54 protein-coding genes and 1 pseudogene (2 of these 55 cut by a window edge) are annotated in these 55,553 nt (G+C 69.5%); 31 read left to right on the plus strand and 24 right to left on the minus strand.

Features of this window, described 5'->3' with window-relative positions; all coding sequences use genetic code 11:
• Positions 1-307 carry the 5' portion of a hypothetical protein gene (locus ACFV46_RS12255; protein WP_361935520.1) on the minus strand. Its footprint begins 89 nt before the window's first position, so 307 of the gene's 396 nt are visible here — the first part of the coding sequence; its start codon is at positions 305-307; its stop codon lies beyond the left edge, outside the window.
• 121 nt (positions 308-428) lie between these two features.
• On the opposite strand from ACFV46_RS12255, the gene ACFV46_RS12260 reads away from it, so the two are divergent.
• Complete coding sequence (locus ACFV46_RS12260) at positions 429-1,076, plus strand: CatB-related O-acetyltransferase (protein WP_385497980.1); 648 nt, start codon at positions 429-431, stop codon at positions 1,074-1,076.
• Positions 1,077-1,174: 98 nt separating this feature from the next.
• On the opposite strand, the gene ACFV46_RS12265 is transcribed toward ACFV46_RS12260, so the two are convergent.
• Positions 1,175-1,927, minus strand: a complete 753-nt coding sequence (locus ACFV46_RS12265; RefSeq protein ID WP_376728240.1) for a CbtA family protein — start codon at positions 1,925-1,927, stop codon at positions 1,175-1,177.
• Between the two features lie 14 nt (positions 1,928-1,941).
• Positions 1,942-2,160: a CbtB-domain containing protein gene (locus ACFV46_RS12270; protein WP_361935529.1), complete on the minus strand. Its 219-nt coding sequence runs from the start codon at positions 2,158-2,160 to the stop codon at positions 1,942-1,944.
• A gap of 242 nt (positions 2,161-2,402) precedes the next feature.
• Between ACFV46_RS12270 and ACFV46_RS12275 the strand changes: the two genes are divergently transcribed.
• Complete coding sequence (locus ACFV46_RS12275; RefSeq protein WP_385497982.1) at positions 2,403-2,975, plus strand: histidine phosphatase family protein; 573 nt, start codon at positions 2,403-2,405, stop codon at positions 2,973-2,975.
• A 38-nt stretch (positions 2,976-3,013) separates the two neighbouring features.
• Here the strand turns inward: ACFV46_RS12275 and ACFV46_RS12280 are convergent, their stop codons facing one another.
• Positions 3,014-3,808, minus strand: a complete 795-nt coding sequence (locus ACFV46_RS12280; RefSeq protein ID WP_385497983.1) for a class I SAM-dependent methyltransferase — start codon at positions 3,806-3,808, stop codon at positions 3,014-3,016.
• Positions 3,809-3,975: 167 nt separating this feature from the next.
• A complete protein-coding gene (locus ACFV46_RS12285; RefSeq protein ID WP_385497984.1) occupies positions 3,976-4,401 on the minus strand; it encodes a MarR family winged helix-turn-helix transcriptional regulator in 426 nt (141 codons plus the stop codon).
• Between the two features lie 88 nt (positions 4,402-4,489).
• Here ACFV46_RS12285 and ACFV46_RS12290 point away from each other — a divergent pair, with 88 nt between their 5' ends.
• The 3 genes from ACFV46_RS12290 to ACFV46_RS12300 all read left to right on the plus strand — a co-directional run bounded on the left by ACFV46_RS12290 (position 4,490) and on the right by ACFV46_RS12300 (position 6,400).
• Positions 4,490-5,131, plus strand: coding sequence for an MBL fold metallo-hydrolase (locus ACFV46_RS12290; protein ID WP_385497985.1), 642 nt, complete (start codon positions 4,490-4,492; stop codon positions 5,129-5,131).
• Positions 5,132-5,369: 238 nt separating this feature from the next.
• Positions 5,370-5,699, plus strand: coding sequence for an alpha-amylase (locus tag ACFV46_RS12295; protein WP_385497986.1), 330 nt, complete (start codon positions 5,370-5,372; stop codon positions 5,697-5,699).
• A 143-nt stretch (positions 5,700-5,842) separates the two neighbouring features.
• The gene (locus ACFV46_RS12300) at positions 5,843-6,400 is read left to right on the plus strand and encodes a hypothetical protein (RefSeq protein WP_385497987.1); all 558 of its coding nucleotides are present in this window, start codon (positions 5,843-5,845) and stop codon (positions 6,398-6,400) included.
• A 97-nt stretch (positions 6,401-6,497) separates the two neighbouring features.
• Here the strand turns inward: ACFV46_RS12300 and ACFV46_RS12305 are convergent, their stop codons facing one another.
• Positions 6,498-7,094, minus strand: coding sequence for a hypothetical protein (locus ACFV46_RS12305; RefSeq protein WP_385497988.1), 597 nt, complete (start codon positions 7,092-7,094; stop codon positions 6,498-6,500).
• A gap of 240 nt (positions 7,095-7,334) precedes the next feature.
• On the opposite strand from ACFV46_RS12305, the gene ACFV46_RS12310 reads away from it, so the two are divergent.
• Positions 7,335-7,934 (plus strand): dihydrofolate reductase family protein, encoded by a 600-nt coding sequence (locus tag ACFV46_RS12310; protein ID WP_361935636.1) that lies wholly within the window; start codon positions 7,335-7,337, stop codon positions 7,932-7,934.
• 39 nt (positions 7,935-7,973) lie between these two features.
• On the opposite strand, the gene ACFV46_RS12315 is transcribed toward ACFV46_RS12310, so the two are convergent.
• Positions 7,974-8,246 (minus strand): lysine transporter LysE, encoded by a 273-nt coding sequence (locus ACFV46_RS12315; protein WP_385497989.1) that lies wholly within the window; start codon positions 8,244-8,246, stop codon positions 7,974-7,976.
• A gap of 272 nt (positions 8,247-8,518) precedes the next feature.
• Between ACFV46_RS12315 and ACFV46_RS12320 the strand changes: the two genes are divergently transcribed.
• The 4 genes from ACFV46_RS12320 (at position 8,519) to ACFV46_RS12335 (ending at position 11,674) form a co-directional block, all read left to right on the plus strand.
• A complete protein-coding gene (locus ACFV46_RS12320; protein WP_385497990.1) occupies positions 8,519-9,301 on the plus strand; it encodes a class I SAM-dependent methyltransferase in 783 nt (260 codons plus the stop codon).
• 333 nt (positions 9,302-9,634) lie between these two features.
• Positions 9,635-10,246 (plus strand): dihydrofolate reductase family protein, encoded by a 612-nt coding sequence (locus ACFV46_RS12325; protein ID WP_361935556.1) that lies wholly within the window; start codon positions 9,635-9,637, stop codon positions 10,244-10,246.
• Positions 10,247-10,413: 167 nt separating this feature from the next.
• Positions 10,414-11,208 (plus strand): hypothetical protein, encoded by a 795-nt coding sequence (locus ACFV46_RS12330; protein ID WP_385497991.1) that lies wholly within the window; start codon positions 10,414-10,416, stop codon positions 11,206-11,208.
• The gene (locus ACFV46_RS12335) at positions 11,201-11,674 is read left to right on the plus strand and encodes a GntR family transcriptional regulator (RefSeq protein ID WP_385497992.1); all 474 of its coding nucleotides are present in this window, start codon (positions 11,201-11,203) and stop codon (positions 11,672-11,674) included. Before ACFV46_RS12330 ends, ACFV46_RS12335 begins: the two co-directional genes overlap by 8 nt.
• 643 nt (positions 11,675-12,317) lie before the next feature.
• Here the strand turns inward: ACFV46_RS12335 and ACFV46_RS12340 are convergent.
• From ACFV46_RS12340 to ACFV46_RS12350, 3 genes are all read right to left on the minus strand, one after another.
• Positions 12,318-13,208 carry a phosphotransferase gene (locus tag ACFV46_RS12340; protein ID WP_385497993.1) on the minus strand — a complete coding sequence of 297 codons (891 nt, stop codon included), beginning with the start codon at positions 13,206-13,208 and terminating at the stop codon, positions 12,318-12,320.
• Between the two features lie 104 nt (positions 13,209-13,312).
• Positions 13,313-13,603: a hypothetical protein gene (locus ACFV46_RS12345; protein WP_385497994.1), complete on the minus strand. Its 291-nt coding sequence runs from the start codon at positions 13,601-13,603 to the stop codon at positions 13,313-13,315.
• Positions 13,604-13,620: 17 nt separating this feature from the next.
• Positions 13,621-14,559 (minus strand): ADP-ribosylglycohydrolase family protein, encoded by a 939-nt coding sequence (locus ACFV46_RS12350; RefSeq protein ID WP_385497995.1) that lies wholly within the window; start codon positions 14,557-14,559, stop codon positions 13,621-13,623.
• 149 nt (positions 14,560-14,708) lie between these two features.
• Between ACFV46_RS12350 and ACFV46_RS12355 the strand changes: the two are divergent.
• From ACFV46_RS12355 to ACFV46_RS12375, 5 genes and pseudogenes are all read left to right on the plus strand, one after another.
• Positions 14,709-15,173: pseudogene (locus ACFV46_RS12355) on the plus strand (IS5 family transposase); the annotation flags it as partial.
• A 236-nt stretch (positions 15,174-15,409) separates the two neighbouring features.
• Positions 15,410-15,733 (plus strand): DUF2795 domain-containing protein, encoded by a 324-nt coding sequence (locus ACFV46_RS12360; RefSeq protein WP_361935577.1) that lies wholly within the window; start codon positions 15,410-15,412, stop codon positions 15,731-15,733.
• A gap of 44 nt (positions 15,734-15,777) precedes the next feature.
• Positions 15,778-16,287 (plus strand): hypothetical protein, encoded by a 510-nt coding sequence (locus ACFV46_RS12365; protein WP_385497996.1) that lies wholly within the window; start codon positions 15,778-15,780, stop codon positions 16,285-16,287.
• The gene (locus ACFV46_RS12370; RefSeq protein ID WP_385497997.1) at positions 16,284-16,529 is read left to right on the plus strand and encodes a hypothetical protein; all 246 of its coding nucleotides are present in this window, start codon (positions 16,284-16,286) and stop codon (positions 16,527-16,529) included. The genes ACFV46_RS12365 and ACFV46_RS12370 overlap by 4 nt, the downstream gene beginning before the upstream one ends.
• A gap of 268 nt (positions 16,530-16,797) precedes the next feature.
• Complete coding sequence (locus tag ACFV46_RS12375; protein ID WP_385497998.1) at positions 16,798-18,093, plus strand: M48 family metallopeptidase; 1,296 nt, start codon at positions 16,798-16,800, stop codon at positions 18,091-18,093.
• A 355-nt stretch (positions 18,094-18,448) separates the two neighbouring features.
• Here ACFV46_RS12375 and ACFV46_RS12380 read toward each other — a convergent pair whose 3' ends face one another.
• Positions 18,449-19,330 (minus strand): helix-turn-helix transcriptional regulator, encoded by an 882-nt coding sequence (locus tag ACFV46_RS12380; protein WP_385498000.1) that lies wholly within the window; start codon positions 19,328-19,330, stop codon positions 18,449-18,451.
• Between the two features lie 138 nt (positions 19,331-19,468).
• Between ACFV46_RS12380 and ACFV46_RS12385 the strand changes: the two genes are divergently transcribed.
• Positions 19,469-20,383, plus strand: a complete 915-nt coding sequence (locus tag ACFV46_RS12385; RefSeq protein WP_385498001.1) for an oxidoreductase — start codon at positions 19,469-19,471, stop codon at positions 20,381-20,383.
• 9 nt (positions 20,384-20,392) lie between these two features.
• On the opposite strand, the gene ACFV46_RS12390 is transcribed toward ACFV46_RS12385, so the two are convergent.
• Positions 20,393-21,790 carry a Fic family protein gene (locus ACFV46_RS12390; protein WP_385498002.1) on the minus strand — a complete coding sequence of 466 codons (1,398 nt, stop codon included), beginning with the start codon at positions 21,788-21,790 and terminating at the stop codon, positions 20,393-20,395.
• Positions 21,791-22,214: 424 nt separating this feature from the next.
• Between ACFV46_RS12390 and ACFV46_RS12395 the strand changes: the two genes are divergently transcribed.
• On the plus strand, positions 22,215-23,174 hold the full coding sequence (locus ACFV46_RS12395; RefSeq protein ID WP_385498003.1) for a hypothetical protein: 960 nt from the start codon (positions 22,215-22,217) through the stop codon (positions 23,172-23,174).
• Positions 23,175-23,292: 118 nt separating this feature from the next.
• On the opposite strand, the gene ACFV46_RS12400 is transcribed toward ACFV46_RS12395, so the two are convergent.
• Positions 23,293-24,225 (minus strand): polysaccharide deacetylase family protein, encoded by a 933-nt coding sequence (locus ACFV46_RS12400; RefSeq protein WP_385498004.1) that lies wholly within the window; start codon positions 24,223-24,225, stop codon positions 23,293-23,295.
• 137 nt (positions 24,226-24,362) lie between these two features.
• The gene (locus ACFV46_RS12405; RefSeq protein WP_385498043.1) at positions 24,363-25,397 is read right to left on the minus strand and encodes a glycoside hydrolase family 11 protein; all 1,035 of its coding nucleotides are present in this window, start codon (positions 25,395-25,397) and stop codon (positions 24,363-24,365) included.
• A gap of 517 nt (positions 25,398-25,914) precedes the next feature.
• On the opposite strand from ACFV46_RS12405, the gene ACFV46_RS12410 reads away from it, so the two are divergent.
• Positions 25,915-26,799: a fructosamine kinase family protein gene (locus tag ACFV46_RS12410; RefSeq protein WP_385498005.1), complete on the plus strand. Its 885-nt coding sequence runs from the start codon at positions 25,915-25,917 to the stop codon at positions 26,797-26,799.
• Positions 26,800-27,478: 679 nt separating this feature from the next.
• Here the strand turns inward: ACFV46_RS12410 and ACFV46_RS12415 are convergent.
• The 3 genes from ACFV46_RS12415 to ACFV46_RS12425 form a co-directional block, all read right to left on the minus strand.
• Positions 27,479-28,834 (minus strand): tetratricopeptide repeat protein, encoded by a 1,356-nt coding sequence (locus ACFV46_RS12415; RefSeq protein WP_385498006.1) that lies wholly within the window; start codon positions 28,832-28,834, stop codon positions 27,479-27,481.
• Positions 28,835-29,009: 175 nt separating this feature from the next.
• Positions 29,010-29,903 (minus strand): hypothetical protein, encoded by an 894-nt coding sequence (locus ACFV46_RS12420; RefSeq protein WP_385498007.1) that lies wholly within the window; start codon positions 29,901-29,903, stop codon positions 29,010-29,012.
• A 293-nt stretch (positions 29,904-30,196) separates the two neighbouring features.
• A complete protein-coding gene (locus tag ACFV46_RS12425; protein ID WP_385498008.1) occupies positions 30,197-31,156 on the minus strand; it encodes an SMP-30/gluconolactonase/LRE family protein in 960 nt (319 codons plus the stop codon).
• Positions 31,157-31,265: 109 nt separating this feature from the next.
• Here ACFV46_RS12425 and ACFV46_RS12430 point away from each other — a divergent pair, with 109 nt between their 5' ends.
• Positions 31,266-31,718 (plus strand): Lrp/AsnC family transcriptional regulator, encoded by a 453-nt coding sequence (locus tag ACFV46_RS12430; protein ID WP_350722424.1) that lies wholly within the window; start codon positions 31,266-31,268, stop codon positions 31,716-31,718.
• A gap of 254 nt (positions 31,719-31,972) precedes the next feature.
• Here the strand turns inward: ACFV46_RS12430 and ACFV46_RS12435 are convergent, their stop codons facing one another.
• Together ACFV46_RS12435 and ACFV46_RS12440 are read right to left on the minus strand one after the other, a co-directional pair.
• Entirely contained in the window at positions 31,973-32,404 is a 432-nt protein-coding gene (locus ACFV46_RS12435) for a hypothetical protein (protein ID WP_385498009.1), read from the minus strand.
• A gap of 237 nt (positions 32,405-32,641) precedes the next feature.
• Complete coding sequence (locus tag ACFV46_RS12440; protein WP_385498011.1) at positions 32,642-33,295, minus strand: TetR/AcrR family transcriptional regulator; 654 nt, start codon at positions 33,293-33,295, stop codon at positions 32,642-32,644.
• A gap of 169 nt (positions 33,296-33,464) precedes the next feature.
• On the opposite strand from ACFV46_RS12440, the gene ACFV46_RS12445 reads away from it, so the two are divergent.
• On the plus strand, positions 33,465-34,427 hold the full coding sequence (locus ACFV46_RS12445; protein ID WP_385498012.1) for a zinc-binding dehydrogenase: 963 nt from the start codon (positions 33,465-33,467) through the stop codon (positions 34,425-34,427).
• Positions 34,428-34,844: 417 nt separating this feature from the next.
• On the opposite strand, the gene ACFV46_RS12450 is transcribed toward ACFV46_RS12445, so the two are convergent.
• Positions 34,845-35,891: a YncE family protein gene (locus tag ACFV46_RS12450; protein WP_385498013.1), complete on the minus strand. Its 1,047-nt coding sequence runs from the start codon at positions 35,889-35,891 to the stop codon at positions 34,845-34,847.
• Positions 35,892-36,397: 506 nt separating this feature from the next.
• On the opposite strand from ACFV46_RS12450, the gene ACFV46_RS12455 reads away from it, so the two are divergent.
• The 7 genes from ACFV46_RS12455 (at position 36,398) to ACFV46_RS12485 (ending at position 48,122) form a co-directional block, all read left to right on the plus strand.
• Complete coding sequence (locus tag ACFV46_RS12455; RefSeq protein ID WP_385498014.1) at positions 36,398-36,529, plus strand: hypothetical protein; 132 nt, start codon at positions 36,398-36,400, stop codon at positions 36,527-36,529.
• Positions 36,530-36,773: 244 nt separating this feature from the next.
• Entirely contained in the window at positions 36,774-39,740 is a 2,967-nt protein-coding gene (locus ACFV46_RS12460; RefSeq protein WP_385498015.1) for a helix-turn-helix transcriptional regulator, read from the plus strand.
• A gap of 109 nt (positions 39,741-39,849) precedes the next feature.
• A complete protein-coding gene (locus ACFV46_RS12465; RefSeq protein ID WP_385498017.1) occupies positions 39,850-40,002 on the plus strand; it encodes a hypothetical protein in 153 nt (50 codons plus the stop codon).
• A 246-nt stretch (positions 40,003-40,248) separates the two neighbouring features.
• Complete coding sequence (locus tag ACFV46_RS12470) at positions 40,249-43,968, plus strand: S8 family serine peptidase (RefSeq protein WP_385498018.1); 3,720 nt, start codon at positions 40,249-40,251, stop codon at positions 43,966-43,968.
• Positions 43,965-44,576: a hypothetical protein gene (locus ACFV46_RS12475; protein ID WP_385498019.1), complete on the plus strand. Its 612-nt coding sequence runs from the start codon at positions 43,965-43,967 to the stop codon at positions 44,574-44,576. Before ACFV46_RS12470 ends, ACFV46_RS12475 begins: the two co-directional genes overlap by 4 nt.
• 185 nt (positions 44,577-44,761) lie before the next feature.
• On the plus strand, positions 44,762-47,128 hold the full coding sequence (locus ACFV46_RS12480; RefSeq protein ID WP_385498020.1) for a M4 family metallopeptidase: 2,367 nt from the start codon (positions 44,762-44,764) through the stop codon (positions 47,126-47,128).
• A gap of 301 nt (positions 47,129-47,429) precedes the next feature.
• On the plus strand, positions 47,430-48,122 hold the full coding sequence (locus ACFV46_RS12485) for an alpha/beta hydrolase (protein ID WP_361934524.1): 693 nt from the start codon (positions 47,430-47,432) through the stop codon (positions 48,120-48,122).
• Between the two features lie 204 nt (positions 48,123-48,326).
• Here the strand turns inward: ACFV46_RS12485 and ACFV46_RS12490 are convergent, their stop codons facing one another.
• Positions 48,327-48,923, minus strand: coding sequence for a TetR/AcrR family transcriptional regulator (locus ACFV46_RS12490; protein WP_385498021.1), 597 nt, complete (start codon positions 48,921-48,923; stop codon positions 48,327-48,329).
• Between the two features lie 258 nt (positions 48,924-49,181).
• Between ACFV46_RS12490 and ACFV46_RS12495 the strand changes: the two genes are divergently transcribed.
• Positions 49,182-49,946 (plus strand): SDR family NAD(P)-dependent oxidoreductase, encoded by a 765-nt coding sequence (locus tag ACFV46_RS12495; protein ID WP_385498022.1) that lies wholly within the window; start codon positions 49,182-49,184, stop codon positions 49,944-49,946.
• 236 nt (positions 49,947-50,182) lie between these two features.
• On the opposite strand, the gene ACFV46_RS12500 is transcribed toward ACFV46_RS12495, so the two are convergent.
• The 3 genes from ACFV46_RS12500 to ACFV46_RS12510 form a co-directional block, all read right to left on the minus strand.
• Positions 50,183-50,815: an HD domain-containing protein gene (locus ACFV46_RS12500; RefSeq protein WP_385498023.1), complete on the minus strand. Its 633-nt coding sequence runs from the start codon at positions 50,813-50,815 to the stop codon at positions 50,183-50,185.
• Between the two features lie 29 nt (positions 50,816-50,844).
• A complete protein-coding gene (locus ACFV46_RS12505; protein WP_385498024.1) occupies positions 50,845-51,564 on the minus strand; it encodes a DsbA family protein in 720 nt (239 codons plus the stop codon).
• A gap of 98 nt (positions 51,565-51,662) precedes the next feature.
• On the minus strand, positions 51,663-52,280 hold the full coding sequence (locus ACFV46_RS12510) for a TetR/AcrR family transcriptional regulator (protein WP_385498025.1): 618 nt from the start codon (positions 52,278-52,280) through the stop codon (positions 51,663-51,665).
• 547 nt (positions 52,281-52,827) lie between these two features.
• Here ACFV46_RS12510 and ACFV46_RS12515 point away from each other — a divergent pair.
• The 3 genes from ACFV46_RS12515 to ACFV46_RS12525 form a co-directional block, all read left to right on the plus strand.
• Complete coding sequence (locus tag ACFV46_RS12515) at positions 52,828-53,478, plus strand: nuclear transport factor 2 family protein (RefSeq protein ID WP_385498026.1); 651 nt, start codon at positions 52,828-52,830, stop codon at positions 53,476-53,478.
• 218 nt (positions 53,479-53,696) lie between these two features.
• Entirely contained in the window at positions 53,697-54,485 is a 789-nt protein-coding gene (locus ACFV46_RS12520; RefSeq protein WP_361934545.1) for an alpha/beta fold hydrolase, read from the plus strand.
• A gap of 250 nt (positions 54,486-54,735) precedes the next feature.
• Positions 54,736-55,553, plus strand: the 5' portion of a protein-coding gene (locus ACFV46_RS12525; RefSeq protein WP_385498027.1) for an acyl-CoA dehydrogenase family protein. It continues 391 nt past the right edge of the window; 818 of the gene's 1,209 nt are visible here — the first part of the coding sequence; it begins with the start codon at positions 54,736-54,738; its stop codon lies off the right edge, out of view.

The following is a 55,553-nucleotide window of genomic DNA, read 5'->3' on the forward strand; positions in this document are numbered from 1 at the left end:
TGTCCCCGATGTAGTCGCCGACCACGAGAACCTCGTCAGCGAGCCGGATCTTCGCCCGGTGCAACTCGTCCAGTCGAAGTTTCAGCGCCCTGGCGTGATCTGGGTCGGACCACAGGGGGTTCGGCGACTTCAGGTCGCATCCTGGCTTGACGACGATCCTCCCGGCTTCGGTCTCCCGCACATCGGCCTCGCCCATCTCGGTCATGAACCGGGTGGAGCCGCAGATGACGACGACGGGCGGAAGTCCCAACTGCTCCTTCGCCTCCGCGAGTTTCTCCTCGGGAGTGAGCGGTACCGGGCGTGACACTGATTCCTCCTGGTCGTGTGCCTTCCGAGAGGCGAGCGCGAGCGATCTCGGTGGTGGCTGGAGGGCACAAGTTGCGATCATGAACCGTCCGAGCCCGCGATGTGTGAGGAAGTCGATCGAGATGCCAGCCGTCCCCGCCGATCCGACCGTACTGCACCCGATGCCCGAGCAGCCCCGGGTCGTGCTGCTCAAGCCACTGATCACGTCGCCTCTGATCGAGGTGGGGGAGTACTCCTACTACGACGATCCGGATGACCCGACGGCGTTCGAGACCCGCAATGTGCTGTACCACTACGGGCCGGAGAGGCTGGTCATCGGGAAGTTCTGCGCACTCGGCGAGGGGGTGCGGTTCATCATGAACGGCGCCAACCACCGTATGGACGGCCCCTCGACGTTCCCGTTCCCGATCATGGGCGGTTCGTGGGCCGAGCACGTCGATCTGATCACGGGACTGCCCGACCGTGGCGACACCGTGGTGGGGAACGACGTCTGGTTCGGATACCGCGCCATGGTGATGCCCGGCGTCCGGATCGGGCACGGGGCCCTCATCGCGTCAGGCTCCGTCGTCGTCGACGACGTTCCCGACTACGGCGTCGTCGGCGGCAACCCGGCCCGCCTCATCCGCCATCGCTTCGACGACGAGGACATCGCCCGCCTCCTGGCCGTCGCCTGGTGGGACTGGCCGGCCGAGCGCATCACCGAGCACATCCGCACGATCATGTCCGGCAGCCTCGATGAACTGGAGGCCGCGGCCCCGAAAGCCCCGTAGCCACGCCCTGCGGCACGGCACGGCACGACACAGCACCGCACGGGCAGCGGCGGGGCCACTGGGCGCGCCCCCAGTGGCCCCGCCGTCCGCGGTCCCGTTCAGACGGCCAGTGGGGCGACCTTTTCGCGGGCCTGCTTCGGCTCCAGGACGCGTTCGGCCAGGAAGCCGAACAGCAACCCGAAACCGGCCCACAGGACGGCCTGGATGCCGATCGAGGCCACCCGGAACTCCCACAGGTCGGTCGCCGGGAAGCCCTTGGGGGTGTTGTCCCCCTGCGGCAGCACGGCCATCACGACCGCCACGACCGCGACGAAAGCGACACCGGCGGCGATGGAGGCGTTCCAATTCCCCCATGCCGGAGCGAGCTTGCGGCCCAGCAGGATCGCCGCGACGCCCAGCAGGACACTGAGGGCGATCATTCCCACGAACAGGATGGTCCGCTTGCCGATGGTGTCGGGGTTGCCTACGGCAGGCGGGTTCGCCGGGTACTTCAGGATCGGCAGCAGGTAGAGGAGCAGGAACCCGGCCAGCGCGGTGAGCGCCGCCGTGGACCGTGCCCCGAACCGGCCGATACGGCCCAGCGCGAAGCAGAACGCGAGCGCCGCGATGCCGCCGATGGCGACGCCGAAGACGAGCACGCCCGTGGCCAGACCGGCCGTCGACTGCACGCCGCGGCTGACGAGTTCCTCGCCGCCGTGTCCGTGTTCATGGGAGCCAGCCTCCTCGAACGCGATGGCCGCGTCGACGGGGCCTTCCCCGACCAGGAAGGCGAAGACGAAGGCGAGCACGCCGGCGCCCAGGCCGGCGAGCATGCCGCGCACCAGCAAGGTGCGTACGGTGACGGAGTTCATCAAGGACGGCTCCGTCAGTGGCAGGGGAAGCCGAGGAGGTGCCGGGCGTCGTGCACCCACTCGTGCACGCCCTCACCGGAGACCAGGGCGGTGGCGCCCTGCTCGGCGCCGACGAAGTACAGCAGGACCAGCATCAGGACGCCGACGAAGACGGCCCAGGGGGCGACCGCCCGCAGCGGCAGCGGCGTGAGGGTCTGGGTGGTGGGGGTGGGGGCGGCAGTGGACTGCGCCATGGCGAGACCTCCTCGGGAACTACGCGTCCCGCGTCGTGTGGAGCACTCGACGACAGCGTTGGGTCTGACTCACCGCCCCACCTGGCTGGCGGGGTGGCACACAGTGGCGCGACCGTGCCGGGCTTGCACCGGACTTCCGTAGCGCTGTCGTCCTTGTCGCCCCAGATGGTAGGGGCAATGCGCAGTTCGGCCAACATGGCGTACGCCACCTACGATGAACCGACCTCGTGGAAAGGCCCCTCATGACCATCCGGCTCACGCTGCTGCGCGCCGCGGCCCCGACGGAACGCGACGTGCGGTTCGGTGGGGACAGGCCGTTGGACGAGAGGGCCCTGGGACAGGTCCGAGAAATCGCCGGATCGTTGCCGTCGGTCGACACCTGGCTCGCGGCACCTTCCCTGCGGTGCCGGCAGACGGCGCAGGCCCTTGCGGGGGACGCCGTCGCTGTCGAGCCGGCCCTGCGGGACATGGACATGGGCGACTGGCAGGGCCGGAGCCCGGACGAGGTCGCGGCCGATGACGGGACCGGGCTGACTTCGTGGATGTCCGATCCCGAAGCGGCCCCGCACGGCGGCGAGTCGGTGGCGCGGCTGTGCCACCGGGTCTCCGCCTGGCTGGAAGGGCTGCCCGATGACACGGGCCGGGCCCTGGCCGTCGTCGAACAGGCCGTGGCCCGGGCAGCGTTGCTGCACGCGACAGGTGCGCCGCAGCAGTCGTTCTGGCGTGTCGACGTGCCGCCCCTTGCCGCCTTCCAGATCACCGGCAGATCCGGCCGCTGGAACCTGCGGATTCCCACCGTCGGGAGCGGTCAGTAGCCCCAGCCGGAGCAGCCAGTAGCCACAACGCGCCGACGTCAGGAGCCCGGCCGGGTGGCTGAGAGGCCCGCTCGGGCAGCGGCACGGAAGACGTGGGCGGTCATGGTCGCGGTGACCGGCCCCGGCCCCAGCCGGGCCGTCATCTCCTCGATGACGGCGGCCCGGACGGCCGGTCCGTCGTCGTGCGCCTCGACGGCCGCGCGCACGGGTGTCCCGGTGAGGTAGCCGGTGGCGAGGTCGGCGGTCGAGGCGGCCCGGCCCGCAAGCGTGAGCTCCTGCTCGTCCTCGACGGCGAGCCCGGCTGCGGCCAAGTCCGCGGTGACGAGCGCAGGATCGGCGTAACCGTGCGGAACGGTCCGAAAGAACCCTGGCGGGTCCACGGGGAACGCCCGCTCCAACCCGGCCTGCAGCGCGACTTCGAAGCCATGCGTCTCCAGCGGACCCCAGGTGTTGAACAGGAACCGGCCGCCCGTGGCCAGCACCCGGCCGACCTCGGTGAAGGCCGCGACGCGGTCGGCGAAGAACATCACCCCGAACTGGCAGACCACGAGGTCGAAGCTGCCGTCCGGGAACGGCAGCCGCTGCCCGTCGGCCCGCCGCCACACCGCGCCCGGGGCGCGTGCCGACCCGAAGGCGACCATGGCCTCGTTGAGGTCGGTCGCCGTGACGTCGGCCGACGGCAGTGCCGCGAGCAGTCCGGCTGTCAAAGCGCCGGTACCGGCGGCGAGTTCGAGAATCCGCCGAGGATGCAGCGCGGCCGCGCGGGCGGCCAGGTCCTCGGCGAAGGGGCGGAAGACGACCGGGACGAGGTACTGCTCGTACGCGGCCGGCATGGATGCGGACCATCGCCGGTCAGCATGGACTCCAGTCACCTTCCTGACGGTAGCCCCGCACGAAGGGAACGGCTTCCTGGGCGCACCGATGGGCGTGCCTCGGCATGCCTTCGCCCACGGGTCTCACGCGTGAGGCGAGGCACCCTCAATTGACGGCCGCGGAGGGGTCAGCGCCCGGTGAGGCGATCTGTCAGGCGGGACAGCAGAGCGACCGCCTCGCCGAGTCGCTGAATCTCATCGGCGTCGAAGGTCTCGCGGATGGCGGCACCCAGCGCGCCCGCGCGCAGCACGCGTTCCCGTTCGAGGCGGGACCGGCCGGCGTCGGTGAGGTGCAGCAGGAGCTTGCGGCCGTCGTCGGGGTGCGGCTCGCCGCGGACCAGGCCCTCGGCGGAGAGGTCCTTGACCGACTTGGCGGCCGACTGATGGGTGACACCGCGGAGACGGGCGAGGTCGGCCGTCGTCAGAGGGCCGTTCCGGTCGAGGAACCCGAGGATGGCGGCCTCGCCGGGCGGCATGGTGTCGACGGTCCGGGCCGCCCGGACCAGTTCCCCGAGCGTCCGCCGCAGTTCGTCGGCCAGGGCGTCTTCGCGCATGGAGCCATCGTAGCCGCAGCCTCGAAACCATGTTGTACAGTTTAGTTGTACAAATAAGCTCCACGAAAAGGGAGAGGTGAGGGCGATCATGGAACTCACGAAGTTCGGCCACGCGTGTGTGCGGCTGGAGAAGGACGGGCGCCGTCTGGTCATCGACCCGGGCGGCCTGACCGACCCGGAGGCTCTGGAAGGCGCCGACGCCGTACTCGTCACGCACGAGCACTTCGACCACTTCTCGGAGGAGGTACTGCGCCGGGCTGCCGCCGAGCGTCCGGGGCTGCGGATCTGGACCAACTCCGCCGTCTCCGAGCAGCTGGACGGCATCGGCACGCAGGTCGTCACCACGGGGGACGGGGACGCCTTCAATGCCGCCGGCTTCGACATCCGCGTCCACGGGACCTGGCATGCGGTCCTCCACCCGGACATTCCGCGCATCCCCAACATCGGCTTCCTGGTGGACGACACCCTCTTCCACCCCGGCGACGCCCTGACCGTTCCCGGCACGCCGGTCGACACGCTGCTGCTGCCGGTGCACGCTCCCTGGTCCACCGTCGGACACCTGATCGACTACGTACGCGAGGTCGCTCCGCGCGACGCCTACGCCGTGCACGACGGTGCCCTCAACGACGTAGGTACCGCGATGGTCGCGGGTCTCCTGGGCGAGCGGGGCCCCGGGATCCCGGCGCGGTACCGGCGCCTGGCAACGGGCGCGAGCGTCACGATCGACTGACACTGGAGTGCGTCTGCGCGCTGCGTGCATGCCACGCCCTAGGTCGGCTCACCAGGCCCGTGATGTAAAGAACGGGGAACGGGGGAGCAGTGGATCCCCGGGACGGTGGGCGGTACTGCAACGGTTTGAGAGCCTGCTGCACCTGGTGGCCTGCTCCTTTGTATGCACCGTCGAGATCTGTCTGAAATTCCTTGCTGAAACTTGCAAGAGCATCGATGGTGGCTTGAGGATGCGCCGCATGGCCAACCACATGACGCGACAGAGACCTACCTTCATCGCTCTCCCCGCCATCGCCGCTGCGGGCCTCCTGATACCCCTGGCCGGCACCCCGTCCGCGGCGGCGACCGTCGGAGAGCCGGCGCCGCAGTGCGTCGAGTACTTCCAGAGCTGGCGCTACACCGATGTCCAGAACGGCTGCGTCGACGCCGTATCCGTCACGGTCGAGTACACGAACAAGCAGTGGGCCCCGTGCCGCGTGATCGAACCGGGAGGACGGGCCACGTTCGCCGGCTACGGAACGGACGGCAACTACGTCACAGGGCTCCGGACATGCGACCCCAACGCCTGATCCCAGTCACGCGAGACGAAGATCACCACGACGCCCCGCCGAGCTGCCGCCTCGCATCTGAGCTGATCAGCACTTACTTGTCGCGCCAAGGCTTGCCTGGCGCTCCGGCTTGTGTGCAGCTCGGGGAACGATGGCGGGCATAGGTGCGGATCATCGGGGTAGTCGCCAAGCTGTCCGGCGGGAAGGCTGAGGACGCCAAGCCTGGGGAGGTCGAAGCGGCCCCGGCCTTCCCGCCGCATGGCATCAGATCAACGGGGGCGCCGCCCTTTTCGCTGGGTGCCGCAGATGGCTGTGACATCATCCGCCCGAGACTCATGGCTTCCGAGGGGGCGGTCGTGGAACGACCGGACGACCGCACGGCATCGGTCTTGCGCTTCGCGACCGAACTGGTCGCCTGGGTCGCCACGCCTTGGGCGTTGTCCCGGTACTCGTGGCTGCTCGCTGTCCTGTCTGTGGTGGTCCTGATCGGCCTCCCGGCGCTCTTCTCCACCCCGGGAGACAAAGCCCATGTGATCATCCCGGTGCCGGGCTGGGGCACGATTCTGCTGGTGCTGCTCCAGCTCGTCGCAGCCGTGATCTCGGCTTGGCTCGTCTGGCCGACATGGGCCGCGGTCCTGGTGTCCGTGCTCGCCGCGGTCACTCTCGTTACGGAGCGGCTGCGCTGGCGGTGGTTGATCGCGGCCGAGCGACGGCCGGAGTGACGGCGTAGCGGGAAGGGGACTGGGGACAGTGCCTCCGTACCTCAGCGAGCGTGTTGAGCGACAGTAGGGGCTCCCAGGATGCCTGCGGTAGAGCCCCCTATTTGGTGAGCGGGGAGGGGCTCGGGAGGTGAACCTCCAGCACGACTGCCGTACCGGCCACGGTCCGGTCCTCGTGCATGATGATGTGCTGGCCGGTCACGACGTGCGCCCAGTGGGCGGGGGTCAGAGGGACGAGGCGCACCGTGGCTCGGCCACCAGGCTGCAGGAAGGGCATGTCTTCGACCCAGAGCCCGGCGATGCTGACGGAGGTGCTTCCCGCGGGTGAGAGGTTGCCGATGTCCCACATGGGCCGCAGAACACCGTGACCCGGGATGGGCGTTGTCCGCCGGGCCACGGTGGCGGGACGCAACGTCAGGTCTGCCCGGATCATTCCGTTCCTGATCTCGGAACACCGCCAGTGGCACCAGGCCCTGCTTCGCTCAAGGCCGAGCAGCCCAGCCGCTTCGGCAAGCTGCTCCCAGAAGGTCACGGGCAGCGGTAGCCCGTCCGAGAGTTCCTCGAGCAGATTCAACGCGATCTGCCATTCGTCGGCGACGAGATAGTCCCAGACGTCCTCCACCGAGATGTCGTTCTCGGTCGCGACCTCTTGCGGAACGAGAAGGGAAGCCGATTCGAGCAGCTCGGTGACGGTCATGTGGTCATTGTCGAGGAGTCTGCGGGGATTTGCGAGGAAGGGACGAAGGCCATCCAGTCCTCGGCTGCGACGTGGAGGCAGATCGGATCGAGCCGTTGTCCTCGTGCACCCTCAGATCAGGTGACTGCGGACCTGACCGGGTGCATCGTCGCGGGTTTTCGCGTTGCTCGCAGCGCGGGCGATGAGTTTGCGGCTGCCGACCGGTCCAAGCTGGTGACCACTCAGGAAAGGGACACCGCCATGTCGGAGCTTCTGGTCGATTTCATTACATCCCTCGACGGCTACGCGTCGGGTGAGGGGTGGCCCGGATTCTGGGGCCTGGAGGGCCCGGAGTACCTCGGATGGCTCGGGGAACAGCCGAAGGTCACGTACTTGATGGGGGCGAAGACGTACCGCTTGATGTCGGGGTTCGCGGCGGGGGAGGTCCCAGCCGGTCAGGACGAATTCAGGCCCGAGGAAGAGGCGTCCGTCGACGAGCTGACGCAGGCATCGAAGGTGGTGTTCTCCTCCTCCCTGGAGGATCCCCTGACCTGGGCGAACTCCACGCTCGTCCGTGGGGACGCGGTCGAGGCGGTCCGTGCCATGAAGGCGGAGGGTTCGGGCCTACTGAGCACGATCGGCAGCCTCAGCCTGTCCCGATCGCTGCTGCGGGCCGGACTCGTCGACCGCTTCCGGGTGGTGATGTTCCCGGTGATCACCGGGGCCACGGGCGAGGAGCGCATCTACGACGGTTATCCGGATGTCGCCCTGGAGATGATCGACCACCGCACCTTCGACGGCCGCACCCAGTTGGTCGAGTACAAGCCGCGTGTGCTCGAGCATCCGCCGCTCGGCGTCTGAGTCAGTGCGGGACCATCCCGACTCATCGTGCACACGGCCTCACAGGCAGTCGCACCCTGTGCCGTAGAGCAGCAGGAAGAGGGCCGTCACGGCGGTCACGGTGAAACCGGCAGCGGTCAGGGCGGCGAGACTCCGACGCCGCCCTTTCCCCGCTGAGCGGACAGCGTGCCAGCCACCGTAGGCCAGGACGAGACTCAGCAGCCCGACCCCAGCGATCGTGAAGCGAGGGCTGTACGACCAGCTCAGGTAGGCGGTCAGGGCCAGGCAGCCGAGCACGACACAGGCGAGCATGCTGAGGATCACCTCAGTCACGGCTTCTCCCGCGCTCTCCACCAGGAAGTCGCCGACGTCTTTCGCTGCCTTGCGGACCCCCACGGTGTTCCCCCCACCTCCGGCCGAACAGGGCCCGCTCCAAAGGACCCTCGCTGGGCCGGAACGGTTGCCCGTCGACGGCTTCACGGCCTCCCAGCACCACGAGTGAGCCCGCCGCCACTGAGAAGGGCCTCCGCAGGGACGGCCGAAGTCGGACAGCCGCTGCCAGAAAGACCGGCACTCCGCGGCGGCCGCGCCCTACGGTGGGATACATGTCAGAGCCCTCCGTGCGGGACTTCTACGACGATCTGGCCCATGACTACCACCTGCTGTTCCGTGACTGGGACGCAAGCATGGTCTACCAGGCAGAGGTCCTGGGTGGGCTAGTCCGCGAGTGTCGTGGAGCCGGACCACACACCGTCCTGGACTGCTCCTGCGGCATCGGCACCCAAGCCATCGGACTGGCCCTGGCAGGGCACCGGGTCGTAGGCAGTGACCTGAGCCCGGTCGCCGCCGCGCGTGCCGCGGCAGAAGCGACGGCCCGGGGCACCCGGCTTCCTGCCGCTGCGGCCGACATGCGCCACCTTCCCTTCAGAGAAACGTCCTTCGACGTCGTTCTCTGCGCGGACAACTCGCTCACGCACCTGCTCGCCGGGCAGGATCTCCGGGCCGTGCTCCTGGGCATGAGACGGGTGCTCCGAGACGACGGACTGCTGATGATCACCGTCCGGGCCTATGACGAGACACTTCGGACCAGACCCACGTCCACACCACCCCAGGTCTCGCAGACATGCGACGGCCAAGTGATCACATTCCAGCTGTGGCACTGGCATGAAGACGGCGAACGCTACGACCTGGAGCATTTCCAGCTCCTCCCCGCGAAGGACACCTGGCAGGTACGAGTCCGCCGGACCACGCACTGGGCGCTGACATCCCCGCAGCTGACACAGTTCGTGACGGAAGCCGGCTTCACCGACGTCACCTGGCGCAGTCCCGCCTCCACGGGGTACTACCAGCCCGTACTCACCGCACAGCGCGCGCCCTCGGCGCAGTGACCGGTGAGCGTCGCCCGTCACAGCACTGGCTCACGCTGGGGCCGGCGCGGCGCGACTCCGCCTTCCTAGAGGCGAGGAAGGCGTGCGGCCGGCCTCTGGCAGCCGTCCACCGCCGAGCCCAATCTCTACGACTGTCTACGACCCTTACGGCGGCCGCCGCGTCCAGCTTCATGCCGGGTCCACGGCAAGCCCCGCCCAACCGCGAGGCCGCCCTCCTTTCACCGGCTTCCCGAAAGCGCGATGAGTTCGCGAGCCCCTGCCGGTCTATGTATGTCGTGGGCCCGACGGCTTCACGACACACACCTTGCAACCGCTGCCTTGAGGAAGAAGCTGATGACCGACACCACCTGCCACATGTCGATCTCGCTCGACGGCTTCGCCGCCGGGCCCGATCAGAGCCGGGATCATCCGCTGGGCAAGCGCGGACGGGAACTGCACAGCTGGCACATCGGCGATCCGCGCGCGACCGACGCCGACAAGACGGCCACCAGCTGGCTGATGCGCCCTCGGGGCGCCTACGTCATGGGACGCAACATGTTCGGGCCGATCCGAGGCGAGTGGGACGAGGCCTGGGACGGATGGTGGGGTCCCGAGCCTCCCTACCACGCGCCGGTGTTCGTGCTCACCCGATACGCCCACGAACCCATCGAGATGGAGGGAGGGACCACCTTCCACTTCGTCACCGAAGGTTTCGACGCCGCTTACGCACAGGCGCTCGAAGCGGCCGACGGGAGGGGCGTGGACATCGCCGGTGGCGCTTCGACGGTACGACAGGCACTCAACGCCGGCGTGATCGATGAACTCACCCTGGACATCGCACCCGTCCTCCTCGGCAGCGGCGAGAGCCTGTTCGATGGGGTCGAGACCTTCGATTTTGAGCCCGTCGAGGTGCTCCACTCACCGCTGAGCACCCACATCCGCTACCGCAGGCGTAGCGCGGGCTGAGCGGCAGCCGGCTTGCGTGGACGACCGGCCGGCGCCCTCGCCGCGGAAGCGGGCTTCCTCTGACGGGTCGTCGCCAGCCCTGTTTGTATCGATGGTTTGACACAAGTTTTCGCCACAGGGCATCTTGTACCCATCGTTTGGTACAAGGTGCCTTGGGGGATCCTCGCGTGCTCGACATCGTCCCGCTCCAGTCCCGGTTGCTCGACCACGCCGACCACTACGCCCGTTGGTCCGGCCTGGCGATCGGCATCGAGGTCGCACGGCAGTTGCTCACGATAGAGAGCGGGGACATCACGACGCCCCTCGTCCTGGCCGTCACCGCGTTCGGGTTGTGCGCGGTGGCAGGGGTCCTGATCGGCGACGCCCTGACGCTGCGCCCTCAGGAAGCGGTCCGCACCGCCAGCCTCGCCCCGCGCCTGGTGCGCGACCACGTGCCGCCACGGATGACGCCCCTGCTTCTGCTGGAGGCGGGCTCCCTTCTCGTACTGCTGATCACGGGGGCTGTGACGGCATCCTCCGATCGTGACCGGGCAGGCGGGGCGGGGCGCGTCATGGAGGTTGTCTGTGACGGGGTGCGTTCCTCCGTCGGTCCCTGGCCCGGGCTGTACTACAGCGGCCCGATGTTCGGTGCCCTCGCGGTCGCGACCCCTGCCTGCGTCTGGGCGCTGCGCCGCATCGCCTTCGGGCCGGGCGACCACCAGCAGCGCCGCGACCGCGCCTGGGCCATCGTGGGGGCCTGGGGGCTGCTGGTGTCGTGTCAGGTGCTCCTCGTGGTGCTGACGTTCCTGGTCGCGCTCATGGACGGGCCCTGCGCGGGTCCGCTGGGCGCGGTCACCGTCGTGGTGGTCTGCCCCCTGGGCCTGCTGAGCGTGTTCACGTTCGGATGGTCTCTGCTGACCGTGGTGGCGCCGCGGGCGGTCGACGACGATGTGGCGGGCGAGGGGAGTGCCGACGATGAGTGACCGTGCCGTCCGCGTCGACACCACCAGCCAGGTACCGCCGTACGAGCAGATCCGCGCCCAGTTGGCGGCGCTCATCCGTACCGGCCGGCTGGCCGAGGGAGAACGCCTGCCGACCGTTCGCCAACTCGCCACCGACCTTGGTCTGGCACCGGGCACCGTGGCGCGTGCCTACCGCGAGCTGGAGGCCGCGCGATTGATCCGGACCCGCCGTGGCGCGGGCACCCGGGTGGCCGAACTCCCCGCTGCGCACGGGCACGACGCCCATCAACTCAGCACGCTGGCACGGGACTTCACCTCGGCGGCCCGTGCGCTCGGAGCCGGCACCGAGGACATCCTGACGGCCGTCCACCACGCTCTCGACTCGCAGTCCGAACCCATCACGGCCCCGGACCGCAGCAAAACCGAGACCGTCAACCCGACGGAGGCGTCGGCGACCATCCCGGGCATGGGAGTCCGTGGCAGGTGAAGTCGACGGCTACTACGGGCTGAGCAAGGCACACGCCGCTGGCGGGGATTGAGCCCCCAAGTCCCTGGCCGTAGTAGGCGTTCGGTACGGTGAGCCGATGTGCCGCTACGCCATGACCTCCTACAAGCTGCACTACGTGTGCATCTCGTGCCGGGTCAGCTTCAAGCGGCAGGACGGCCCACGGCGGGAGCACCTGTGCCCGACCTGTTCTCAGCCCCTCATCTGCGCCGGCCACGACTTCGCTCCGCCGCGAAGGCGTAACGTCCGCGGTTGGTCTGTGGTGGCTGCGGTGTTGGGAGCGGGGCTGCGCTACGAAGGACTGTCGGTCTGCGGGTGTGGCAAGGAACCCAAGTATCGTCCACGGACACGCGCTGAACTGCGGGCCCGTCGGTCTGTCGCTGCGAGGCAGGGCCTGCCGCTGTCCGAGGCGTTGTCCCGACCGGACCCTCTCACCCCGCTGACGGGCTGATCTCGCATCCGGGCCTGTACGGTCCGGGAGGCGCCGGGCGTGGGACCTGTTCCGTCAGTGGCCGTCCAACTGCCTGGCCGGCGTGGGCCCGGAGTCCCGCCCTCGCCATGTTTGCCCGTCCGACGCGACGGCCGACCCCTTGCCAGGGCCAGGTCGAGAAATAGTGAGCGCGCGTCACAGGCCGTTCAGAACTCGCTCGAGTGCGGCTCGGCCTACAGGTCCCCAGTGGGGCTTGCCGCCGGGAAGGCCCCGATCTCCGTTCTGGCCCATGAGCATCAGGAAAAGGCTCTTCATGGCGGCCAGTCCACGGGCGCGCCGGATCGCTGCCTGATCCGCATGGGCGTACGTGCCGAAGAATCGTGAGGCCGCGCCCGCCGGCAGCAGCACCCATGCCGCGGCGAGGTCCCAGGCCGGGTCGCCGGCGCACAAGGCACCGAAGTCGACGATGCCGGCAAGCGTTCCGTCCGACACGACTACGTTCGCGGGATGCAGGTCACCGTGCACCCACACCGGCGGCCCCTGCCACTCAGGGGCCGCGACGGCATCGCCCCAGACGGCCTTCACCTCGTCGGCGACGCCGCCGGGGACAACGGCGTCGAAGAAGTGGTCGAAGCCGTCGGCGCACGCCTTGAGGGGCGTGCCGAATTCCGAACTGATCGGCGCTTCGGCGGGCGCCTCCACGTGGAGCGCCCGGAGAAAGCCCGCCAGTGCGTCGGCCGCGTGGGTGCTACGGCTGATCGAACTGTGGTCGAGAGGCTCGCCCGGCACCCATGTCATGACAGTCCAGTGCTTGGGGTAACGCTCGGACGGTTCGCCGCATCGCACCGGTGTCGGTACCGGCAGCGGAAGGAGCGGAGCCAGCACGGGCAGCCAGAGTCGCTCCTTGAGTTGGAGCTCGGGGGTCGGATGCATGCGTTGGACGCGCACCGCCAACTCGTCCCCGAGACGCCACATTTGGTTGCCCCAGCCGCCCGGCACCTCCCGGATGGCCAGCCCTGCAAGGTCCGGGTGTTGATCCCGGAGCAGGTCGCGAACCAGGTCCGCGGTGATCTCGATGTTGGTCATGCGAAGCACAGTACTGAGGCCGCGGACGGGGGAACGGCTGCGAACAGTGAGGAGGCAACCGACGCCATCCATGCCTGCTCCGTCCGCCACTCTATTGGGAGGCTTCAGCCGCCGACCCCGGCTTCCCATTTGCGACGGCGCAATACGTAGTCGCTGAAGAGGTGGCCGCACCGGTCGAGCAGTCCCTCCACCTCCACGTCACCCCGCCGCTCGCCCGGCGACGGACGCCAGCGCTGCACTGACTGCGCGGCCCAGGTGCGCACTTTGATGTCCGAGTCCTCGAGCAGACCGACGGCCGCGCGCAGCGCCACGACGCCGCCGCGCGCGTCGAGCAACCGGAAAGCGCCGAGGCGGACGTGGCGCGGCCGCTCGGCCAACCCGCCTGCCGGTCGCATGATGTGTGAGTCGCGGTTCAGCGTGCGAGCCGGTGAGCGAGGCCGAGCAAGTCGGCCACGGCCAGCACTCGCCCGTCGAAGCCCGGGAGAGGGACATGGAGTGGTCGGCTCCAATCGGTGGGGATGGCATCCAGCCCGTAGTAGGCGCCCGCGATGCCACCGACGACGGCGGCGACTGTGTCCGTGTCACCGCCGAGGTCGATCGCCGCGCGTATCGCTTCTTCGAAGCTGCCGGTGGTTCGCAGGGCCCAGACCGCGGAGCCCAGGCAGGGCCAGACAGCACCGTTGAACTCGGTCGCCTGATCGGGGTGCCAGTCTGGCGCGAGCACTGCGGAGTAGCGGCCGCGATGGTCCGGGTGGACACGAGTCAGGATGTCCGGGAGGGCAGCGAGGGGATCGATGTCCTCGAGTGTCACGCGGATGAGTTCGTGGAAGATCGCGGCGCCTTCCCAGGCCGCACGGTCGCCATGGCTGAGGGCGGCGATGCGGCGGGCCGCGTCCATGGTGACGTCTCGGCCGGCGAGGGCGAAGTAGACAGCTGAGGTCGATGCCCGCATCAACGAGCCGTTGCCAGCCGCTCTTTGATTGACCTGGAAGTGCATCGCGGCGGCGAGGTCCCAGGGCATGCCGTTCGTCAGGACGTCTTCGGTCTGCAAGCCGATGTCCTTCGGTTCCGCTGTCGCCCATCGCTGGAAGCGGGCGAATATGTCGGGCAGATCCAGTCCGCCGCGCTCCAGTAGCGACTCGGCGACCAGCACTGCCATCTGGGTGTCGTCGGTGGCCTCGCCGGGGTCCCAGCCGCCGCCTCCACACATCTCGCCACCGGCGCCTGCAATGGGGAACCGTGCCGAGAATGCGCCCGGGGGACCGAATTCGAACGGTCCGCCCAGCGCGTCACCCACCGCCGCGCCGATGACCGCACCGGCGGCCCGCTGCATCCGTTCCGACCGTTTCATCCGCGCAGGCTATCCGTGCCGCATCAACCGGGCACACGCCTATTTCCATGGCCTGTCCGATCTGTCGGCGACGAACGCGTCGCGTGGGCGGGGCGACGCCGACCCCGAGCTGACTCTGTTCAGCTTCCGGCGAGCGGGACGACCATGCCCTCGGGCGATCCCGCGGCGGACGTACCACCACGATCCACTTCGCTGCGGACAGCCAATGCCGTCCGCTCGCGTTCCACCTCACGCCCGGCCAGGCCGGTGACGCACCCGCGTTCTCCGAGGTTGTGGCCCGCTTACGAGCGCCGCGGCCGATCGGCGGACCCAGGACCACACCAAGGGTGGTCCTGGCCGACAATGCCCACTCGTCCCGTGCGATCCGCACCCATCTGCGCCGGCGCGGGCTCCACGCGGTGATTCCACAACCTTCCGACCAGGCCGCGAACCGCAAACGGCGCGGCCGTCACGGTGGCCGCCCGCCGGCCTTCGACCGCGATGCCTACAAGCCGCGCAACACCGTCGAGCGGTGCATCAACAGGCTCAGACAGTGGCGCGGCCCGGCCACCCGATACGACAACACCGCCACCATCTACCTCGCCGGCCTCCACATCGCAGCCATTTTCCTCTGGCCAGCGCGACGATCCGAAGGGAACGGCCTAGGCGACGCCGTGGCTACGGCGAGAGTCTCCGGGAGGCGGCCCGGCCTGCCAGGTTACGCCCAGCACAAGCTGCGGTCGGGCGGACCCGAGCGGACCGGAACAGTCGAAGACGAAGACCCCGTTCGGGTGGTGTTTGAGTTGAAACGGTCGGAGACGTCGGGGTACTCGGCGGCCGCGAGACGCACACGCCGGAACGGAGAGTAGCCATGGTGTACGGCACGAGTGCCCGGGAGGTCGTGGACGCCCTGAAGGACGTCGACTTCCCGGCGACCAAGGACGAACTGGTGGAGGCGGCCCGCAGGACGGGCGGCGGATCGAAGGAGGTCGTCGCGGCGCTGCGCGCCATCCCACCGGACGAGTACGAGAACAAGGACCAGGTGGCGCGGTCGGTACGGGTGGACCCCGCCTCCGACCTCGACCTGAGTCCCGCACAGCGTGCCGAGCAGGCACGCAAGGGCGGCAGGCCGGGCCAGTCCCAGCATCTGCGGGACGCGCCGAAGCCGCCGGTCCAGGAGGAACTGGACAGCTGACACGAACTGGAGGAACGGCAGAGCACGAGGATGGGAGAGCCCCCATGGTCCGCAAGAAGATGGAAGGCAATGAGGACGAGCGCAGGGCCGCGGCCCGTGAGGCGGTGGCCGCCGGGGAGAACCCCAGCGCTCGCAACGAGACCACCGGCGCCTCCAAGCAGCGGACGCATCTGCGCCACGGCGGTTCCGTGACCCACGAGGACCGGATCGCGGCGAAGCACCGTGGCAAGCAGCAATGGCGCCCCGGCGATCTGGCCGAGGAGCCGATCAAGGACCCGACGGCCGCGGGACCGGAACGGACGTTTGTCGAGGGCGAGCGGCACGATTACACCCCGGAGCATGAGCGCGTGTTCCAGGCGGTGACGGCGGCGCAGGAGGAGCACGACGGTGATGCCGTACTCCTGGACGACGTAGCCCGGCAGGCGGACATGCCGCCGACCGAGACACGGGCGCTCCTGCACGATCTGACGCGGGTGCACCGCCTGGTGACGGAACTGGCGGGAGTCGACACCCCCGACATGGGCCCGCGCTGGGAGACCAAGCCTCGGCTGTGACCAACGCTGGCGGGTCAAGCCAGCGCGGCGTCCTGGCCCGGGAAGCGGGCGACCGTGACGGGGCCGGGATCGTCTCGGTCAACTCGACGGCGCACATGCGTGCCGGCACCGAATTCGACGACCTGCGCTTCGAGCGGCGCCGCTACAACCCACAGAAGGTGTACGCACAGCCGAAGACGGTGAACTCACGCTTCGCCGTTAAGACGATCCGGTTGCGCGTGTCCGGCCTCGTGGCCAACTGAGCGCCTGTGGAACGTCTCCATCGACATGCTCCGCCTCTGATCCTGCCGAAGCGGCGGCAAGGTGCAGGGTTCGACCTCTGAGGCTGCCATGCGTCAACGCAGGATGTCGGCTTGCCCGCATATCTGCCCAGGCCGGTTGCGGTGGGATCACGGTTCGGCGCGTGCGGGCGGTCACGGCTTCACGGTGATGCCGCACCCGTGATCGGATGGCCCATGATCAGTGGGCAGCGGCTCGGGGGGCGGGCCGTGCAAGAGGGGGAGAAGCCTGATGTCGGCCATCGCCGAAGAGACCATACAGCCGTGCCCGGAGTGCGATTCGGAGATCCGCGGCGACAGCCGGTTCACCCTCTGGTGCACCGCGTGTGACTGGAACGTGGACCCCGCTGCGCCAGAGCCGGACCTGGGGCGGCTCGAGCGGGCCGGCCGCGCTCTGGCCCGGCGGCACGGCGAGCAGTTGCTCACCGAGATGCTCAGCGGATCCGACGGGCGCCCGCGGCGTGACGCTTCGGCGGTGGCGGCCACCGTGCTCGCCTCGGCCGTACACGGCATCACAGTCGCGTTGGCGGTCGGTGGTGTGTGGTGCATGGTGGCGGGCTGGGGCGGCGCCGGCATCGTGGCGGGGCTGGTTCTGCTGGCGCTGGCCTGGCTGCTCGCCCCGAGGCCCGGCCGCCTGCCCGAGGGCCGGCCCGTGCTGCTGCGGGCCGACGCACCCGAACTGTTCGCCCTGGTCGACGACGTGGCCCGAGCGGTCGGCACGCCAAGCGTGCACGCGATCGCCGTGAACGGCAGCATCAACGCCGCCGTGACGACGTACGGGATACGCGGTCGGCGGCTGCTGATACTGGGCATGCCGCTGTGGGAGATCCTCACCCCCGAGGAGCGGATCGCGCTGCTCGGCCACGAGCTGGCCCACTACGCCAACGGCGACCTCCGCAACGGCCTGGTGGTGGGCAGCGCGGTGCGTTCCCTGACGGTGTGGCACGACATCGTCCGGCCGATCGCGCACCCGACCGGCCTGGAACTGATCGTCAACGCTCTCTACGTGCTGCCCCGCCTGGTGATCGGGGGACTGCTGATCCTGCTCCTCCGCCTGACGTCCAGGGCCGGTATCCGGGCCGAGTACCTCGCCGACCGCATGGCCGCCCATACCGCCTCCACACCAGCGGCCGTCGGCCTCATGGACCGCCTGCTCGTCACCGAATCACTCGGTGTCTGGCTGCGCACCGAAGCCAACCGTGCCGCTCTCCGCGGACCCCGCTCCACCCGAAACGCGGCAGAGCGCGCCGACGAACTGTGGGAACGTCTCACCGCGTACGTGGCATCCATCCCGGAACACGAGTACGAAAGGCAGCGCCGAGCGGGAGCCCGGCGTGGACACCAGGTCGACGCCACACACCCGCCGACCCACCTGCGCCGCGCCGCCCTGCTCGCCGGCCAATCCGAAGCAGCCGATGCAGCCGCGGTGACGCCGCAAGCCCACGAGAGCGACGTGATCGCCACCGAACTCGCCACGGCCCGCTCCGAGGTGGCCCGACGCCTGCTGCGCGGAGCCCTCGACGACTGAGCGCCGCTCGGCGGGGTCGGGGGAGAGACCGGTGTCCGGCCGGGTGATCGTGCCCCGATGAGCGGCGGCCGACCCCGTGGGTCAGTCATGGGTCTGTGCTCAGGTTTGGTTCGGCGTGCACGCTGCCCAGTGGAGTTGCGCCGCGGCCCGTACCTGGCGGACCGACGCCGCCTTCGAGTACGGACTGACCCACCTGGCCACCGCCCTCACCTCACCGGCGTGACACCGGCCTGCCGACGCCACTGGCTGCCGTCAGGTCCTGCCATCGGGGCAAGGGTCGAGAGCTGCGGGTGTGAGGTGGCTCAGCACCCAAGTTCGGTTGCTGTTCCGGTTCACGAAGGCGACCGTCACCGCGTCAGCTTTGCGGCGGCTGCTGGGTCCTGCCGGTCGTGCGGGTGGCGTGCAAGGAGGCCAGGAGCTCGAGCCGGTCCGCGTCCGCGCTGCCTACTTCGGCGGTGAAGACCAGCATGACCGGCCCGGGCCGGCCGGGCAGCGGATAGGTGTCCCAATGGAGGTCGATGTCGCCGACCTCCGGGACCCTGAAGGTCTTGAGGCCGGTGACGGACGCCCGGACGTCATGCCTGGCCCACAGCCGCCGGAACTCGGCGCTGCGGATGCTCAGTTCACCGACGATCGCGGTGGCGCGCGGATGCGTCGGGTCGGTCGCGACGGCGGCACGCATCATGCCGATGTAGTCCAGCGCCTGCCGCTCCCAGTGCGGGCAGGCCCGCTCGGACATCAGCGACTCGTCGAACATCAGCAACAGCATGTTGAGCCGATCGGGCGGGTGGTCGTCGGGGCTGCCGAGCAGCGCTTCCGCCATCGTGTTCCAGGCGAGCAGGTCGAGGTGGCGGCCGAGGACGACCGCCGGGGTGTCCATGACCCGCAACAGCCGCCGTGTGCTGTCCGGGACCGTCTCCGGACCACGGTCGGCCACGGCGGGCACGGGCCGGCGGACGGCATGGGCCAGGGTGAACAGATGGCGGCGTTCTTCGTCGTCCAGACCGAGCGCGTCGGAGAGCGCGTCCAGGACGCCGTCGGACGGGCGGACCTCCCGGCCCTGTTCCATCCGCTGGTAGTAGTCGGTGCTCAGCCCGGCCAGCAGGGCGAGCTCCTCACGCCGCAGTCCGGTGACCTTGCGCCGCCCGCCCGGCTCCAGCCCGACGTCCTGCGGGCGCAACCGGCCGCGCCGGGCACGCAGGAAATCACCGAGCTCACGAGCGTAGGGATGCGTCATGTCAGGAGTGTCCCTCCTCCAGAGGCGCTCAAGGTAGGTCCGGCGGACCTAGGCAACCGGCGACGACCGAACAAGCCCGCATTGCTCTTACGGTCGCCGAACCAGCACACCGGACACCCCCAGCGGCAGGAGCAGCAGATGAGCGAGATGAACGATTGGACCGCCGACCGCATCCCCGACCAGCACGGCCGGGTCGCCGTCGTGACCGGCGCGAACTCCGGGCTCGGCCTGGTCACCGCCACCGAACTGGCCCACCGCGGCGCCCACGTCGTCCTCGCCGTCCGCAACACCACCGCCGGCGGGAGGGCCGCCCACCAGATCGGTGGCGACACCGAGGTGCGCGAACTCGACCTGGCCAGCCTCGACTCCGTGCACGCCTTCGCCGCGAAACTCACCGCCGACCACCCCGTCATCGACGTGCTCGTCAACAACGCCGGCGCGGTACTCCTAGGCCCACGCCAGACCACCACCGACGGATTCGAACTGCATCTCGGCACCAACATGCTCGGCCACTTCGCCCTGACCGGCCTGCTGCTGGACAACCTGTCCGCGGCGCGGCAGCCCAGGGTCGTCAGCCTCAGCTCGATCACCCACAAGAACGCACACCTCGACTTCGACGACCTCATGTACGAACGCGACTACCGGGCCCCCGCCGCCTACGGCCGGTCGAAACTCGCCACCACCGTCTTCGGCATCGAACTGGACCGCCGCCTGCGTGCCGCTGGATCAGCCATTGTCAGTGCGCTGGCCCACCCCGGCCTGACCCGCACCAACCTGACCCCACGCGCCTGGGAACACCGCGGTCGCCTGGGCCGGCTCATGGCGGCATCCGGCCTGCTGGTCACCCAGCCGGTCCAGCAAGGCGCGCTGCCGCAACTGCGCGCCGCGACACAACCCGGTGTGCGCGGCGGCCAGTTTTTCGGGCCGTCGTCCCTCTGGGAGACGCGGGGGAGTGTCACCGAGGTCCGGCCCAGCCGCGAAGCCGCCGATCCGGCCGTAGGCAGCCGGCTGTGGGCCGCGGCCGAGGAACTGACCGGCGTCCGCCCCGTCTGACCGGCAGATTCATCCCCCGCCTGGACCGCGCCGCGTGCGGGCCGCCTCTTCGGCACGTCGTCGGGTTTCGCGTATGTGGTGGTCGATGGAACGGGTGAGGGCGAGCGCGCCCTGTGGGTCGTCGGCGTGGAAGGCGACGCGGCGCAGCAGTAGCACGCTGTCGAGCACGATTCCTTCGCGCGCGAGTACGAAGAGGAGGGTGAGGAGGGCACTTCGGGCGTTGCCGTCGTCGAAGGGATGGAAGAAGCAGACGTCGAGGTAGGCGCGAGCCGCCCGTGCGGTCAGCGCGAGAGAGTGGGGGGTGCTCTCGGAACTCTGGGCGAGGCAGGCGTCAAGGCGGGCTCGGGTGTCGCCGGCGATGCCGTAGCGTTCGCGGCCGCCCTTGGCGAAAGCGGGCAGGCTGCGGAACGGCGGCAATGTGGCCGTGTCGAGGACGCGTTGGTGCCAACGCTGGATGAGGGCGAAGTCCAGCCGGGCACCGCGTGCTGCGTCGGCCCGAGTCAACTCCAGGGCGGTGAGCAGGTTCCGCCCGCGGGCGGGATCCAGGACGGCGTCGAAGGTGCGGATCTCGTGCGCCATTCCGTCGCGCACCGGCGTCACCGGTGCGCTCCCGGCGCTGTCGGGGGCCTCGTGCCACGGCACGGCGTCCCGCACGGCGAGCCAGCGCTCGAGGTGGTCGGGCGGCGTCGGCGGGGCGGTCGTTGCGGCCGCGCCGGGACGTACGGCGTCAGCGATGCGTTCGGCGATGTCCTCCACAAGCGCAGGGTCCGGGCCGGTCCAGCTCTTGAACCGGCCGCCGATCGCCTGCTCCACCAGGTGTGCGGCGTCGTCGGCCGGGACGCCCCAGCGGCTGAGGAACCAGCTCAGCACCTGATGACAGTGCCCGTACCAGCCGCTGCCGCAGCCCGTGCGGTCGGTGACGTGCAGGATCAGCGTGCGGGCGGTGCGGTCCCACAGGATCCGGTGATCGTCGATACCGGCCAGGTCCAGCGGGTACGCCTCGAACCAGGCGGCAAGGCGTTCCAGCCACTCCCGCCATTCCCGGAGCGCCGCGGTCACCCGGTCGAGGGTTTCGTCCGGGGTGGTGACCGAGTGCAGTGGCGAGCACCAACTGCCGACCGGCCCTCCGTCGAAATCCCCTTCATCGTGTGCCCACCGCCAGCCGACGACCCAACGGCCGTAATACTCGGCCAAGGCCTGGGTCATCGCGTCGGCCCAGGGCCTGGCCTCCTCCCAACCCCAGTCGTACAGTGCCTGCTCGCCCGCGGCCACGTCGGGACGTCGGGGAACCCGGCCGGCCGGCCCGAGCGACCTGACCAGGCATGCAGCAGCCCCGCTGTCGAACGGATGACGGGCTGGGTCGACCTCGGCCCAGGACAGATCGCGGGGTGACAGCTCCTTGAACACCGCGCAAGTCTCATGTCTCACCGGCACCGGCTCAACTGGATTGCCGAGCCGTTCCGGATCCAAGGCTCTCGCCGCGCCGCCTGTCGGCAACTACGGTGCTGGGGTGACTGATCTTGAAGTAGTGGCACATGCGCTGGTCGGCGGTGGACGCCGTGTCGAACGGTTGAGATGTCATCCGCGGCTTCCACTGGTGGCCTGCTGGGACTCGGAGCGTCCAGCAGTACACATCTGGGACTGCGGTGGCGGCCGACTGCGTGAACTCGGATCCGTGTCCCTGTCGACGAACGCCTACGGGGACGCCTTGGGCCGGGAACGGGCATCGCGGACGCCCGCGGTGGCGTGGCATCCGGACCGGCCGCTGCTTCTCGTGGCAGGGGAATGCGGACTAAGGCAATGGAGTCCCGCTGGGGTCACCGAACCGGAAATGGCTCCGACTGCCGCCTCCTACCGCAGTGTGGCTTTCAGCCCGGACGGACAGACGCTCTGGGGCTCACCGTCGTTTCGCGACGAAGGTGGCGACTGGAAAAGCTCGGACGTCATCGACCTCACCTCCGGAACCATCGGTCCCGGACCCCGCTGGGACATTGGGGTCGCGGAGCATCCCGGGGGCGGGCTCGTCGCCATGCTCGCCAGCGACCAGGGGGCCACGCACTGTCTCTTCGCGCGCGTCGATCAAGGGATGGCGCCTGCCGTGATGCGGCCGCTGCGCCGGGCACTGATCCTGGACTGTGACGGCTACGAGACTCCGCTCTTCAGTGCGGACGGACGACATATGGCGGTCCGTGGCAACGCGTACGGCAACTCGGTGGAGGTGTTCGAGTTCCCCTCGTTGCGTCGGGTCCTGGCCACGACCCTCGGTGACCCCAGCCCGGGATATCCGTACCCGCAGGAGTGGCTCGACCAGATGAAGGCCTGGTCACGTCACAACATCGCCTTCGGACCGCAACCGGGCGTGCTGTGGATCGCAACGCCCGCGGGTGTACTGGTCGAGGTGGACGTCGAAACGCGGGAAGCGGTCGAACACGATGTGCTGACCGGGGCCCCGTTGTCCGCGCTGGCCGCCACGGCGACCGGCGAACTTCTCGTCGCCGGCCGTGACGGAGAACTGGTGCTCATATCGGTGCTGAGCAGCTCCACGCAGACACCCATCACGACCAGTGATGCATCCAGGAATGCCTCGAGGACTGCGGCCAGGGCGTTCTTGGAAGCCACCGCCGAGGTTCCGGCCGACGGCGCCGACTTGGAGACGTGCCGTCTCCTGACCGACGGAGACCGCACATGGGAATCAGACGATCTGGCCAGGGTAACCACGGCCGACGCAACAGACCCCACCTGGCTTCGACTTCAAGCCGACATCAATAAGGCACGGATTCAGAGCGAATAGGCCTTGGGGAAGGAGAGGCACCCTCTGCGGTGGTACGGCGGTGCCTCGACACGCCACGCTCGACAGCCCCCTACGGGCAGGCCGGGGTGGCCTGCCCGTTGTGGGGTGAGGGGTGGGGTTAGCTGGTGCTGCAGGAGACGGTTGGCCAGGTCCAGGTTCCGTTGGTCTGGATGGTGGTGCCCCAGTTGTTGCCGTTGCCGTTGGGCTTGGCGACGAGGGTTTGTGCGTCGGGGTAGCTGGCGCTGATGTTCCAGGTGGCCAGGACCTTTTCGGGTGAGGGCACCTTCATCGTGACGGTCCAGTTGTTGGATCCGCTGACGGAGACGTTGAGGTTGTAGCGGTCGTTGTACTTGTCGCCGGCCGACAGCGTCGCCGTGCAGCCGCCACCGCCACCGCCGCCACCACCGCCACCTCCGGAACTGCCATCAGGTGCGACAGCGCGGCCGGTGCTCGGGGAGATCATGCCGGCGCATAGGTTACGGCTGGCCAGGGACTGTGCGATGCGGGGGATCGCGGCGAGCGTGTTGGCGGGCCACTCGTGCATCAAGATGACCTGGCCGTTGGTGAGGCGGCCGACGGCTTGCACGATGGCGTCGGTGCTGGCGTTGTTCCAGTCCTGGGAGTCGACATCCCAGAGGACTTCGGTGAGGCCGTAACGGGATTCCACCGACCTCAGCGTCGAGTTCGTCTCGCCGTACGGAGGGCGGAACAGTTTCGGTGTGCCGCCGCCTGCCGAGGCGATGGCCTGCTGGGTCCGGGAGATCTCGGAGTCCATATGGGACTGGCTCTGCTGGGTCAGGTGGGGGTGCGTGTAGCTGTGATTGCCGACCCACATTCCAGCGTCGACCTGTGCCCGCACTTGAGCGGGGTAGGCAGCCGCGTATTGGCCCTCATTGAACATGGTGGCTCGGAGACCATTTTGTTTCAGGGCGTTGAGCAGGGCGGGGGTGTGGTCGTTGGACGGTCCGTCGTCGAACGTGAGGGCGACGTAGCCGTTGCAGCTGGCTGCTTGAGCCGGTGCGGCACTTCCTGCGACAAGCGAGCTGGCCATGAGCATCCCGGCGACAAGCGCGTAACCAGTGGTGATGGCTGTTTGTGGCTTCCGGAGTCTGAGAGGCACGAGGCGTTTCCCTCCTGGGGGTACGGGCAGGCCGGGGTGGCCTGCCCGTTGTGGGGTGAGGGGTGGGGTTAGCTGGTGCTGCAGGAGACGGTTGGCCAGGTCCAGGTTCCGTTGGTCTGGATGGTGGTGCCCCAGTTGTTGCCGTTGCCGTTGGGCTTGGCGACGAGGGTTTGTGCGTCGGGGTAGCTGGCGCTGATGTTCCAGGTGGCCAGGACCTTTTCGGGTGAGGGCACCTTCATCGTGACGGTCCAGTTGTTGGATCCGCTGACGGAGACGTTGAGGTTGTAGCGGTCGTTGTACTTGTCGCCGGCCGACAGCGTCGCCGTGCAGCCACCACCGCCACCACCTCCGCTACCGCCGCCACCACCGCCAGTGCCGCCACCACCGCCGGAACCACCTTCGCTGACGGTGATGTTGGAGTTGCCGCTGCTCTGGTAGCCCTCGGTGGCCATGATCATGTAGTTGAAGCTGCCGAGGTTCATGCCCTTGCTCGCCCAGGCATCGAAGTGGTTGCCGGTGGTGATGGTGCCGCCGGTCCGCTTCGACTGCCTGACACTCCAGTACTGCTGGAAGGTCTTGGTGCCCTCGATCGACGGCTGGTTGACGCGGGTGGTCTCGTAGATGTCGTACGTGCCCCCGTCACTGGTGACGGTGCCCTTGAACGTGCCCGTGGGCCGGAAGGTGCCCCAGTTCTCGACGATGTAGTACTCGACGAGCGGGTTCTGGGACCATCCGTACAGCGCCAGGTAGGCGTTGCCGGACGGGTTGAAGCTGCCGGAGTAGTTCACCGTCTTGCGTCCGCCGGTGCTCCAGCCCTTGCCGCCCACGAAGTTGCCGACGTTGCTCCACTGGTAGCTGTAGTTGCCACCGGAGCCCAGGTTCATGGACACCGAGCCGCCGCCGTCGCTCCAGTGCGAGTAGTAGTAGCCGTTGTTGGTGCCGGTCTGGTTGGTGGTGATGGTGGTGTCGGCGCTGGCTGTGGCCGGCAATGCCACCGCTGCGATGACGATCGCGAAGGCACAAAGCCTGCTGAAGAGGGAGAGCAGACGCTTCCGATGCCGGGGAGGGGGGCTCCCGACAGTGTGAGCGGATGAGTGGTGCATGCCTTTCCTTCCTGGGGTGGGGACTTGCAGGAGGAAGATCACGGATGCTGCGCGGAAGACCACATCCGCGCCGATGGGCACGTTCGTTGGGTGCAGCCCTGGGGCCTGGGCGAACGGTCTGGACGTTCGGATCGATATAGGCACCGTTCCTGAGGAGCCCCGGTCGACTGCGAGGGCCGAAAGTGAAGCACTCGGTCGACAGACACCAGGGGCCCCCGTTGTTACGGAGACGTTTCGAACGCTGGAGAGTATGGGCGCGGTTCAAGCGCACAGTCAATGACAAAGTTTCCGAAAGATTCTCGAAATATGAATCGGCTGACCGGGGAGCCGTGTTCGAATGTTTCGATATGCCGGGAGGGCGCGATGAACGCCCAGGTGAAACTGGGCCGGGTGTGGTGGGGCGTCGGGGGCGGGGCCCGTCAGATGATCCAGCGTCGCTCGGAAGCCCGTAGCTGTGATGCCACTCTCGGGGAGCGTCGGCACCGAAGTAGTCGGGACTCACCAGAGGAGCGCACCAATGATGGAAGCGACACCTGCCCTGCTTGAACGCCTCCTTGCGGCCGATCTGAGCGATATCGTCGCGGTCGAGCCGGCTGCGGGGGGCTTCGCCGCAACGTCAGCCCTCGTGCGCTGTGGTGACGGCACGTCAGTATTTGTCAAGGCGTTCGGTGAGCCACCGTCGGACGACGCCTTCCCCGCCGAGGCGGAAGGGCTCACCGTGCTGCGTGAGGCCGGCGGTGTGGACACGCCCGACATCATCCGTGTGGACCGCGACTTGCTTGTGCTGTCCGTGCTGCAGCCGAGGCCTATGACCGGGGCCTTCTGGGAGCGGCTCGCGCATGTGCTTGCCCACCTGCACACCACCACTCGGCACCCCAGATTCGGGTGGCACCAGGACAACTGGCTGGGGCGCCGTCGGCAGATCAATACCTGGGAGGACGACGGCTTCGAGTTCTTCGCCCAGAACCGCTTGTTGCGCTGGCTGGGCGAGCGTCGCGTTCAAGAGGCGCTGGATGCCGCCGACCGGCTGGCGCTGGAGCGGCTGTGCGAGCGGTTGCCTGAGCTGTTGCCGACCCAACCCGCCTGTTTGACACACGGAGATCTGTGGGCGATGAACGTCATGGCGACTGCTGACGGCAGGCCTGCACTGATCGACCCGGCGGTCTCGTACACGTGGGCTGAGGTCGACCTGGCCCACCTGTGGACGACGGCGCCGCCGCCCGAGGCGCACGTGTTCTTCACGCTCTACGCCGAGCTGACCGGACTCGACCCCGACTGGCGTGAACGCATGCCGATTCTCCAACTACGCCAGCATCTGGCCGTGATCGCCCAGTTCGCCCCCGACTGGGGGGCGGCTGATGCGGTGCGCGCCACGCTCGCCCCGTTCCGGCGACGGCTGTGAAGGGACCCGAACACACTCAGACGTTCCGCGCACCGGACCGGACGCGAGTCTCCTGTGCCCAGCGAGTCCGTACGGAGACGTTCAGCAGGCCGGCGCCACAGGGTGAGGGCCCAGCCGTCGTCGAGCGGTCGTGACCGATGCTTTCCCGTGGGGTGGTGCCGTGCCATTGCTGGACTTGGCTGACACACTGCTTCCATGCCCATCGGCCGCGGACGGCACTGACATGCCGGGACTGGGTTTCCGCGTGAATACCCCGGCAGGCAGGCGCCCGCCGTCCCTGTTGTGCTGGCCGACAGCTTGCGGGGGGGGGCGAGAACAACTTCGAAACATTCGCGCCGTGGGCGCCGCTCGGGACGGGGCGTGCGGGACGCCCCATGTTGGGCTCCCGTCGCGTGCTCCGTACGACTCAGGGCCGGTCCGAGGATGACTTCTCAGGCCTGGCTCTGGTCGTTTTGGGGTCCTCCCGGCGGGACGGCGATGGCGGGTAGCCGTGGAACTGCGTGCATCCGCTCGCGCGGGACCAGCACGATCAAGGTGTAGACCGCCAGTGCGCCCAGGCCGCGGAACAGGAGCGACAGGCCCAGCTCACCGAACGCCCTCCACGCCAGCGCGGTCGAGCAAGCGTGAGCGTGCCGACGGCGATCACCGGAGGTCAGACCAGCCACACCTGGACAGATCTTCAGAACGGAGGCTCCTCGCTCCAAGCGGCGGTAGTCGATGGCTGCGGCCTACGGGGCTTGTCCTGCCGCAGGACGGCCACGGCCTCTTCGATGCGGCCGAGGTCAATGAGATACCAGGCCAGGTCGTGGCTGTTTGCGGGGGAGTGGCGTCGCAGGACCGCGACGGCCTCCTCGGTCCGTCCGGTGCCGGCCAGCAGCTCGGCAATATGCGGTGCCGCATATGACGTGCTGCCCTCGGGGTGAGCTCGGGCCCATTCGAGCGCTTCGTCGACCCGGTCGCAGGCGGCCGCCAGCGCAAGTCGTATCCAGAAAAGGTCCCAGTTCTCATTGCCCCCACGGGCGACGGAGAGGGCGTCGAGATGCGCCAAGCCGTCCTCGGGGCGGCCCTGGTCGAGGTAAAGGTCGGACAGGACGTGGAGGATCCAGTCGTCCCTGTTGCGGGCGTCGGCCTCGTGACGCATCACCTCGATCGCTTCGTTCCCCCGACCGTGCCGCGCCAGCAACTGCGCGAGCTGGACAGCCGAGTTGGGGTCATAGGCGGCACGTTCGTAAGCCTGCCGGTATGCCGCAATGGCGCCCTCCACATCCCCGCGCTGTTCCAGCAGTTCCGCAAGGCATTGTGTGGCGTGCCCCAACTCCTCGGTCACTGCGTAGGCGCGCAGTTCCACGGTCCGGTCATGCCGGGCCAGCAGATCGGCCAACTGGTCGCGACCATTGAAGGAGGTGACGCCCCGGGTGCGGAGCAGGGCGATGGCCTCATCGACGCGGCCCTGGCGTTCACGGATCGTGGCGAGCAACCTGATCGCCGTGTCGGGGTCGAGGCCCCGACAGCACCACGGAGAGTCACAACGGTGTTCGCCCGGGATCTGGGCGGCGAGCAACTCGGCTGCCTTCTCGTCTCGGCCGGCGCCCCGCGCTACGTCGACCATGGCCGCAGCAAGGAACCAGTCGTCGATGTGCGGCTCCAGCAGAGTGAACGCCTCGTCGCTGCGGCCGTGCCGGGCAAGCAATCTCGCATAGAACTCCAGTGCCAAAGGATGTCCGACCTTCATGCGGGCACGGGTCAGCACGATCGCCTCGTCGGCCCGCCCCCACATCTCCCATAGTTCAGCCGTGGTCCTGGTGGCCGTCCACCAGCCCGTAGCCAGATACGGGGCGAGCATCTCCAGCGCCTCAGCCCGTCGGCCCTGTTCACCGAGCAGCCCCGCGCACTTCCGTGCGCAGAACCACTCCCCGCGGCCGGCCCAAAACTCCACCGTCTCGGCATGGCCCAGTTCGAGAAGACGGGAGACCAGGTGCGGCGGGATGCAGCCGGACTGCGTCCGAGCCCGATAGTCAAGATCAGCGGCGTCCACAGCGGCATACCGTAGCCCCTCCCCCTGACATCGACTCCAGCTCCCTATGTCACGTACTTCGGATGCACCCTCCGGTCGGACGGTGACGCTGAGCAAGGTGGCGCGTCTGATTGTGGTTCCGGCCTCGCTATGAAGGCATCAAAAAGGATCAACACCGCAGAAGGGCGCTGGGCGCCTAGTGGGTGGTTTCGGTGCTGGACAGATGGCCATTGAGGTCGAATACAGCCCACGCGGTGAACGGCTGGGCTTGGACGTAGATCCTGCTTCCCCGGCCGACGACCCGGCGGCGGCCGGGGAGGGATCCGTCGGGCAGGGCGAGCAGGCCGACGTCCGTGGGCTCGACGGAAGTTTCGGTCACCTCTCCATGGACGAGCCGGTCCTGCTCCTCGCCGTAGCCACCGTAGAAGGCAACCCGCTCGCCATGGACGGCCACCGCCTTGGCGCCGCGGACACGGTTCGCCCACACCTTCACGGGCCGGTCGGTGCGGCCCGGGCGTATCTCCACGAGCGGGAAGTCCGTGTACGGGCATGCCCAGGCCGTGGTGCCCGAGACGTTCAGGGCGTAGCAGTCGAAGAGACCGGGGATGCGTGCGCCGTCCGACGTCCAGTAGAGGTGGCCTGTGGGACTCCAGCGGCGGATTCCGGCTGGATTCTCGTCGAAGTGCCCGACCCAGATGTGGCCGGCCTCGTCCACGAGCAGGTGCTCGATGGCGTCTCCGACGGAGAAGGACGAGGTCTCGCGGCCGAGCGCATCGAAGACCTGGACCTGGTCCGCGTCCTCATACCGGCGAGCGCGGGAAGCCGCGACGACGAACCCTCCGTCGGGCAGACGGTCCAGACGCGGCCAGCGGGCCCGCACGGCGCTCAGCTCGGTGAGTTCGACGTCGCCACCCGGATGGACGGAGACGACCAGCGCATCGAAGAGCAGGACATCGCCGCCGGGCTGCGGAGCACGGTCGGCAAGCAGCCAGTGCGCGGTGCCGAAGACATCGACGGTACTGGTCAGGATGTGGCGGTCGTGATGCGCTCGTGGGAGGCGGACGTAGGGAACGAGGGTAGTCTTCTGCACGGGCGGGCTCTCCTGGGCGGGTGGTCACGGCGTTCGGGCGCTTCTGTGAGCGGCGGTCGGCGGTGCGCGAGCGGCGGAGAGCGAAGCGGGGCGCCTAGAAAGCATGGCCCTTTCTGGTGGTCATGGAGTGATCATCGTCGAGGTACGCCCCCGCGACAAACCCTTTTGATCCAGCGCACATTGCGCCCGAATCAGTCACAGCCGTGACCGAGTGCCCTGGTTGCCTTGTCCGGCCAACCAGGGCACCTACCGCATGAGATGAGGCCGAAGCCGTCCTGATCGCTCGGCCGAGGTCACCGGGGCGTCGGGGCCTGCCAGGGCTGGTGTCCCGGGCCGGTCGGATGCGTGCCCGTGACGCCCGTGACCAGCGAGTAGAGGCTGGTCTGCGCGGTGATGAAGAGGCGGTTGCGCTTGGCTCCACCCCACGAGATGTTGGCCACCGTCTCGGGGATGTTGAGTCGTCCGATCAGCGTGCCGTCGGGGTCGTAGCAGTGCACCCCGTCATCCATCGCGGCTGCCCAGAGCCGTCCGCCGTCATCAAAGCGGAGGTTGTCGAAGCGGGCGTTCTGGTGGGATGCGGCGTCGGCGAAGACCTTGCCGTCGGAGAGTGTGCCGTCATCCCGTACGTCGAAGACCCGGATGCAGCCGGCCCGGGTGTCGGAGACGAAGAGCTGTCGCTCATCGGCCGAGAAGACCAGGCCGTTCGGCGCCGCGAAGCAGTCGGCGACCAGGCGTACTTCACTGCTGTCCGGGTCGACCCGGTAGACGTTGTTGGCTCCGATCTCGCTGTCGGCGCGATAGCCCTCGTAGTCGCTGGTGATGCCGAAGTCCGGATCGGAGAACCAGACCGAGCCGTCCGACTTCACCGCTGCGTCGTTCGGGCTGTTCAGCCGCTTGCCCTGCCAGTGGTCAGCCAGCACCGTGACAGTGCCGTCGTGCTCGGTTCGGGTCACTCGGCGGTTGCCCTGCTCACAGGTGATCAGCCGGCCCTGGCGGTCGACGGTGTTGCCGTTGGGGTGCCCCGCAGCACGGCGGAAGACGCTGACGGCCCCGGTCTCCTCGTCCCAGCGCAACATCCGGTCGTTGGGGATGTCGCTCCAGATCACCTGCCGCCAAGCAGGAAGATAGATCGGTCCCTCAGCCCAGCGGCAGCCGGTGTACAGCAACTCCAAGCTGTCATCACCGTTCATGCACCGCCCGGTACGGAACCGGTCGTCGAGCATCTCGTACAGCGCAGGGCGCTCGCTGGTCATGGATCCCCTCCCCATAGATGCACCAAGCCTTTGTCGAACAGGCTTCGGCCTCATGAGGAGAATGCAAGATGACGTATAGTCAAAGCAAGATCCTCCCGAATGGAGAGTTGTGGATCACATCGATCGAGCCCTGCTGGCACAGCTCCAGCAGGACGCCACCCAGTCCTACGCCGCGCTGGGCCAGGCGGTGGGCCTGTCCGCCGGTGCGGCTCATGAGCGCGTTCGGAAGCTGCGGGAGCGCGGCGTCATTCGGCGCACCGCGGCAGAAGTGGACCCGGCAGCGGTGGGCGGCGGCGTACTGGCCTACGTGATGGTCGACTCGACCGCCTGGATGGGCGATTCGGCTGAGGACTTCGCCGCACTTCCCGAGATTCTGGAGGCGCACATCATCGCCGGCAGCGCCTCGGTGCTGGTGAAAGTCAGGACCACGACCACAGAGCAACTACAGGACGTGCTGCGCCGCATCTACGCCATCGACGGAGTCAGCGGGACCCAGGCAACGGTCGTGCTGGAGACCTTCTTCGAGCGGCCGGTCTCCCCGCAGGCCGCCCATCAGGCGTGAGCTCGCCCCATGACCCGGGGAAGGCATGTGACTGCAGGACTGTCCAGGGCAAGGCGGAAGTTGTCCCTTGGCGCATAGGTCATGGTCGGCGGACCGAGCACCTCGGTCACCGGCAGCATCGTTCGGAGCGGGCGGATGCACTCGAGTGAAGGGACTGGTGCCTGCTCCAACGGCTGACGGAGCTACGGGCTTGCCCCTTGTCCGGCGTCGTGGCGAGCGCCGCGTCGTCCGCCCTCACAACCCCTGCCCGTGCCTCAGGAGGCCGTGCCCCCGTCGGGAGCGGGAGCGGGGTAGGGGTACTTGTCTCTCCCGCCGCGTGCGGGCAGATCGTCCTCGAAGTCGCAGGCAGCCAGGGCCTTGAAGCCGCTCCGCCACAGCGCTTCGAGTACGGCCGCGACGGCCTGTACCACCTCGGTCGGCGTTCCCGCGTGGGCCTCGCACTCCAGCGCGGTCGGCCACTCCAGGAAGTCGAAGGGGTGCGCGCGCCGGCCTGTGGCGTGGTAGTTGGGCTCTCCGGTGACGCGCACCGGTCCGATTGCCAGTTCCGGGCGGTCGTCCTCGATGAGGCCGAGGGCGTCTCGAAGCCGGGCCATGATCCGCGGGGCGGCCTCCGCGTCCACGTAGATCGAGGCGTCGCTGTAAGCGGAATCCGGGTCGATAGGCGAAGGCCCGCGATCAGTCGTCACGCGCGCTCCCTGCGGATTCTGCCGAGGTGAGGAAGAGAAAGCGCTGGAGCAGCCGCTGGGCCGGTTCGTGGTGGTAGTACTCGGTGTTCTGCAGGGAAGGCTCGCCGTCGAATCATCACGCCATACTCCCAGGCCGCCATCACAACAACTGCTGCCTGGGGCAGGCAGGGACAACCTTCAGGAGCGGTACACCCGTCGGTCCGCTGGGACAGGCCGGCGAGGGCCCGGCCGTACCAGTCATGGAATCTTCGGCGTGCTGGGCGAGTCTGTGACCTGCAGGCGTGGTGCCGGCGGCAGCGGCGTAGACGCTCCCGTCTCCGATGCGGCGCGGAACGCCTCGATCACGTAGGCGGCGAAGCGGCGGGAGGCCGTGGCCCGGGTGGCACGCGGCGTGCCTTGGAGGCCCCGATGGGCCATGAGCATGAGGATCAGGTCGTCGACGACGAAGCCGGGGCGCAGCTCACCGGTCACCTGGGCGCGGCGGGCCAGTTCTCCGACGGCGCGCAGCGTCTGCTCTCGGTCGGCGACGAAGTCCATGGCCTCGGGGAAGGCCGTCATGAAGGCGTCGGCGAATCCCCGGCTGTGCGCGTGGAGTTCGCAGATCCGCTCGATCAAGCTCCGGAATCCGTGCCACGCGTCCGGGGCCGAAAGGGCGTCGCGGATGGCGGCATGGCAGGCTCGCCGCTGTTCGGCGAAGGCCTCCGCGATCAGCGCCTGTTTCGCCGGGAAATGCCGGTACAGCGTGGCGGGGCCGACGCCTGCGTGCCGGGCGACCTCGCGCATGGGCGCACTCAGGCCCTCTTCGCCGAACACCGCGCGGGCGGCGTCCAGGATGCGGGCCCGGTTGTCACGGGCGTCGGAGCGCGCGGTCTGAGGCAAACGGTTGGTCATCGTCTCTCACTTTAGCCAAACGGACGGGGGCGTCCGTTACGGTCCGATGCCGGTGCCACCGCCCCGACCCAGCGCTTCGACGGTGGTGCCCCAGCCGTTGGACCCGGCCCGTCGCCCGGGCCCGCCGCAGCTGCGGTGGTCCGCCCTTCCACCGACCCGAGGAGCCGAGATGAGAGCCGTCGTGATCAGGTCGTTCGGAGACCCGGATGGCCTGGAGATCGTCGATGTGCCCGTGCCCGTTCCTGCCCCGGGGCAGGTGCGGATCGCCACGGAGGCGATCGGGGTAGGCGGAGTGGACGCCGTGATCCGCCGGGGAACGCTTGCCGCCTACGGCTTCCGAGCGGGCCATGTCCTCGGCAGCGAGGTCGCGGGCAAGGTCACCGCGGTGGGAGAGGGCGTGGACGCCTCGTGGATCGGGCGGCGGGTGTGGGCGTTCACCGGACTGTCCGGTGGGTACGCCGAGCAGGCCGTCGCCTTGATCGAGGACGTCCTTCCGCTGCCCGAGGGCCTGACCGGCGCTGACGCGGTCACCCTCGGCGGCTCCGGCGTGGTCGCCCACTTCGCCCTGGATCGGGCCCGTTTCACGTCCGGCGAGACGGTGCTCGTGCGCGGTGCGGCGGGCAGCATCGGGATCACGGCTGTCCAGCTCGCGACCAGGGGCGGTGCGAACGCGGTGGCGGTCACCACCTCGTCGGTGGAGCGTGGCGCCCGCCTGCGGGACTTGGGCGCGACTCATGTCCTCGACCGCTCCGGTGAGGGCGGCTCGGACGCACCGGCGGGCTTCGACGTGGTGATCGATGTCGTGGGTGGTCCCCAGCTTCCCTTCTTCCTGGACAAGTTGACCTCCAACGGGCGGTACGTGGCTGTCGGCGTGGTCGGTGGGCAACCGCCGGCGGACTTCGGCATGCGGCTGATGGACGCGTTCCGCAGGTCGTTGTCGTTCGCCACTTTCAGCGCTGACACCGTGCCCGGTCCCGACCGGCAGGCCGTGCGGTCGTCCCACTTCGCCGACGCTGCGCACGGGGACCTGCGAACTGTCGTGCACGCACTGCTGCCACTGGACCAAGCGGTGCTGGCCCACCGTGAGATGGACGCGGGGAAGGTGTTCGGCAGGGTTGTGCTGGCACCCTGAGCCGGGCCGGGACGGTCTTCGCGGCCCGGTCGGCGAAATGGAACCCGCTCAGATCGTGGCGGACCCCGGCGGCCCGCCGGCGACGATGGTGATCATCGCCGAGGCCCTGCTACAACCTCGGCCCGTTCGTTCGCCGGCGCGGCCGGCGCGGCCTGCGCGGCCCGCGCGGCAGTGACCGCCCTTCCGTCGCCGCCCGAAGCGGCGATGACGACCGGCCCGTAAGCCTCCATCCCGGCCTCTCCCGGTACCAGCCGCAGCCGAGCGGGCCGTCGTAGCGGAGCACGGCGAAAGCCCGGAGGGCCGGCAGTACCCGTCCGCTGCTCCGCTTCGTCCGTCCGTGGTGGTTGCCGTGCTTGCCCGGGAGGCAGAGGTGGAGGGCGGTGCGGTGCCGCACGCTGAGCTGTCGGTCGCGGGACGCTACACAGGGATCACGTGCAGGGTCAGGTTCGCTCCGTACTCGCCGGTCAGTGCGAACAGCCGGGTGCCGTCCGGCGACCAGATCAAGCCGTGCGGCCGCAGGGACCGGCCGGTGCCCGGTTCCAGGTCGATGACCCGGGACGGGGTGTCGCCACCGATCTTGAAGAGGTAGACGTCCTGCCCGTACGAGTTGTCGATGCCCGCCGCGACCTCACCCTTCACGGACACCGCGGCCGCATTCGGATAGGAGGTCGTGGGATACGTGTGCACGACCGACAGGTCGCTCAGCCGGAACGCCAGGTGGTGGTACGGGTAGCCGCCGACGATGAAGAGGGTCGCGGCGTCGGGGGACAGAACGAGGTCGTTGATGGTGCCCACACCGCCGGGATTGTCCTGGGTCGTACGGACGACAGGGTTGCCCGTGCTGACGTCGTAGACCGTCACGTTCGACGAGGACAGGTACTGCTCGCCGGCGATGACCACACCCGGTGCCGCAGGTGAGGACAGCAGCATCGGCGGCCCGGCCCAGGTGCCCCAGGGCACCAGACCGAGGCGGACGGTGGGACGGGTGCCGCCGAGGTCGAGCGAGCCGATGTTGCTGTCCCAGTCCGAACCGTAGCTGAACCACAGGGTGTTGCCCGCGAGAGCCAGCCGCAGCGGCGCGGTTCCGTCGCCGGTGGCGTAGCGGGCCTTCTCCCGATAGGTGCTGGTGTCGACGGCGGCGATCGCGTCGCCGCCGCTGAGCGCCACGTACAGCGTGCGTGAGTCGTCGGACAGCACCAGGTCCGCCGCGCCCGGCTTGTTCTTCAGGGTTCGCAGGAGCCTGCCGTCGAAGTCCGTGACAAGCACGGAACTCGTCACGATGTCGGCGATGTAGAGCCTGCGGTGCACGGCGTCCACGGCCATGTCCGCGTGATAGGAGATCGGAAGTGCGGTGGAGGTCGGCTCAGTCAGCGTCTTGGCCGCCGCGGGGGTGCTCGTACCGAACAGCGGCAGGAACAAAAGGATCAGTACACCGACGGCGGCGCGGAGGCCGGGTCTTCTCATCAGATCGTCGTCCTCGTCGATCGGGGTGCCTGAAGAGGCAGGCGAACAGGAATGGGGCACCTGCGACGGATGCCCCCGGGTGCAATGACCATGCACACCAGATCGAACAATGCCGTGACACAGTCGGGCAGTTGACGCCCCGTCGAGTTGTGCGGTGTCAGCCGCCCCTGGCTCCTGACGGACGCCGTAATCCCTCGGGTGCGGATCGCTCGGATGAGCACTGGTCAACGAAGTGCAGCAGCCACCAGGGCAGGTCTTCGCATGCCGAACAGCCCGCCCCTGCTGCGCGGGCTGCCCAAGGGGGCGCGGGGCGGCAGGCCGGCACGGCCGACCGGGGCGTCTTACTCATGCGGCGGACGGTGGTGGTGCAGGCCGGGGCGCAGGAGAGCGTGATGCGGTCGGAGTACTCGCATAAAACGGTCGGTGGGGTAGATGTGTGCTGCCGGAACACTCCCGCAGCGTGCGCCGGGGCGGCCCCGGCGCCGTGGGAGAGACCGGGGCCAGGGGTGAGCGAGGCGCCCCACGAGTCGGGCGGGGTGGCCGAGCTGGCGTTCGTCATCGCCGACGGGGAAGTGGTGCCGCCGCACACCCTCGCGGCGCACCGCACCGAGGACGCTCGTCTGGGTACCCCTGCCTGACAGCCCGTCTGGGCGCCCCTGCCCGAGGCCGGAGCCGCCCCGCGCCGGGCGCCGAGCACCGCAAGCCGATCCAGGCGATCCGCCCGATGGGCGAGCTCCTTCGGCCTCGTCCACCCTCCGGGCCGAGCACGGTGAACAGGCCCACCTCCGTGTCCCCGGCACGCGAGCGTCCGCACGGTGCACGCAGGACACCGTCTAGAGTCGGCACCGGTGTTCTGCGACGACGGCGAAAAAGGAGCGGACGGTGGCCGAAGGGGCACGCACCGAGGTGGGGGAGGACCAGGTGCTCGCCGCACCGCGACTCGTCGGTCGTGACCGGGAGCTGGCCGCCCTGGAAGGGGCGCTCGGAACCACTCCCGCCCTGATCCTGCTCGAGGGCGAAGCCGGCATCGGCAAGACCCGGCTGCTCAGGGAGCTCCTGGTGACGTGGACCGCACAAGGGCGCCGTGTCCTGGCCGGGGCTTGCCCCGAACTGCGCGTGCCGTACACCCTCGGGGCCGTGGTGGACGCCGTGCGTGACGGTGTCGACAACGTTGCCAACCTGTCGCTCAGCGGCCTCGCCGGAGCCCTGCGGCCCCTCTTTCCCGAGTGGGCCGACGACCTCCCGGCCGCGCCCGAGCCGCTCAAGGACGCGACCTCGGCACGCCACCGCCTGTTCCGGGCGTTCATGGAGCTCCTCGGCCGCCTCGACATCGGCGTGCTGGTGATCGAGGACGTGCACTGGGCGGACGAGGCGACGCTGGAGTTCCTCCTCTTCCTGCTCTCGCGCTGCCCGCAGACGGTCAGCGTGGTCCTGACCTATCGCCGCGACGAAGTGCCGCCCGGCTCCCTGCTGTTGCGGCTGACGTCCCGGCCGCCGGCCGACGCGCACCTGGTGCGTCTCGCCCTGGAACCGCTCGACGTCGAGGACACCGCCTCGCTCGTCTCCTCGATGCTGACCGGGCAGAGTGTCTCGCACGAGTTCGCGGCGTTCCTGCACGCGCGCACCGAAGGCGTGCCGCTGGCCGTCGAGGAGTCGGTCCGACTGATGCACGACCGGGCCGACCTCGTCCGCAAGGACGGCGGCTGGACGCGACGCAGACTGGAACGCATCGAGGTCCCGCCGACGATCCGCGACGCCGTCCTCGACCGGGTCGGCCGGGTGGAACCCGGCACCCGCACCGTCCTGTACGCGGTGTCCGTGCTGGCCGGCCCGACCGACCAGGCCACGCTCCGCGCGGTCACCGCTCTGCCCGACGACACCTTCGCCGCCCACGCGGCCGAGGCACTCGGCGGGGGACTGCTGCGTGAACTCCGCCTCGGACAGTGGGCCTTCCGCCATTCGCTGGCATGCCACGCCGTCTACGAGGCCATCCCACCGGAGGAGCGGCGGGTCATGCACCTGCGTGCCGGCCGGGCGCTGGAGCAGTGGCCTCTGCCCCCGGTCGCCCAACTGGCCCGGCACTACCGGCTGGCGGGTGACGTCGAGGCGGCGTGCCGGTACACCGAGCAGGCCGCCGACCTGTGCGTCCAGTCCGGTGACGTGGCCACCGCCGCCCTGCTCATGCACAGCCTCGTGACCACCATGGCCGTCCCGCCCGAGGTGCTCGTCCGGCTGGTCACGGAGATACAGTTCCAGGCCCTGTCCGGTTCCGATCCGTACTCGGAGACCATCGCCTCTCTGCGCAGCGCACTGGACGCCGCGTTGCCCACCTCGGAGCAACGGGCCCTGCTGCGCTTCCAGATCGGCCGGCTGCTCATGGCGGCCGGGGACATGGAGGCCGGCCGCGCAGAGATCCTCGCGGCGGTCCCCGGTCTGCGCCCCGGGCGTCCCGAAGCGGCCAGGGCCCGCCTCCTGCTCGCCCTCCCGCTCGGCAACGCCCGTCCGGCCCGGGAACACCTGCGCTGGCTGCGGGAGGCGCCGTCGGCGAACACGGCGACGACCCCTCTCGACCGCCTCCAGCTGTCCGTGGAGCGCGCCTTCGCGCTGGTGATGCTCGGCGAGGAGCGCGGCTGGGAGGAGGCCCGGCACATACCGGACGCCGTCGGCGACCCGCGCGAGGCCTCCATCGTGGCGATCGGTCACGCCAACGTGGCCGAGGCCGCAGTGCGTTGGGGCCGCTACGACGAGGCCCGCATCCGTCTGGCCACGGCCCAGTCGCTCGCCGAACGCCATGAACTGCTGGACTACCTCGACACGATCGCCGCCTCACGCGCCCACCTCGACTGGTTCACCGGTAATTGGTCCGAACTCGCCGAGCGCCCCGCGCAGCTGGCCGCGGGTGACGGGGTGCGGCTGAAGGACCGTTGCGAGGCGGCCCTCGTGGCGGGCCTGGTCCTCGCGGCGACCGGGGACCGTGAAGCGGCGCTGGAGCGACTGGACTTCGCCGGGCGCGACGACCAGCAGCTCATCGAGGCCACCGCGGCCTCGGCACGGCTGTGGCTGCGTGACGGGGACGTAGACCAGGCCCTGCGGCTGACCGACGGCCTGGCCGACGCCGTCGTCGACGGGGGAATCTGGACCAGGGCCTGCGACTTCACGGCGGTCCGGGTCGCGGCACTCGCCGCCGCCGGCCGGCACGACGACGCCCACCGCCTGACCGACGCCTTTGCCCGGGCCCTCGGAGACAACGACGCACCCGCCGCGCTCGCCTGCCTGACACAGTGCCGAGCCGTCCTCGCCGAAGCCGACGGCCACCTCCCCGAAGCCGCCCTGCTGTACGAGCGCGCGGCGGGCCGCTGGCACACCCTTCCGCGCCCTTACGACGCCCTTCTCGCCCGTGAACGCGGTGCCCACTGCCGCCTGGCGGGTGGCGACGAGGCCGAGCGGGAACCGGCACTGTCGACGCTGGCCGACGTGCGCCGGGGCCTGAACAAGCTGGGAGCCCGGCACGACGCGGAGCGGGTGGCGCGCTTCCTGACCGCACAGGGCGTGAGTGTCCGGGAGTCGCGCGGCCCCGGACGTCCCGGCTACGGCGACCGGCTTTCCCCGCGTGAGCTGGAGGTCGCCCGTCTGCTGCTGGAGGGCAGGACCAACCGGCAGATCGCCCACGCCCTCGTGGTGTCGACGCAGACCGTCTCCAGCCAGGTCAGATCGGCCATGCGCAAACTGAAGGTGACGACCCGGACCGGACTCGCGCTGCGGATCGTGGAGTTGGGACTCCTCGCCGGGTCCGCGGCGGGGACGGGGGCCGGGAACGGGGCTGGGGCGGGGCTGCCGGGCGACGAGTGAATTCCCGGCCGTTCGCCGTGAACGAATAAATACCGCCCCGTGAACGGCGAGTTGATTCACTCATGTGACCAATCGAGGGGGAGCGGGGCCCGAACGCACACTGGTGCGCATGTCGCCCGCCACACCGTCCTCCGACGCACCGGGGGCCGCTCGGATCACTCCGGCCGACCAGGTGAACGAACCGCTCTCCGCCGACGCCGGCCAGCCGGCACCCGCGGAGGACGCGGCTGACGCCTCCTGCGCCGACTACGAGCCGCTGTAACGCGCCGACCCCTCAACGACGTGCCGAGGCCGCCACGTCGCCCTCCAGCAACGACGTGCCGAGGCCGCCACGTCGCCCTCCAGCATCGCGCGGACGGAACAGCCGGTCACACCCGGCACGCGCGGACAGACGTGTGTCCCGCACCCCCGGGACACACCGCCCGGTGCCCCGTCCCCTGAACCCACCCCCCGCACGCGCACCCGCACTCCGAAGTCCCGTCACCCATCCCACAGGAGAGATCCACAGATGAGACCCAGCGCAAGGAAGCGTCTCACCAGACGCTTGGGCGCGGTCACCGCCGGACTGGGCGTCCTCGGCGTCATCGTGTCGACGACACCGACGCAGGCCGCCGAACCGGACCGACACCAGCCACGAGCCGATGTCGTGCGGACGAACAGCCACCCCACCGCAGACACCGCAGACACCGCGGACAGCGACCTGGCGCGCGCCGTCGCCGCGTCCGGTGGCTCGGTGCCGGTCACCCTGATCACCGGCGACAAGGTCCACGTCGGCCTCGGCGACGACGGCGCCCCGGTCGTCCGCTCCATCGACAGCGCACCGCGGCCCGACGGGCCGTCCGTGCCCTTCCACACCCTCACCCGTCAGGGCGCGGTGTACGTCGTACCCGACGACGCGCTCGCCCTCGTCGGCTCGGGAGTGCTCGACTGGGGCCTGTTCGACCTGCGGCGCCTGGTCACGCTCGCCGCGGCGGGGCGGGGCGACACGGTCCCGGTGCTGGTCGCGTACACCGACGAGGAGCGCGCGGACACGGCCCGCAAGGTCGCCGGCGCCTCCGTCGGCAAGGCGCTGCGCAGCATCAAGGGCCGGTCGATGACCGTCACCGACGGCGGACGCTGGTGGCAGGGGGTGCGAGGCAAGACAGCCGGCACGCCCGCCGCCGCCCGAGCGGCCGGATCCCTGGCCGGCGTCAAGAAGGTCTGGCTCAACGGGCTCTCCCACATCGCCCTCGACACGTCCGTCCCCCAGATCAGCGCGCCCGTCGCCTGGGAACGCGGCTACGACGGGACCGGCGTGACCGTCGCGGTGCTGGACACGGGAATCGACGCCACTCACCCGGACGTGGCCTCCCGCATCGTCGACAAGGTCGACTTCACGGGCAGCCCCACCGGCACCAAGGACGGGCACGGACATGGGACCCACGTCGCGTCCACGGTCCTCGGCAGCGGCGCCGCGTCCAAGGGGCGCTACAAGGGGGTCGCCCCCGGCGCCAAGCTGCTGGTGGGGAAGGTGTGCGACGACGCGGGGCAGTGCCCCGACGACGCGATCATCGCCGCCATGGACTGGGCCGCCCACGCGGGCGCGAAGGTCGTCAACCTCAGCCTCGGTGGTGAACCCACCGACGGCACCGACCCCATGAGCCAGGCGGTCGACGCGCTCAGCCGCAGCACGGGGACCCTCTTCGTGGCCGCCGCGGGCAACTCCGGCCTCGTCCGGCAGAAGGTGGTCGCCCCGGCGGTCGCGGACGACGCCCTCGCCGTCGCTGCCGTCGACGACAACGGCGACATGGCCTCCTTCTCCAACCGCGGCCCGCGGGTCGGCGACGGCGCCGCCAAGCCCGACATCGCGGCCCCCGGCGTCGGCATCGTCGCGGCACGCGCCGCCGGCACCTCCATGGGCACGCCGGTGGACGCCTCCTACACGGCCTCGGACGGCACCTCGATGGCCACGCCGCACGTGGCGGGCGCCGCGGCCATCGTCGCCCAGCAGCACCCGGACTTCACCGGCGCGCAGATCAAGGCGCTGCTGATGGACACCGCGGACGACCTCGGACACGACGTCTACGCCCAGGGCACCGGACAGGTGGACCTGGCGACCGCGACCGACCCGCGCCTGGTGCCCAAGGGCAACCTGAACTTCGGCCAGCGCGCCTTCCCGCACGCGCCGGTGACCAAGAAGATCACCTACACCAACCGCAGCGACCGGGCCATCACCCTGCACCTGTCGATGCCGGTCGCCTTCGCCGACGGACGCCCGGCCCCGAAGGGCCTGTTCACCCTCGACCACGACAAGCTCGTCGTCCCCGCGGGCGGATCCGCCGAGGCGTCGGTGACACTCGACGGCGGCGTGCTGGGAGCCAAGGGCCCCTTCGGCGGCTACAAGGGCCTGTTGAAGGCCCAGGACGACTCGGGCGAGATCCAGCTGGTGTCGGGTGTCCACACGTTCGTCGAGGACGAGAAGTTCCCCCTGACGCTGAAGATCGTCCCACCGGCCGGCGCCACGGACGTCCGCTACGGCACCGCGACGTTCCTGCCGGTCGACGACAAGATCTATCTGCACCCCGCCCTGGAGAACGTCGTCTCCGGCGGCCAGAGCGTGACCGAGAGCCTCTACCGCGGCACCTACGCCGCGCGGACGTCGGTCAGCTGGCGCGACGCGAACGGCGCGTGGCAGCAGGCCGAGCCCGTCGCGCCGGAGGTGGACCTCACCCAGGCCACCACGGTGACCCTGGACCTGCGCAAGGCCAAGCCCATGCGGGTGAGGTACCCGGTGTCCACCGAGACCTACACCGCGATGGCGACGTCCCGCCGGGTGTCGAAGACCGGCGCGTGGTCGGTGAGCACGGTGCTCCAGGTCGAGTACAAGGCCGATGAGCCCAACTGGTGGGTGCTGCCCACCGGCAAGGTGACCATGGGCACCTTCACCCACGACTTCTACAGCTCCCGCACGACGCCCGTCGTCACCATGCGAGCCACCGGCGGCGGGGCTCCCATCCCTCTGTCCGCCCGCTACGCGACCCCGGACACATCGGTGGGGGAGACCCAGATGTGGCTGCGGGACAACGGATCCCCGACCTTCCGCGAAGCCGCGATCCCCGTGCCCCGTCTCCCGGTCGAGGGCCATCTGCCCCTGGTCCACGCGGGCGCCGGCAAGGCCGCCGACCTCGCCCGCGTCGACGCCCGCGGCAAGCTCGTCCTCGTCACCCCGGACGACCTGTGCGCCGGTGTCTGCGACTTCGCCACACTGCGGGACGAACGGGTGGCGGCGGCAGCGAAGGCCGGAGCGGTCGGTGTCCTGGTCGCCGCGCCCGACCTCACCTCCCTGGGCAGGCCCACGGACCTGGACCAGTGTTTCGACGGACCGCGCAGCTGCCCGGCCGTGCAGACCTACGGCGCCCTCCCGGTCGTGAGCGTGCCCTACAACGAGGCCGAGGCCCTCATCAAGCGGCTCACGACAGGCCGTGCGGGCATCAAGGTGGACCTCGGGGGCAGCGCCGTGCCGACGGTGTACGTCGCCAGGTTCCACGACGAGGGCGGCATCAAGGCCGATGACTACGAGGTCGAACAGCGCGACCTCGACCGGGTCGACCTCTCCTTCCACGCGCAACGCCGCGGAGTCGTCCACCAGTTGAGCTGGATGCAGCACCTGCGGGCGACGCCGGACACCTCACAGGTCGCCATGCCGCAGCCGCCGACCCAGGAGACCATGAGCGTCTTCGTCACCCGGCAGGACGACGCGGTCAGCAGGTTCACCGCCTCGTGGGCCGACCGCGGAACCGACGGTTTCCTGGAGCACAACCGCCAGGAGGTCGACGACCTGGTCCTCGACGGACACGACGAGATCCACTGGAACGAAGGCCCCGCCGTGCCCGGAGCGGTGCGGACGGCACGGACCGCGTCCGGCTTCGCCGTGACCGCAGGACCATGCGCCGGCTGCCGGCAGGGCGACACCTTCTCTCCCGCCGTCTATCTGACGGGCAGCGGCTCGGGCGGTCGGCAGGCCCTCCTGGCCACCGAGGGCAGCGAGTTGCTCACCAGCTCCCTCACCGACGTCCCGTCCTGCGGCCCCGTCCCGTCGGTCACCCTCCCGAACATGGACTTCACCTGCGACGTCAAGCTGCTGAACGCCTCCGGTGACGAGGTCGAACAGCAGAGGGTGCCGCTTCCCGACGCCGACTACACGCCCCAGCTGACGGCGGCACGAACCCCGAAGGAGACCGACCGATGAACACACGTGTGCCGAAGGACCGGCACCGAGGAAGAGTCCTCACGGTGCTCGCGGCCACGGCGATGCTGGTGCTCACCGGCTGCAAGGGCGGCGACCTCGTCTCCTACGACCTGCCGTCGAAGTCGGCCCGGTACACGTTCGAGACGCAGACCGACGACGTCAAGACGGTGTGGGAGTACACCTCCGCCCAGGCCACCAAGAACGACACGCCCCGACAGAGCCCGTGCGTCGGGGAGTTGGTGGACGGCGACACGTCCGCGTGCCGGCCCGAGCCGTTGATCTTCCTGCGCTACGACTTCGGCCTGGACCTCGCCAACACCGCCGCGTCCGGACGCAAGCACGAGGTCACGGTCGTCGCCTACTACCAGGAGCGCCTCACGACGCCTCCCAAGGTGACGTCCCTGAAGGCGGAGGCCACCTTCGACGGCGGCCGGACCTGGCAACCGGCGGCCACCAAGGCCGGCGGCAGGAACACCTACACGGTGACCATCGAGAACCCGCGGCGGCAGCAGGCCGCCGCGAACGGCGTCGGGCTGAGGATCAGCGCGGCGGACAGCCAGGGCGACACGGTCAGGCAGACCATCCCGACGGCGTACGGGCTGCGCTGACGCGGTCGAAGTGAACACCGGGCGGGGGCAGGAGGCGGACCCCATCGTGCCCGCCTCCTGCCCCGCCCGTATGCCCGCGACGGCGCGACACCCCCTCACCGCCGTCGACTTCCACCGGCTCATCAGCCACCGCACACATCCTCGACGACCGGACCCGCACAGGGCCGGACACAAGGAGCCCACGAGTGACGAACCATCAGAATGCCCTGGACGCACCCCACTTGCCGCAGCCCGTTCATCCGCACCGGCCGGCCGTCCGGGTCAGGCGAAGCGGCCTGGCCGCTGCCGCCGCGCTGGCCCTGGCCGTGACGCTCACCCCCGTCCTGCCGGCCGGCCTCGCCGCGGCCCGCGCCGCGACGGACGAGACGCCCCAGCGGATCGCCGCGGACGCCCGCGCCGGCGCCCGCTCCGTACGCCTGTCCACCACGGAGCGCGCGCGACTGCTCGCCGCGGCGGCCGACCAACGGACCACCACGGCCGACACCCTGGGACTGGGGGAGCGGGAGGCCCTGATACCGAAGGACGTCGTCAAGGACGCCGACGGCACGGTGCACACCAGGTACGAGCGCACGTACGCGGGCCTGCCCGTACTCGGCGGGGACCTCGTCGTGCACCGGAAGGCCGACGAGCACACCGTCACCAAGGCCACGAACACCCGCGTGCGGGTGCCCGGCACGAAGCCCGCGATCAGCGCCTCCAAGGCCAGACGCACGGCACTGGGCGTGGCCGAAGACTCCCGCACCCGGAAGCAGACAGAGGCCGGCGCCCCGCGGCTGGTCGTCCTCATGGGGGACGGCCGCGCCACCCTCGCGTGGCAGACCTACGTCACCGGCGTCCAGCCCGACGGCACCCCGAGTCGCCGCAGCGTCGTCACGGACGCGGCGTCGGGGCGGGTCCTGCAGGACGTGGAGCAGATCAGCACGGGCACGGGACACAGCCGGTACAGCGGCCGGGTCCCCATCGGAACGGTGCGCGCCGGTGACGTCTTCGAACTGACCGACCCGGAGCGCGGTGGCCACAAGACCTACGATCTGACCGGCGTCGGCGGCGCGGGCGTCCTCGTGACCGACGAGGACGACGACTGGGGCGACGGAACCAACGCCGACCGGACCACGGCCGCCGTGGACGCCGCCTACGGCCAGCGCATGACCTGGGACTTCTACCGCGAGCGGTTCGGCCGCGACGGCATCAAGGGCGACGGCGCCGGAGCGCGCTCCCGGGTGCACGCCGGCGACAAACTCGCCAACGCCTACTGGGACGACCTCTGCTTCTGCATGACCTACGGCGACGGACGCGACAACGCCCACCCGCTCACCGAGTTGGACATCGCGGCCCACGAGATGACCCACGGCGTGACCTCGGCGACGGCCAACCTCACCTACGAAGGCGAGTCCGGCGGCCTGAACGAGGCGACCAGCGACATCATGGCCACGGCGGTGGAGTTCTTCACGGGCAACGCGGCCGACACACCCGACTACACCCTCGGTGAACTCGCCGACGTCCGCGGCACCGGGCGGCCCCTGCGCTACATGGACCAGCCCTCCAAGGACGCCCACCCCGAGAAGGGCACCTCGCTCGACTACTGGACGCCCGACCTCCACAAGGAGGACGTCCACCACAGCTCCGGGCCCGCCAACCACTTCTTCTACCTGCTGTCGGAGGGCAGCGGGAAGAAGACCCTCAACGGTGTCGCCTACGACAGCCCCACCTACGACGGGCTCCCCGTCACCCCGATCGGCCTGCGCAACGCCACCGACATTTGGTACCGCGCCCTGACCACGTACATGACCAGCAGCACCGACTACGCCGGCGCCCGCACCGCCACCCTCCAGGCCGCCGCCGACCTGTTCGGACAGGGCAGCCCCACCTACGAGGCCGTCGGGAACGCCTGGGCCGCCGTCAATGTGGGCGCCCGCTACGTCCACCACATCGCCGTCTCCGCCCCGTCCACCCGACCGGCCGCCGTGGGCCAGCCCACCAGCCGCCAGATCGTGGCGGCGGGCTCCGCCCCAGGGCGGCTCGCCTACGCCGCCCACAACCTGCCCAAGGGGCTCTCGATCGACCCCCGCAGCGGCCTGATCTCGGGCACGCCCCAGAAGGCGGGCACCTTCAAGGCCGTCGTCACCGTCGAGAACACCGCGCAGCACGGGGCGAGGACCACGGTGCGCTTCGACTGGCCGGTCCTGGCCTCCGGAGGCCGCCACTTCGTCAACCCGGCCCGCTTCGACATCCCGCGGTGGGGCACGGTGGAGTCCCCTCTGATCGTGACCGGCCGCACGGGGCAGGCACCCAAGGAACTCAAGGTCAGCATCGACCTCGTCCACCCGTGGGTGGGCGGCCAGGTGGTCACCCTGATCAGCGAGGACGGGACCGAGATCCCCGTGAAGCCCTGGTACTGGAACGAGGGTGAGTCCGAACTGCACGCCGAATACACCGTCGACGCCTCGGCCGTCCCCGCGAACGGGACGTGGAGACTGCGCGTCACCGACAACACCCCCGGCATCTTCACCGTCGACCCCGGCCACCTCGACGGCTGGAGCCTGACGTTCTGACGACGGCCTCTGTCACGGCCCACACCGGCCCGGTGCGGGCCGTGACCTGGCACGAGGGCAGCGGCATTGACGACCCAGTACCTCTCGGTGGCGCGCACTCCTCCGGCCGCCTTCGGACGATCGGGCAAGAGCGGTGGACGATGAATCATGGCCCGCCGGGCGCGGCCCCTTCTAGGCTCGGCGGAGAGCCGATCGTGGCCACACCCCCTGTGGTCCAGCCGCCGGGAAGGGCCGTGATCCGCGTACAGCTCTGTGTCCTTGCCGGGGGAGACCCCGGTTGTTCCTGCTCGAAGGCCGATCCATGACCACCGCAGTACACGGCGAACCCACCATCCTGCTTGTCCACGGTGCCTGGCACGGCGCCTGGTGCTGGGACAAGCTCGTTCCGGCGCTCACCGCCCAGGGGTGGCACACCCTCACGGTCGACTTGCCGAGTGCGTCGACGGGCAGCAACGAGACGGCGGGGATGTACGACGACGCGCAGACCGTCCGCGCCCGGCTGGGAGAGGTCGACGGGCCGGTGACCATCCTCGCGCACTCGTACGGGGGAGTCCCGGTCACGGAAGCCGCCGCTTCGGCGCCCAACGTGTCGCGCATCCTCTATCTCGCCGGCTTCCAACTGGACGAGGGCGCTTCCCTGGTCAGCGAGAGCGGGGGACAGTTGCCGAGCGGCGACTCGGGGACTCTGCCGGTTCCCGACAACCCGGCGAAGGCGCTGTTCAGCGACATCACCGCGGAGGAGGCCGATCGGGCCGTGCAGCGGCTGGTCCCGCAGAGCATACGGTCCTTCAGTGAACCGCTCACCGCGGTGGCATGGAAGACGGTCTCCTCCAGGTACATCGTCTGCGAGCAGGACGAGATGCTCCCTCCGGCGTACCAGGAGTCGATGGGCAAGCGCGCCGACCGCCTGTACCGGCTGCCCTCAGGCCACTCCCCGTTCCTCTCCATGCCGACCGCTCTGGCGGACCTGATCACCGCGGACGCCGACAGTTAGGGTGCGGCTTTTCGAATTACTGATCGCGAAGGCGTCCTCGAGCCGGGTGAACGGCCGCACTGCCGGCACCACCACCGACGGTGCGACCCTGCCATCTGCCCTGCCGATGGTCTGCCTCCCGGCCGGGCACGCGGGTCAGCGACGGCCTGAACCAGCTCTGCCCGGGCGCCGCGGCGCGGTGGCGAAGACGGACAGGGCTGCCGGTCATGAGGCCGGCGAGGGGGCGAACGCGTCGAGAGCGAGCTCGGCGACTTCGGTGAGCGATGCGCGATCGGGGGTGATCGCCCCCATGACCCGCAGCCCGTGCATCGTCGTGACGAGGTAGCGGGCCACGATGCGGGCGTCCCTCTCCTTGGAGAACTGGCCGTCGGCCTGCGCCTCCGCCACGACCTGCGCCAGTGCGTCCTCGAGCATGTCCGACGTCGACTGCACATGGGCGGACACCTGGGGGTCGTGAGCTATCCGGCCGACCGCCGCCCCGACCATGAGGCAGGCCCGGCGGCTTCCGTCGCAGACGATCTCGTCCACGGCGGCCACCAGGACCTCCCGCAGGAGCTCCCGTCCGGGGGCTCCGTCCCGGAGCAGCTCGACCAGCGGCAACGCGTAATTGGCCCGGAAGCGGTCCATGGCCGCCAGGTACAGGCCTTCCTTGCTGCCGAACGCCGCGTACAGGGAACCGCGGCCCACGCCAGTCGCCTCGACGAGGTCTTGGATCGACGTGCCGTCGTAACCGTTGAGGCGGAAGGCGTTCATCGCCGCCTCAACGGCCTTCTCAGTGTCGAACTCCCGGGTGCGTGCCATACCCGTGAGTATACGCGCATTGGGAATGAACGGTACAGATTTGCAATTGAGAACAGATCATCCTGGCTGATCGCTCCACATTCAGTGGCCGGGCCGCGGACGCGGAATTTTCTTTAATGACCATTCGTTCCTGATAGGGTACGGTGAAGAGGCAGGCTCAGGAGTGAAGAGCCTCCAGTCTGCTCAGGGCGTTCGCCCGCCATCTCGAACATTCCGGAGTCGTGGCCTGTGTCACCCCGGGGCAAGAATGGAGCATCCATGTCCAACCGCCTGAATTCCAAGATCATCATCGTGACCGGGGGCACCTCCGGGATGGGTGAGGCCACGGTGAAGCGACTCGCCGGCGAGGGCGCGACGGTGGTCATCGGGGCGCGGGACAAGGCTCGTGGCGAAGCGGTCGCGGCGGAGGTTACGGCCGACGGCGGCAAGGCCGTCTTCGTTCCCACGGACGTCACTCGCGAGGAGGACGTCGCACACCTGGTGGACTTCACGGTCAGGGAGTTCGGGGCCCTGCACGGTGCGTTCAACAACGCCGGCGGCGGCAACAGCCAGGGATCGATCCGCGAGGTGGACGCCGCCTTCTGGCAGAGCGTGGTCTCCCTGAACCTGACCAGTGTCTTCTACAGCCTCAAGCACGAGATCCCGGCCATCATCGCCAGCGGCGGGGGTTCTATCGTCAACAACGCCTCTGTGGTCGGTGCGGCGGGTGACCCGTCGGCCGTCGCCTACTCGGCCGCCAAGCACGGTGTCGTCGGTCTGACCCGCTCGACGGCGCTGGACGCGGCAAAGGACGGTGTCAGGGTCAACGCCCTCCTCACGGGTCTGGTCAACACGCCGCTGTGGCAGGGCTTCACGGCGAGCAACCCGGAAGCTGCGAACAGCATCCTCAGCCAGCAGCCGACGGGGCGTTCGGCCGACGTGGGTGAGATCGCCGCCTTCACCGCCTTCCTCCTGAGCGACGAGAGCCGGTTCATCAGCGGCGCCGCCCTGGCGATCGACGGCGCGCTCACCGCCGGCTACTGATCACCTCGTCGGCCGGCCCGTCGCACTGCCGTCACGCACGCGGTCACCTGCCGGCCTCGTGAGCGGCCTGCGGAGCCTGCGGTCACACAGGTCGGCAACACCTGATCCGGGGAAGGGCTTCGAGCCCTTCCCCGGATCCGTCTTTCGGCCGCCGGCGTGTCCGCTCCCCGCCCCCCTCGCCCCGTTGACCAGCAGGATCCCAGCCTTCCAGACCCCGCACCGCGGGACCGGTCGCCTCAGAAGGCGGGGTTGACGCCGCCGTGCGTCGGATGCGCCAGATGGGCGGCGAGCAGGCCACCGGGCCAGCTGGACGGCGGTGCCTTCTGTGGACACCGGACGGCCTGAGCGACCACCGCGTCGCCGAGGACGGTCTCGATGTCCAGACGGGGAAAGCCTGCCAGGGCCGAAAGCAATGGTTCCTGATCGGCGGGGTCGATCAGGTCGCTCCTGCCGAAGTCGACCAGGACGGCCTGCCGCACCAGTTGCGGCAGCGGTCCCATGCGCTCCGCGATGCCGGGAGAGGTGTGCAGCGCGACAGCTTCCCAGACCTCCTCGATCAGGGGCGCCGGCCAGTCGTGGTCCGTCAGGAAGGCTCGGGCCGCGTCCGCGCCCTCGACCTCGAACCGTTGTGGTCCGTCATAGGGGGCGGCCGTGCCCGCGTCGTGGAACAGGCAGGCCACGGCGAGCGCCTCCCGCGCCACGTCACCGATGCCTTGGCTGCGACCCAGGTGCTCGGCCACCAGCCACACCCGGATGCTGTGATTGAGAATGGCGGGATCGAGGACGCCCCGCACGTGCGCGTAAGCGGAATCGGCGACGGCCCCACCGAAGCTGATCGACACCTGCACGTCTCCTGTCTTCGTCGTCACGTCCGGCTCCTTGCGCTGCGCGGACGGGGTCACGGCCGGGCCGAGGGCAGCGCGCACGCACCGTCTGCGTCGCACCCGCCGTCGGGCACTGTGCCGGCGATCTGCAGTTCCGGCTTCTGCTCGGCCCACGCTTGCTCCAACGCCTCCGTGAAGGCGTGCGTCGGCTGAGCTCCCGACAGGCCGTACTTCCCGCCGATGACGAAGAACGGCACACCTGTGACGCCCAGTCGCGCCGCCTCTGCCTCGTCCCTGCGCACGTCAGCGGCGTACGCCTGCTTGTCGGCCAGCACACCGCGCACCTCGTCCTCGTCCAGACCCGCGCGCACGGCGAGTTGGATCTGGTGCTCGGCGTCGTAGACCGTGCGTGCCGTCGCGAAGTTGCCCTCGTAGAACAAGGACAACAGTTCCTCCGCCACGCCATGGGCGGCGGCGAGATGGAGGAGCCGGTGCATGTCGAAGGTGTTTCCGTGGTCTCGGTGATCGACGAGGTAACCGAGTCCCTCCTGCCTGGCGACGCGCGCTATGCGTTCCTCTGCCGCGCGAGCCTGTGCCGGGGTCATGCCGTACTTCTTCGCGTGGGCTGCCCCGGTCGTGGGGCGGGTCTCGTTCAGCCGCGGATCGAGCTCGAAGGAACGGTGGACGACTTCGACATCGGCACGGTACGGGAAGGAGGCCAGTGCCTGCTTGAACCGGGCCTTGCCGATGAAGCACCACGGGCAGGAGATGTCGGACCAGATGTCGACGCGCATGATTGTGTCCTTTCGCCGGCAGCCGGTCCTTCCAATGGAGGCCGATGGGCTCGGGGAAGGACGGGCACCGTGTCGTGTGACGGTGTGAACCAGGCCGGTCAGATGCCGGTGGTGCGGGGTGGGGGACCCGCGAGTGTGGTGTGCCCGGGAGCGCGAAGCCCGTCGAGGAGGATGGTGATGATGCGGCGCCATCCGTCGGGCCCGGCGTCGACACCGAGGCAGTGTTGCGTGTCCAGGGCGGCCCGGGAGCAGATGATGACGTCCTGCCAGGTCACATCGGCGCGCAGCGAGCCCGTGGCGCGGGCGCGCTCGGTGAGATCAGCGACAGCGTCCTGCAGCGCGGCGGTGCGCTGGGCGAGCTCGGGCGAAGGCTCCTGATCACAGGCGGCGGTGACGGTGGCGAGCCCCCGGTTGTCGCGGTGTGCTTTGGCCAGTTCCATGACGAACTCGGAGAGTCCCTCCCAGGCGTCGGTACGTGTCATACACGCCCGTGCCGTGTCGCACAGTTCGTCGTAGAGGCCGAGTACCACGGCGTCCAGGAGCGCCTCCTTGGTGCCGAAGCGCCGATAGAGGGTTCCGACGCCCAGGCCCGCTGCCCGTGCGATGTCCAGTGCCGACACGTCAAGGCCGCGGGAGGAGATGGCTTCGCGCGTGGCCTCGATCAGACGGCGCCGGTTCTCCCGAGCGTCCGCGCGAGGGGAGGGAGTGGCGTTCATGTCAGGCCACCTCCAGCGTGGGGGCTTTGTGCAGTCCGGGCAGGCATCCGCGGGTCGCTTCGTGATCCGTCATGGGCCCGTCCTCCAGCATCCAAATCGGACGATACTCGTCCGCTTGAGGAAAAGTAACACAAATGGACGAGATCCGTCCGCTTTGCGGTAGCGGGGTGGGGCCGGCCTCGACAGGCGTCCGCGCGGGTGCTGCCGTGCATCCTTCGAGGTCGGCGGTGGTAACGGCATGAGTCTGCGCATGGGTGGACTCCTCCACGGGCGTGTGTGGCCCGCGTCACGCCATGAGAGGGCGACCTTAGGAATTATTGACTGAACGTTCCTCTTAGTATCTACTGTGCACTGTTCCCGCGCCACCCCCTAACAGGGTCACGAGGAACCGGCACCCCGGTCTTGCCGCCCCTGCAGTCGTCACAAGGCGGCCGCAGGACCGGGACCGCAAAGACTCACTTTCCGCACGGGCTTGTTCTGCGCCGCCTCACGCGCAGTCGCCCGTCGAGGCCACGGCCGCCCGGGCGGAACGAAAGGAACGATCGACATGTATGGACAGGAAACCCGGAACACGGCGGCGTGGCGCTCCCGTATCGGCGCCTCGGCGCTGGCGGCCGCACTGCTGGTGGTGGGGGGTCTCGGCGCTGTGGCTCTGACCTCGCCGTCGGCCAACGCACACGACCGGTCGGCGAGCGAGCCGTCGAGGTCACTGGCCGCGAAGGTCCAGCGCCTGGAGGACATCGAGGACATTCACCAGCTCAAGGCCCGCTACTTCCGTTTCGTGGACGAGAAGAAGCACGACGAGCTGGCCGCACTGTTCACCCCGCACGCCAAGCTGGTGACGGACGGGATCACGTGGAAGTCCCCGAAGGACTTCGCCTACACCATCCGCGACCTGACCGGCCAGGCACCTTCCGCCCACTCGGGCATGATGCCGGAGATCACCATCACCGGTCCGAACACGGCGTCGGGCATCTGGTCGATGCAGGATGTGCTCACCTTCCCGGCCGGCAAGGACGCGCCGCAGGGCCACCACGGCTACGGGCAGTACCGTGAGACCTATCGGAAGATCGACGGCAAGTGGCTGATCGACTCGGTGCTGCTGACCCGGTTCCGTATGGATCCCATCCCGAACTGGACCCCCCCGAAGACCGCCCCCTCCGAGGGCGCTCCTTCCCAGACCGCCCCCGCCAAGTGAGGTATGTGGGCTGCACGTTCGAGTGAGCTCACACCCCCACTTCATACCCACGGAACCGCTGCTTTCCGCCGCGTGCGCAACGTGCGCGTCGAGACGGCGGCGGTTCCGTGCCTCTCTCTGCCGGCAACGCGCACCCGTTGCCGGCGTCCATCTCGCCGTCCCGGCAGGCCCCCGGCCCCATCGACCGCGTCGGCTCTTTCCGTATATGGAGGTTGGTTGTGGTGATCGACAGTTGTCAGGTGGACGGCGTCTTCGTCGAACACGTCGCGCCCCAGGGAGCACCGAAAGGCCCCCCGGTGGTCTTCGTGCACGGCGGAAGCCACGGAAGCTGGCTGTGGGAACAGTGGCTGCCCTACTTCGCGGCCGCCGGCCGGCACAGCTACGCCTTCAGCTGGTACAACCACACCAACTCGCGAGACCTGCCCAAGGACGAGTTCGTGCGACGGAGCATGCTCGACGTCACGCGCGAACTGCGGACCGTCATATCGCACGTCGGCGACACCCCCGTGCTCGTCGCCCACAGCATGGGCGCGGCTGCGGTGCAGAAGTACGCGGAGCAGTTCCCGGTCGCCGCGCAGGTGCTCCTGGCCCCGGTTCCCTCGCAGCACTCCGCGGGCGCGCCTCTTCCCCTGGAGGTCGACCTGAGCGAACCCTTCCCTCCCATGCCGTACGAGATGGCCGTGGAGTGGTTCTTCGCAGGCTGCTCGGACGACGACGCGCGTCGCTACTACAGCCTCATGCCGGACGAGTCCCCGAAGGCCGTCTGGGAGGCTGCTCAGCGGGGCGCGGCCATCGCGCTCGACCGGACGCGCATCAGCGGGCCCGCACTGATGGTCGCCGGAGGCCGCGACATCGTGTCACCGGCGGAGCTGGTCCGCAGGCACGCCGATCACTTCGGAGCCGACTACCTGTTCCTCCCCGACCGGGCTCACAGCCTCATCCTTGAGCCTCGCTGGGCGGAAGTGGCAGACCGCGTCCTGTCCTGGCTCGACCGGTCCGTGTGGTGACAGTGCCGCCCGTCGAGGGCTCCACCCTGCGACTCCCGCCACCGGACATGGCGGGGAAGCACCGTCCGTGAACAACAGCGCGGCCACCCCTCTCCACCCACCCGGCCGCGAAGGCATGTTGCGCAGGGTGTGACTGTGCGGGCCCGCTCCACCTATGTACCGGGCCTTCCCGGCCGCCGGCCGGGAAGGCCGACACCCAGTAGACACCGGGCCCGCCTGAGGCCCGGTCACCTTGAGAGAATGAGGGAACGTGGGACATCCCGTCGACGGCACCAGCACGCCGTCCTCTGAAGAACGAAGGGCGAAGCTCGTCGCCCATGCCGCCGATCTCCAGGCGGTGCTGCGAGCCCAGGCGGCTCTCAGCGAGCAGGAACGCACGGTGTCGTCCGAAGCGGTCCAGGCCATGACCCAAGCGGGTGTCTTCCGGCTGCTCACGCCGAAGAGGTTCGGTGGCCACCAGACCGATCTGCGGACCCTGACCGCCGTCTCCGAGGTCCTGGGACAGGGCGACGGGTCGGCTGCGTGGACCGGCATGATCATCGCGGTGACCAACTGGCTGGCCTCTCTGTTCCCCGACCAGGCCCAACAGGACGTTTTCGGAGCAGACCCGGACGCGCGCGTGACGGGCGTCGCCGCGCCCACCGGCGTGGGTGAGCCGGTCGATGGTGGATGGCGTGTCACCGGCAGGTGGTCGTACAACTCCGGTGCCCCACACGCCACATGGGCGGCAGTGGGAGCACTGCTGAAGGACGGGACGGGTGCGGTCGCCGACCAGGCACTGGTGCTGATTCCCGCCTCGGAGCTGTCTGTTGAGGACACCTGGCACACCGCGGGGATGCGGGCGACAGCGAGCAACACGTTGACGGCGGAATCCGTCTTCGTCCCCGCCCACCGCGTGCTGTCGGTGCCGGCGGCAGCGGAGGGCGACTACCCGCGCACGGCTGACGACGGAGCCCTCTTCTCCTCCGCCTTCGGCCCCATGCTGACGCTGTGTCTGGCCGGCCCTCTGCTCGGCATGGGCAAAGCCGCTCTTGACACCGTGGTCGACCAGGCCGGCTCCAAGCCCCT

Source organism: Streptomyces sp. NPDC059852, assembly GCF_042731455.1.
GTDB lineage: Bacteria > Actinomycetota > Actinomycetes > Streptomycetales > Streptomycetaceae > Streptomyces.

What these genes read in the sequence shown, in the direction of transcription:
- ACFV46_RS12295 (WP_385497986.1), top strand. Translation starts at nt 5,370, where the DNA reads ATGGCCAACCACATGACGCGACAGAGACCTACCTTCATCGCTCTCCCC.
- ACFV46_RS12320 (WP_385497990.1), top strand. Translation starts at nt 8,519, where the DNA reads ATGTCAGAGCCCTCCGTGCGGGACTTCTACGACGATCTGGCCCATGAC.
- ACFV46_RS12410 (WP_385498005.1), top strand. Translation starts at nt 25,915, where the DNA reads ATGATGGAAGCGACACCTGCCCTGCTTGAACGCCTCCTTGCGGCCGAT.
- ACFV46_RS12280 (WP_385497983.1), bottom strand. Translation starts at nt 3,808, where the DNA reads ATGCCGGCCGCGTACGAGCAGTACCTCGTCCCGGTCGTCTTCCGCCCC.
- ACFV46_RS12290 (WP_385497985.1), top strand. Translation starts at nt 4,490, where the DNA reads ATGGAACTCACGAAGTTCGGCCACGCGTGTGTGCGGCTGGAGAAGGAC.
- ACFV46_RS12380 (WP_385498000.1), bottom strand. Translation starts at nt 19,330, where the DNA reads ATGACGCATCCCTACGCTCGTGAGCTCGGTGATTTCCTGCGTGCCCGG.
- ACFV46_RS12310 (WP_361935636.1), top strand. Translation starts at nt 7,335, where the DNA reads ATGTCGGAGCTTCTGGTCGATTTCATTACATCCCTCGACGGCTACGCG.
- ACFV46_RS12450 (WP_385498013.1), bottom strand. Translation starts at nt 35,891, where the DNA reads ATGAGAAGACCCGGCCTCCGCGCCGCCGTCGGTGTACTGATCCTTTTG.
- ACFV46_RS12400 (WP_385498004.1), bottom strand. Translation starts at nt 24,225, where the DNA reads ATGGCCAGCTCGCTTGTCGCAGGAAGTGCCGCACCGGCTCAAGCAGCC.
- ACFV46_RS12505 (WP_385498024.1), bottom strand. Translation starts at nt 51,564, where the DNA reads ATGCGCGTCGACATCTGGTCCGACATCTCCTGCCCGTGGTGCTTCATC.
- ACFV46_RS12425 (WP_385498008.1), bottom strand. Translation starts at nt 31,156, where the DNA reads ATGACCAGCGAGCGCCCTGCGCTGTACGAGATGCTCGACGACCGGTTC.
- ACFV46_RS12335 (WP_385497992.1), top strand. Translation starts at nt 11,201, where the DNA reads ATGAGTGACCGTGCCGTCCGCGTCGACACCACCAGCCAGGTACCGCCG.
- ACFV46_RS12350 (WP_385497995.1), bottom strand. Translation starts at nt 14,559, where the DNA reads ATGAAACGGTCGGAACGGATGCAGCGGGCCGCCGGTGCGGTCATCGGC.
- ACFV46_RS12440 (WP_385498011.1), bottom strand. Translation starts at nt 33,295, where the DNA reads ATGACCAACCGTTTGCCTCAGACCGCGCGCTCCGACGCCCGTGACAAC.
- ACFV46_RS12345 (WP_385497994.1), bottom strand. Translation starts at nt 13,603, where the DNA reads ATGCGACCGGCAGGCGGGTTGGCCGAGCGGCCGCGCCACGTCCGCCTC.
- ACFV46_RS12470 (WP_385498018.1), top strand. Translation starts at nt 40,249, where the DNA reads ATGAGACCCAGCGCAAGGAAGCGTCTCACCAGACGCTTGGGCGCGGTC.
- ACFV46_RS12385 (WP_385498001.1), top strand. Translation starts at nt 19,469, where the DNA reads ATGAGCGAGATGAACGATTGGACCGCCGACCGCATCCCCGACCAGCAC.
- ACFV46_RS12340 (WP_385497993.1), bottom strand. Translation starts at nt 13,208, where the DNA reads ATGACCAACATCGAGATCACCGCGGACCTGGTTCGCGACCTGCTCCGG.
- ACFV46_RS12285 (WP_385497984.1), bottom strand. Translation starts at nt 4,401, where the DNA reads ATGCGCGAAGACGCCCTGGCCGACGAACTGCGGCGGACGCTCGGGGAA.
- ACFV46_RS12475 (WP_385498019.1), top strand. Translation starts at nt 43,965, where the DNA reads ATGAACACACGTGTGCCGAAGGACCGGCACCGAGGAAGAGTCCTCACG.
- ACFV46_RS12405 (WP_385498043.1), bottom strand. Translation starts at nt 25,397, where the DNA reads ATGCACCACTCATCCGCTCACACTGTCGGGAGCCCCCCTCCCCGGCAT.
- ACFV46_RS12510 (WP_385498025.1), bottom strand. Translation starts at nt 52,280, where the DNA reads ATGAACGCCACTCCCTCCCCTCGCGCGGACGCTCGGGAGAACCGGCGC.
- ACFV46_RS12260 (WP_385497980.1), top strand. Translation starts at nt 429, where the DNA reads ATGCCAGCCGTCCCCGCCGATCCGACCGTACTGCACCCGATGCCCGAG.
- ACFV46_RS12515 (WP_385498026.1), top strand. Translation starts at nt 52,828, where the DNA reads ATGTATGGACAGGAAACCCGGAACACGGCGGCGTGGCGCTCCCGTATC.
- ACFV46_RS12365 (WP_385497996.1), top strand. Translation starts at nt 15,778, where the DNA reads ATGGTCCGCAAGAAGATGGAAGGCAATGAGGACGAGCGCAGGGCCGCG.
- ACFV46_RS12275 (WP_385497982.1), top strand. Translation starts at nt 2,403, where the DNA reads ATGACCATCCGGCTCACGCTGCTGCGCGCCGCGGCCCCGACGGAACGC.
- ACFV46_RS12305 (WP_385497988.1), bottom strand. Translation starts at nt 7,094, where the DNA reads ATGACCGTCACCGAGCTGCTCGAATCGGCTTCCCTTCTCGTTCCGCAA.
- ACFV46_RS12360 (WP_361935577.1), top strand. Translation starts at nt 15,410, where the DNA reads ATGGTGTACGGCACGAGTGCCCGGGAGGTCGTGGACGCCCTGAAGGAC.
- ACFV46_RS12325 (WP_361935556.1), top strand. Translation starts at nt 9,635, where the DNA reads ATGACCGACACCACCTGCCACATGTCGATCTCGCTCGACGGCTTCGCC.
- ACFV46_RS12270 (WP_361935529.1), bottom strand. Translation starts at nt 2,160, where the DNA reads ATGGCGCAGTCCACTGCCGCCCCCACCCCCACCACCCAGACCCTCACG.
- ACFV46_RS12395 (WP_385498003.1), top strand. Translation starts at nt 22,215, where the DNA reads ATGGCTCCGACTGCCGCCTCCTACCGCAGTGTGGCTTTCAGCCCGGAC.
- ACFV46_RS12445 (WP_385498012.1), top strand. Translation starts at nt 33,465, where the DNA reads ATGAGAGCCGTCGTGATCAGGTCGTTCGGAGACCCGGATGGCCTGGAG.
- ACFV46_RS12490 (WP_385498021.1), bottom strand. Translation starts at nt 48,923, where the DNA reads ATGGCACGCACCCGGGAGTTCGACACTGAGAAGGCCGTTGAGGCGGCG.
- ACFV46_RS12465 (WP_385498017.1), top strand. Translation starts at nt 39,850, where the DNA reads ATGTCGCCCGCCACACCGTCCTCCGACGCACCGGGGGCCGCTCGGATC.
- ACFV46_RS12265 (WP_376728240.1), bottom strand. Translation starts at nt 1,927, where the DNA reads ATGAACTCCGTCACCGTACGCACCTTGCTGGTGCGCGGCATGCTCGCC.
- ACFV46_RS12495 (WP_385498022.1), top strand. Translation starts at nt 49,182, where the DNA reads ATGTCCAACCGCCTGAATTCCAAGATCATCATCGTGACCGGGGGCACC.
- ACFV46_RS12375 (WP_385497998.1), top strand. Translation starts at nt 16,798, where the DNA reads ATGTCGGCCATCGCCGAAGAGACCATACAGCCGTGCCCGGAGTGCGAT.
- ACFV46_RS12485 (WP_361934524.1), top strand. Translation starts at nt 47,430, where the DNA reads ATGACCACCGCAGTACACGGCGAACCCACCATCCTGCTTGTCCACGGT.